This is a genomic window from Pantoea sp. B65, assembly GCF_047308185.1.
In the GTDB taxonomy this organism is placed as follows: Bacteria; Pseudomonadota; Gammaproteobacteria; order Enterobacterales; family Enterobacteriaceae; genus Erwinia.
This window is the reverse complement of sequence record NZ_JAHXPU010000037.1, coordinates 1-57,671: the sequence shown is the minus strand read 5'-3', so window position 1 is coordinate 57,671 and position 57,671 is coordinate 1. Positions and strand designations below refer to the sequence as shown.

Genomic DNA, 57,671 nt, shown 5'->3' with positions numbered 1-57,671 from the left:
GTTTGGCGATTTCTGTCGGCCTAAGCCCAATATGACCACAGCAGGGTGATCCAGACCAGCAGCGCCAGCAGAATACTCAGTAATACCGCCGCCGACCCCATATCTTTGGCGCGTCCGGAGAGCGGATGCTGTTCGCTGCCAATCCGGTCCACTACCGCTTCAATCGCGCTGTTCAGCACTTCCACGATAATCACCAGCAGCACCGAACCAATCAGCAACACGCGCGTGACGGCATCAACATGCAGCCAGCAGGCAATGATAATCGCCACCACCGCAGCAACGGATTCCTGACGAAATGCGGCCTCATTCTGCCAGGCTGCACGTAACCCTTTCCATGAGTAGCCTGCCGCTTTTATGATGCGTGTCAGACCAGTTACATTATTTGCCATAATTATGGAACCCTTTGAGATGTTTAACGTCCACTTCTGGGTGGCGCACATATTGCAACACAACAGATCTTAATAGCGCTTTCTGGTATGCTTGCCGCGCTTTGCTAACAAGAGGCTTCATGTTGTCTATGTCAGGTTGGCGTAATTTCTACTACAAGTTATTAAACTTACCACTCTCATTTTTGGTGAAGAGTAAAGCTATCCCGGCCGATCCGGTAGCGGAACTTGGGCTCGACAGATCGCGCCCCATTATGTATGTATTGCCTTATGATTCAAAGGCTGATCTCCTCGCGCTACGTGCGCAATGTCGCAAACGTGACTTGCCCGACCCGCTGGATCCGCTGGAGATCGATGGTACGGTTTTACCACGTCATGTGTTTATCCATGACGGTCCGCGTCTGTTCCCCTATTTCGTCCCGAATCTCGAATCGGTAAAACTGTTCCACGACTATCTGGATCTGCATCGCAGCAACCCGGCGCTGGACGTGCAGATGGTACCGATTTCGGTGATGTTTGGTCGTGCGCCGGGACGTGAAGTTCAGGGCGAGCAAACGCCGCATCTGCGCGTACTTAACGGCGTGCAGAAGTTCTTTGCCGTTATCTGGTTAGGGCGCGACAGCTTTGTTCGCTTCTCACCGACCGTTTCGCTGCGCCGCATGGCCACCGAACACGGCACCGATAAGACCATCGCCCAGAAGCTGGCGCGCGTGGCGCGCATGCATTTCGCCCGTCAGCGTCTGGCGGCGGTCGGCCCGCGCCTGCCGGTACGTCAGGAGCTGTTTGGTCGCCTGCTGCAGTCGAAAGCTATCGCCAAAGCGGTAGAAGATGAGGCGCGTACGCGTAAAATCTCCCATGAGAAAGCGCAGCAAAACGCCATTGAACTGATGGAAGAGATTGCCGCCGATTTCTCCTATGAAGCGATCCGTCTCACCGATCGTATTATGGGCTGGACGTGGAGCAAGCTCTACCAGGGGATTAACGTCAACGGCGGAGAGCGGGTACGTCAGCTGGCGCAGGACGGCCATGAGATTGTTTATGTGCCCTGCCACCGCAGCCATATGGACTATCTGCTGCTCTCCTATGTGCTTTATCATCAGGGGCTGGTGCCGCCGCATATTGCCGCCGGTATTAACCTGAACTTCTGGCCGGCCGGACCGATTTTCCGCCGTCTCGGGGCATTCTTTATTCGCCGCACCTTTAAGGGCAATAAGCTGTATGCCACGGTGTTCCGTGAATACCTCGGCGAGCTGTTTACCCGCGGTTATTCAGTGGAATACTTTGTGGAAGGTGGCCGTTCACGCACCGGACGTCTGCTCGATCCGAAAACCGGCACTCTGTCGATGACCATTCAGGCCATGCTGCGCGGCGGTAACCGCCCAATTACGCTGGTGCCAATCTACATCGGCTATGAGCATGTGATGGAAGTGGGGACTTACGCCAAAGAACTGCGGGGCGCGACCAAAGAGAAAGAAGGCTTTATGCAGATGGTGCGCGGCTTACGCAAGCTGCGCAATCTCGGCCAGGGTTACGTTAACTTTGGCGAACCGCTGCCGTTGATTAACTATCTGAATAAGCATGTACCGGAGTGGCGTGACTCGATTGATCCTATCGAAGCCCAGCGTCCCGGCTGGCTGACGCCTGCGGTGAATGATATCGCCCAGCGCGTGATGGTACGGATTAATAATGCCGGTGCCGCCAATGCCATGAATCTGTGCGTCACGGCGCTGCTGGCCTCGCGCCAGCGCTCGCTGACGCGCGAGCAATTGACGGAACAGCTCGAATGTTATCTCCAGCTGCTGCGCAACGTGCCTTACTCGCCGGATGCGACGGTGCCGGATATCAGCGCTGAAGCGCTGCTGGATAGTGCGCTGGGCATGAATAAGTTTGAAACCGAACAGGACAATATCGGTGACATTATTATTCTGCCGCGTGAGCAGGCGGTGCTGATGACCTACTACCGTAATAATATCCATCATATGCTGGTGTTACCGGCCCTGATTGCGGCCATTGTGCAGCAGCATCGCGAACTGTCGCGGGCGGAGCTGTTACGTCAGGTCAGCGTCATTTACCCCATGCTGAAAAGTGAGCTGTTCCTGCGCTGGAGCAAAGAGGAGCTGCCGCAGGTGCTGGACGATCTGATTGCTGAACTGTCCCGTCAGGGGCTGCTGGCCGGCGATGACAACCGTCTGCGCTTTATCCCGGCACGTTCCCGCACGCTGCAACTGCTGGCTGCCGGGGTACGTGAAACCTTGCAACGTTATGCCATTACCTTCTCGATTCTCAGTGCTAACCCGGCGATTAACCGCGGCTCACTGGAAAAAGAGAGCCGCACCATGGCCCAGCGCCTGTCGGTGTTGCACGGTATTAACGCGCCGGAGTTCTTTGATAAAGCGGTGTTCTCCTCACTGGTCCTGACCTTACGCGACGAAGGCTATATCAGTGATACCGGTGATGCGCTGATTGAGCAGACGCAGAAAGTTTATCAGCTGCTGGCAGATCTCATCACGCAGGAAGTCCGTCTGACGATTGAAAGTGCCGTGGTGGCGGAGCAACCGCTGTAAACGCCAGCTTCGCCCGACACCCAGTGACGAAAACGCCCGGTGAGATTCACCGGGCGTTTTTATTTCCGGGCGCGGCGTCAGGAAAATCAGCTGCCGTAGACCGCAAAGGTAAACGCCAGATAAGCGGCGAGAGTGGAGGTCATATCGCCGACATCTTTCGTCGGGTTCACTTCGGTGATCGCCATCGCGGCACAGTGCGGCGCCAGCATGGCCACCATCTGTAAAGCCTCATCAGAAGTAATACCGCCAGGTTCATGCGCTCCGGCCCCGGGCGCATAAGCAGGATCAACGGAATCGATATCAAACGATAAAAACAGATGATCCGCACCTTTTACCTGCTGCAGAATATATTTTACCGTTTCATCCGGTCCCATTTTTAACACCTGCCGCGCCGATAAATGCACCAGCTGGTTATCGTGTTTAAACTGGCCGGATGCCGGAAAATTGAAGTGTCTTTCACATACCTGAATGCAGTCCTGCGGTGCAATACGTTCCAGCTCAAGTGACCGGCGCATCCCGCTTGACTGGCTGAAGCGCCCCTGTGATTCACTCTCATCCATCAGATCCAGATGGGCATCAAAATGTACGATGCCGATACGACCCGGTAAGGCATCGTGTACCCCTTTGGCAATCGGAAACAGCAGGCTATCATCGCCACCAATCATAATTGGCACGCGACCGCTGTTAATCGACTCGACTACCGTCCGGGTAGTGGCAGCGAAGGTTTTCAGCGTGTCAGAGGGAATAACCGCCACATCGCCGCGGTCGATAAATAATTCATTGCCGACATCCATAATGGTGTCATTTTCAAGGCTGTAAATTTTGCCATCCTGAATACGCATATTAATCCAGCGGGCGCACTCACGTACTTTCGCCGGCGCATGACGTGAGCCTGGCCAGCCGAGGGTGGCCTCACCATCAAAGGGAATACCCCATAATTCGAACTGTCTTTTCTGTTGCATAAAAACCTCTGTGATTTAACTAACCGCGACCAGTGTGTAAATATTTACCCCATCTTTTTTCCGCATAGCGGAAGCCCCCGACCATAACCAGGGTAATAAGCAGATAAATAACGCCAGCCGTTGCATAGGGTTCAAACTGAATGTAGTAATTAAGACTGATATTTCTTGCCACGCCGGTGAGTTCCATCAACGTCACCGTACTGGCCAGCGAGGTGGCATGCAGCATCATGATCATTTCATTACTGTACAGCGCTAAAGATCGCGTCAGCATTGCTGGCAGCAATATGCGTCGGACGCGACAGCTATAAGTCATGCCATAGGCTTTTGCCGCTTCAATTTCACCAGGCGGCAGGCTATTGATACTGCCGGTAAAAATCTCGGTGGTGTAGGCTGAGGTATTCAGCACAAAGGCCAGCAAGACACAAAAAAGCGGGCTGGACAGCCATGGCCAGAAAATCGATGTCTGAATAAAACCGAACTGGCTCAGCCCGTAATAGATCAGGAATAGCTGAATCAATAGCGGCGTACCGCGAAAGACAATGGTATACAGACTGATAACACTGTTAATCACCACCGAACCCTGGTTTCTGAGCAGCGCGAGACTCAGCGACAGAATAAAACCAAGCGCCAGCGCACCGGCCGTTAGCAACAGAGTCAGCAGCGTACCATTCAGGTAGTCCCGGCTATTTTCGGCAATAATCGCCCAGTTCATATTTTCACCACCCTGATACCCGACGCATATTTTTTCGTTAAATATTTCAGTATCACCACTGACAACAGTGATACGACGAAATAAAATGCGCCCGCCAGCAGATAGAAGGTAAAGGGTTGCCCGGTGGCCTCGGCTGCGCTGCGGGCCCTTGACATTAAATCCTCAAGGCCCAGCAATGAAACCAGCGCCGTTGCTTTGATCAGCACCAGCCAGTTATTGGTAAACCCCGGCAATGAAAGCCTGATCAGCTGCGGCAAAATAATAGCGCTAAAAATCTGCAACCGGCTGAATCCGTAGGCCTGTGCCGCTTCAAGCTCACCGCGTGCGATATTAATCAGGGCGTTATAAAAGGTGCCCGTCATATAGGCGCCGAGAATAAAACCGAGAGTCGCCACACCCGCCACAAACGGACTAATTTCGAAAGTATAATCACTGCCATAACGTTCAAAGCCGGCATTAACCAACGCAGGCAAACTGTAGAATACAAATAACATCATCACCAGGTCAGGAATACCGCGCGCCAGCAATGTGTAGCCAGACACCAGACCAGAGATAATGCGGTTATTTTTTGTTTTCCACAGCGCACAGGCCAGTCCGATTACCGTTGCGATAATCAGGGAGGTAAATGCCAGCCGCAAAGTTACCCCTCCCGCCTCCAGTATCAGGATAATATATTGTGCCACCATCAAAAATTACTCAGCTGTGAAGTACTTCTTATTAAGAGCACTCAGGGTGCCATTCTCTTTTATCGTCCTGATACCTTTGTTGATATCCGCTAACAGTTCGGTATTGCGTTTATTAATCGCGATCGCCACACCTTCACCAAATTCCGGTGCATCTTTCCCGCTCAGGCGAGGCCCGACGAACTGATAATTTTTACCGTCACTGGTCCGCAGGAAACTGTAATCGATTTGGGCTTCATAACTCATATGGACATCGGCACGCCCCGCTTTCAACTCCAGATAGGGCTCGCTGCCGCTGCTGTATTTTTTAATAATACTTTGTTTATAGTTTTTGGTGACATAAGCATCCATTGGCGTCCCGCTCTGAACCGCAATCACCTTGCCTTTCATCCCTTCCGGCGAGGTGTCGCTAATTGCCCCCTTTCTGGCGACAAAACGGAAGGTCGGATGATCGTAAATATCACTGAATGCCATCGCCTTACGGCGCGCTTCCGTGACGGTCAGTTGTGATATTAATGCATCATATTTACGATTTAATAGTCCCGGGATCATCCCGTCCCAGGCGGCGCTGATGATTTTGCAATTAAGTTCCGCGGCCTTGCAAACCGCCTCTGCCAGTTCAATATCATAGCCCACCAGCTTGCCATTAGCATCGATCGATTCAAACGGTGGGAAAGTGGCATCTGTGGCAATGGTAATCTGCTCTTTACTCAGCGCGGCGCTAGCCTGAATGCAAAGCGCAAGACCAAGAATAACTTTCGCTATTTTCTTCATAAATATCTCCCGATGTAGGCATAGCATTCCACTGGCAGCGCGATTGCTACCGGAATATAAGTGAATAAAATTATTTAATATTGCTGGATAAGAATTGCTTTAATCGTTCACTGTCCGGATTTGAAAATATCTTTTCTGGCGGCCCCTCTTCTTCAATAATTCCCTGGTGCAGGAATAACGTTTTGGTTGAAACATGGCGGGCAAATCCCATTTCATGGGTCACCACCAGCATGGTTCGCCCTTCTTCGGCGAGTTTTTGCATAATCAGTAATACCCCATTAACCCTTTCAGGATCGAGGGCGGAAGTCGGCTCATCAAATAACATCACTGCCGGATCCATCGACAGCGCTCTGGCAATCGCCACCCGCTGCTGTTGCCCACCTGACAGCGCAGCGGGATATTGCGACCAGCTTCTTTTATCCATGCCGACTTTAAGCAAATTGATTTCGGCTTGTTCCCGCGCCATCTGTTTAGCCATTCCGAGAACTTTTACCGGCGCTTCCATCACATTCTGCAGGACGTTCATATGTGACCATAGACAGAAATTCTGAAATACCATCGACAATCTGCCGCGTATTTTTTTCAGCTGCCGGGCATCTTTGGCCAGCAGATTACCGCTGCGACTGCAACGACGTGTATGCAGTTGTTCACCATTCAGCCTGATAATCCCTTCCGAGGGCTGCTCCAGGTAATTAATACAGCGCAGAAAAGTACTCTTGCCAGAGCCGCTGGAACCAATAAGCGAAATTACCTCACCGCTGGCGGCGCTCAGCGATACGCCTTTCAGTACTTCATGGTCGCCATAACGCTTATGTAAGTTTGTCACTGATAACATATCTATCTCTGCCCCTGCTGCAGTTAATTACCCTTGGGTGGCGGCACGATGACCCATATAGCGGTGCATTGCTCGGTTGCGGACGGATTCAGCCAGAGGTGGGGTAACGACGGCTTAAATGTCAGCGTATCGCCCTGATGCAGGACATATTTATTATCTTCAATGGTAATTTCCAGGCAGCCGGATAGCACATGCACCATATCGGCATCCGCTTTCAGGGTGTAGGGTTCCGGACCGGAACCCCCTTGCGGCATAATTTCGGATCGCAACACCATCATTTCGTTATTACCGGCGCCGCTGATCAGATACTCCTTCATTTTCTCACCGCCCAGACTAATGGGAGTACCCTGCCCGGCAGGAACGAAACTGGTTTTCGGCGGTTCAAATAATTTTGATGGCGTAATCCCGACCACATCACAAACGCGGAGTAAGGTCGCTATCGATGCTTGCGTGACGTTACGTTCAAGTTTGCTGATAAAAGACTTACTGACGCCGACCTGTTCAGCGACATAATCGATGCTGATGCCTTTTTCTTTACGTACCGCACGCAGCCGTTTACCGACATTAAAGTCATCCTGATTGCTATTCATCGCATCAGGCGGGAAAGGATCATTCATACTTATGGCATTCTCAGGTTGCATATTAGGTTACCTGATTTCTGAAGCACTATTTATGCCAGGAAATATCTCCCGTGGTTAACCAGGAAGTCTTAATATAAAAATAGTGCCATATATCAACAAAATACATTGGATAATTTTTATACCCACTGCTTTTGTGACGCCAGGGAATGGATTTTTTCGGTGGGTTTTCTGCTGCTAACGGCGGAAATTTGTGTCATATAGGTACACAAAAAAGGATGCGGTGCAGCTTTTGCACTCTTATGACGAATTTGCTTTAAAAAAGTGCAGTGGGCGCATAGCTACCGCCAGAGCGCAGGGGCGAAGGGCTTCGCCCCGGTCTTCGTCGCTTACCACCAGTGGGTAAAAGGTGCGGTATTAAGCGCCACACCAATAAATAGCACCAGCCCGACGTAGTTATTATTTAAAAATGCCTGGAAGCAGGCGGTACGTTCACGTGCCGAGATCAGTTTCTGCTGATAGATAAACAGCGCTGCCGCCAGCACAATCGCACACCAGAAAGCCGCGTTAAGATGCATCAGCAGACCAATCGCCGCCAGCAGCAACAACGTTGCCAGCTGTAGTAAGCCAATAATAAATGTGTCATAACGACCAAACAGAATGGCGGTGGATTTGACGCCAATCTTCACATCATCATCGCGGTCCACCATCGCATACTGCGTATCGTACGCCACCGTCCAGCAAATATTGGCGCAGAACAGCAGCCAGCAGGTTAGCGGTACGCTCTCACTGATCGCCGCCCATGCCATCGGGATCGCCCAGCCAAATGCCGCCCCCAGCACCACCTGCGGCAGGTGGGTATAGCGCTTCATAAACGGATAGATCCACGCCAGTGCCAGCCCGGCAAACGACAGCCAGATAGTCATCGCGTTCATCGTCAGCACCAGGGCAAATGACACCAGCACCAGCGCCACAAACAGTAATTTGGCCTCTTTCTCACTTACGGCGCCGCTCGGCAACGGGCGTGAAGCGGTGCGCCTGACGTGGCCATCGATTTTACGATCGGCATAGTCATTAACCACACAGCCCGCCGCGCGCATAAAGAATACCCCTGGCACAAACACCAGCAGCACCTTGATGGCAGGTACTGCCATGCCGGCGAGCCACAGCGCCCAGAGGGTTGGCCACAGCAGCAACAGTGAGCCAATAGGTTTATCAATACGCATCAGGCGGCTCCAGGCCTGAAAACGCGTCATCGTCAGAGGTCTTTCCACTTATTGCGATCCTTCTGCTGACGGGCTCTGGTAGAGCGGCGCCGCAGGTAAAAAAAGTTCGGTAAGGAGTAACGGTTTACCGGAGAGGCGCAGACGGGAACGGCGTCCCCATAGCGAATGAATCGTACCGGGTTCAATAAAATCGCGGGTCAGCGTCGAAGAGGAGAACAGATAGCGGCCGAGCGGGCGCGTGCCCAGATCCTGCAGCATCGCCTCCGGACCATTCAGCGTGGATTCCGGTACAATAGTACGCCCGGCCAGCCAGGGCACACCGTCGCCGAATAATAAGATTTCGCGTAGCCAGTAGCGCTGCTCCGGCGGCAGTAATGTCACTTCGTCGCCGACCTCTGTCGCGCTGATAAACCCTTCGCGCAGTGGCTCAACGGTGACCTGGTTGCAGTGACGCTCAAAACGCTTCGTCATTGAGTCCTCTTCCAGCAGCCAGTCCAGCAGCGGCGCAGAGAGCGAAGGTGACGAAGCGGGAAGCCATTCGATCGCGCGCAGTAACGCAAGCGCGTTATCCGACATACGGCATCTCCGGGTAAAAAATCAGATGCCGTAGTGTAACGCAGAGCCTCGTGGAGAACACGCCACGGGTTGGGAAATCGTGAAAATTATCTGGCGTGTAAGCGTTAAAAAGGGTGCGTCAATGACGCACCAATCGTCGGGCAACATCAGCAATATGGGGACGCAATCATCCCTTGCCTTTCACACTGCTGATAAAAGTCGCGCGCGCCGATGAAGAACCCAGACGTTCAGCCTCATTCATCAGCTTCAGCGCTTTATCAATATCACCGGCTTTGACTGCCTGGCGGATACCATGGTTAAAGTAACTTTCCGTATCGTTCAGCATCGGCTCTGCTTTCGCCGCGGCGGCGGAAGGCGCTGGCGCCGCAGCAGGCGCAACAGCCACCGTCCTTGCGGCGCTGCTGCCTACCACTACCGGTTTAGCATCGGAGGCACCGAAAAGTTTTCCAATCATAATATTGCCGCTGTTTTGCTCGGTTTTAACTTTCAGCGACAGCGTACCGCCAGGGGTATGCTGCACCAGCGGATCCGGTACATCAGGAATCGCGTTATTCGCGCCTTCCGCGTACAGCTTCGCCGGATTAATCATCGTCGACGTCCGCGCCAGATCTTCGCTGGTGGTGTAGATCAGCAGATAAATCTGTTTCTGTCCCAGCACCGGCGTCAGTTTCATGGTGCCTTCCAGTCGGTTACCGGCAGTAATCCCCGGTTTGGCATATGGGAAATAGCTGCCGGGGAAGTAGGCCGCCGGCTGTAACTGCTCATCCAGAACCAGTACATTTGGTACATAAACACGCCGGTCTTTAATGTTACTGGCGAGGGTAATTTCCAGCGAACCCTGATCGGCCGGCAGTGCGATAGCGGCAACAGCGCCGCGAATATTGCCCTGATTAAGGGTGATAGATGAAGTGTTCAGTTCAATATCTTGTGTGGCTGGCGGTGTAACCGGCAGCCAGGAGAGACTGTGCAGCTTATCCTGCGCAATAACTGGAGCCGTGGAGACGTTCTGCGGATTCACACTACTGGCGGCATAGGTTGTCGATAGCGCGGCGCCACTCAGCGCCTGCAGCAGGCAGAGGGCGAGTAACTGTTTTTTCATTGTTGTTTTCCTCAATAGGATCCCCCGTGTTCCTCAGGCAATAGGAAACGGGGTAAGCAGAGCCATTAATGGTTCCCCCGGGCACGACAGGGGCGGCATTGATGCATGCCGCCCGCTATAACGACAGTCGTTACCACCAGGCTTCCATCTGCACGCCGAAAGAGATTTCATCGTCATCGCCGCGGCTGAATTTCCGCGTGCTGGTATCACTTAATGCCGTACCATTGGCGACACCGGCGACGTAGTTGCTATCGCCAACGGTTGAAGAGGAGTAACCCCAGTTTTCATCCCATTTAGCATAGGTGGCGAACAGGCGAATCGCCGGACGTGACCAGATACTGCTGCCTGCCTGCCACTGCTGTGCCAGGGTTACTTTGTACTGGTTGTTGTGGTCGCCAGTATTTTGCGCCTTCACATTGTCGTAGCCGAGTTCCAGTAAGGTGCTCATAATCGGCGTCCATTTGTACATCGGACGCACACCCGCGGTGTACCAGGTGGTACCATTGTTGTTGTCGCGATCCACATTCTGGTACATACCGACATACATCAGGCTCCAGGTATCGTTAAAATCGATCGCACCGTGATCGATCACCCGCAGCATCGAGCCATTATTATTCTGCGCGGTAGCCGGACGACCATTGCGATTCTGCGTCATCGCATCGGTGGCATACTGCACGACGAATTTATTCAGGCTGTCGCTGGCGCCGAAAGTCTGAGTATGCTGAATGGTGCCCATCCAGCCATCTTTGGAGTTATCTTCGGAAACACGCTGGTAGCCGTCAGTCTCGTTGGCGCTGCCATAGTCAAAACCAACCTCCAGCGAGCCGCCCGGGTTGACCTGCATCTGTCCCAGACGCACGTCAAAGATATCGTTAGAGAGATCTTTGGTACGGGTGGTGCCATTAACAAAGGTCTGCGAGCCACCGGCTTCGCTATTACGGGTTGCCGCCAGCGACAGCTTACCAAAGCCAAGATCGATATTTTCGATACCGCCGCCAGGACCAGAAACATCCCAGTAGTAGAAGTCGATCATATGGACGTCATGACGTTGATAGTAACGTTTACCCGCCCAGATATTGGCGCCAGGCAACGCATCGATCAGGTTTTTACCGACCACATTCATCTGGCGTACCGCCGGCGATGTCTCCTCATAATCGTTCTGCTGATCGACCGCATAGCCGATCATGCTATCGACATAGAAGCTTTTATCACCGTCCTTCCACACTTCCTGACCCAGCTGGATTTCGGCGTAAGTTTCGCACTCGTTACCGAGACGATATTTACTGTCAGCGCCGGTTGCCTTGAAGCATTGCTGCTCGCCGCCGCTACCGGTCCAGCCAATGCCCGAACGCGCATAACCTTTGAAATCAACCGCAGCAGCCTGGGTTGAGATCACCGCTACAGCCACTGCCACGGCCAGAGGATATTTACGCAGCATTATCATCTTTGATGTTCTCCTGTTCTCATTATTACTGCTGGCGTGCTTCAACACCCGGCTCTCTGTGTAACCGGCGACAGGCGCGGCCATCTTCACGAAACAGATGACAGCGTTGTGGCGGCAGGCCGATGGCGTAATGGGCACCTTCTTCTACCAGCACCACGTCGTTCTGGCGGTAAACCAGGTTTTGACGCAGTGCCGGAATCTGGATATGAATTTGCGTTTCATGTCCCAGTTGCTCGACTACCTGCACCACGCCGGAGAGCGTGACGTCGGCAACCTCACTGGGCAGCAGATGTTCCGGGCGAATACCGAGCGACATATTGGCGCCGACCTGTACATCGGTGCTGTCGACCGTCAGCCAGATTTGCTGGCGGTTAGGCAGTTCAACCTGTACCTGGTCGATGGCCTTATTGGTGACTTTGACCGGCAGGAAATTCATTCTTGGCGAGCCGATAAAACCGGCGACAAAGCGATTGGCGGGGTAGTGATATAACTCCAGCGGCTTGCCGATCTGGGCAATCCGGCCGCCTTCCAGTACCACGATTTTGTCGGCCAGCGTCATCGCTTCTACCTGATCGTGAGTGACGTAAATCATGGTGCGCTGCAGTCGTTTATGCAGCCGGGAAATCTCAATGCGCATCTGTACCCGCAGCGCCGCATCAAGGTTAGATAGCGGTTCATCCAGCAGGAAAACCTGAGGTTCCGCCACCAGCGTGCGACCAATCGCCACGCGCTGACGCTGACCGCCCGACAGGGCTTTCGGCTGGCGCTCCAGCAGATGCCCCAGTTGCAGAACATCTGCTACCTGCGTAACGCGCTGCTGAATTTCCGCTTTTGGCCGCCCGGCCAGCTTCAGACCGAAAGACATATTTTCCGCCACCGACAGGTGCGGATAGAGAGCATACGACTGAAACACCATGCCGACGCCACGTCCGGCTGGCGGCACTTCATTCATACGTTTATCGCCAATCAGTAACTCTCCCGTGGTGATCTCTTCCAAACCAGCAATCATGCGTAGCAGCGTGGATTTGCCGCAGCCAGACGGCCCGACAAACACCACAAATTCCCCTTCGGCGATGGTCAGATTGATATCTTTCGCTACCACCACATCGCCCCAGGCTTTGGTGACATCCTTTAGCACCACGCTCGCCATTTACCTCTCCTGTCCCGTTCGTACCGCTTATCGAATGGTTGCGAGTGTGTCGGATGACTTTGGCGCTGCAATCCTCCGCCTGCGGCTTTTTTATGGGGGAGGAGGCAGGAGGATGAGTGGCGCGGCCGGGTACGCGAACCCTGCGCAGAAAACAGATTTTCGTGATCGTGCTGGCAAAAAAAGGGGATGGTTTTTGTGGTCTGGTACGCAGAAAGGCGTCAAAAAGCCATGGCGATCACAGTTCCGCCATGCAGGGCGTAGAGCAAGGGAGGATGAGGCGCAGTGCAGTTATCCGCAGACTGCTGGCGGTAAGACAACCGCTAATGATTAGAGGAAAGGGAAATGTCAAAGTTCAAACTGAATACAAAAACGCTGTTGTTGTGTGCCTTAACCAGCGCCATGTTACCAGGCGCCGCGCTGGCTAAAATCGAAGAAGGTAAGCTGGTCATCTGGATCAATGGTGATAAAGGCTACAACGGTCTGGCTGAAGTCGGTAAGAAGTTTGAACAGGATACCGGCATCAAAGTGACGGTTGAGCATCCCGATAAACTGGAAGAGAAGTATCCGCAGGTTGCCGCAACCGGTGACGGCCCGGATATTATTTTCTGGGCTCACGATCGCTTTGGCGGTTATGCGCAATCCGGCCTGCTGGCAGAAATCAGCCCGGATAAAGCGCTGCAGGATAAAATTTACCCCTTCACCTGGGATGCGCTGCGCTTTAACGGCAAGCTGATTGGCTATCCGGTGGCGGTAGAGTCGTTATCGCTGATTTACAACAAAGACCTGCTGCCGGAACCACCAAAAACCTGGGAAGAGATCCCGGCACTGGACAAAAAACTGCGCGCAAAAGGGAAGAGCGCCATTATGTTCAACCTGCAGGAACCCTACTTCACCTGGCCGATTACCGCCGCCGACGGTGGCTATGCCTTTAAAAAACAGCCTGATGGCAGCTATAACCTGAAAAACGTTGGCGTCGCCAATACCGGTTCGCAGGCGGGCCTGCAATTCCTTGTCGATCTGGTAAAAAACAAACATCTGAATGCTGATACCGACTATGCCATTGCCGAAGCCGCCTTTAATAAAGGGGAGACTGCGATGACCATTAATGGTCCGTGGGCATGGGGTAATATTGATAGCGCCAAAGTCAATTATGGCGTGACGCTACTGCCGGGCTTTAAAGGTAAACCGTCAAAACCTTTCGTTGGCGTATTAAGCGCCGGCATCAATGCGGCCAGCCCGAATAAAGAGCTGGCGAAAGAGTTCCTCGAAAACTATTTGCTGACTGACGATGGGCTGGCGAAAGTCAACGCCGATAAGCCGCTCGGCGCCGTGGCGCTGAAATCGTATCAGCAGAAGCTGGCGGCCGATCCGAAGATTGCCGCCACTATGGCCAACTCGCAGAAAGGTGAAGTGATGCCAAATATCCCGCAAATGAGCGCCTTCTGGTATGCCGAACGTACTGCGATACAGAATGCCATTAACGGCCGTCAGACGGTGAAAGCGGCACTGGAAGATGCCGAAAAACGGATGATTAAATAATCGATACGGGCGGCATAAATGCCCCCTGGATTCGGTGCAAATCATTGATACGGGAGCCATAAATGGCTCCCCTACATATGGGACAAAAGGAATATTTAATGGCAAAATCTGCATGGTGGTGGTCGCACGACGCCCTGAAGTGGCTGGTTCTTGCCCTCTGTACCCTGCTTTCCGGTTATCTGGTGGTATTGATGTATGTGCAGGGCGAATATCTGTTCGCTATTCTGACGCTGATACTGCTGAGCACCGGACTGGTCATTTTCGCCCAGCGCCGCACGTCCGCCTGGCGTTATGTCTACCCTGGTTTAGCCGGCATTGGACTGTTCGTCCTGTTTCCGCTGGCTTGTACCATCGCTATCGCCTTTACTAACTATAGCAGCACCAATCAGCTCACTTTTGAGCGCGCGCAACAGGTGCTGATGGATCGCCAGTTTCAGTCCGGAAGCGGCTATAACTTCGCCCTCTATCCACAGGGCGATCGCTGGATTCTGGCGCTGAGCGCTGCCGATAACACGCAGTTTGTTTCGCCGCCCTTTCGCTTTGATACGCAGAATCAGCAAACCCTGACCCTTGCCAAAGCGGAAGCGCCGCCTGCTGGCGAACGCGCCATGCTGCGCGTCGTCACGCAGAATCGCCAGGCTCTGAGCCTGCTGACAGCGCTGATGCCCGATGGCAGTAAAGTACGGATGAGTTCATTGCGCCAGTTCTCCGGCACTCAACCGTTGTATACCCCTGGCGCCGATGGCACCCTGACCGATAAGCAGAACGGTACGGTGTGGTGGCCAAACGACAACAGCGGATTTTATCAGAGCAAAGATGCCGCACAACACTGGACCGGGGACAAATTAAACCCGGGCTATACCGTGGCGGTTGGCTGGAAAAACTTCCTGCGGGTGATGACTGACGAAGGCATTAAAAAGCCTTTTATGGCCATCTTTGTCTGGACGGTGGTGTTCTCGGCGGTAACCGTGCTGCTGACGGTGGCGGTCGGCATGGTGCTGGCGTGCCTGATGCAGTGGGAGTCACTGCAGGGACGCGCAGTATACCGTTTGCTGCTGATCCTGCCCTATGCGGTGCCGGCATTTATCTCCATATTGATTTTTAAGGGGTTATTTAACCAGAGCTTTGGCGAAATCAATCTGATGCTGCAAAGCCTGCTGGGGATTAAACCAGCATGGTTTAGCGACCCGACGCTGGCGCGCGGGATGCTGATTATCGTCAATACCTGGCTGGGCTACCCCTACATGATGATCCTCTGCATGGGGCTGCTGAAAGCAATACCCGATGACCTGTATGAAGCCTCGGCGATGGATGGCGCGACGCCCATGCAGAACTTTTTCCGCATTACTTTACCGTTGCTGATTAAGCCCCTGACGCCACTGATGATCGCCAGTTTTGCCTTTAACTTTAATAACTTTGTGCTGATCCAGCTGTTAACCAACGGCGGGCCGGATCGTCTCGGCACCACCACTCCGGCGGGTTATACCGACTTGCTGGTTAGCTATACCTGGCGCATTGCCTTTGAAGGAGGCGGTGGACAGGACTTTGGTCTGGCAGCGGCAATTGCCACACTGATTTTCCTGCTGGTTGGCGCCCTCGCCATCCTCAACCTGAAAGCCACACGCATGAAGATTCAGTAAGGAGCGACATTATGGCTATCGTACAAACCAAATCACAGAAGCTACGGCTGGCAGGCACCCATCTACTCCTGCTGGGTTTTATCGTGCTGATTATGTATCCACTGTTAATGGTGGTGGCGATTTCACTGCGCCCGGGGAATTATTCGATTGGCAGCCTGTTGCCCGAGCAGATCTCCTGGGACCACTGGAAACTGGCGCTGGGTTTCGCGTTAACCCATGAAAATGGCAGTGTCACGCCGCCGCCCTTTCCGGTACTGCTGTGGTTGTGGAACTCGATAAAAGTGGCTGCGATTACCGCGACTGGCATCGTGGCGCTCTCCACCACCTGCGCCTATGCCTTTGCCCGTATGCGTTTTCGCGGTAAGGCCAGCTTATTGAAAGGGATGTTGATTTTTCAGATGTTCCCGGCGGTGCTATCACTGGTTGCCCTGTATGCGCTGTTTGATCGCCTCGGGCAGTACATTCCGTTTATCGGGCTGAATACCCATGCCGGTCTGGTATTTGCCTATCTGGGGGGCATCGCGCTGCATGTCTGGACGATCAAGGGGTATTTCGAAACCATTGATAGTTCGCTGGAAGAGGCGGCGGCACTGGATGGCGCCACACCGTGGCAGGCATTCCGCCTGATTCTGTTACCGCTTTCGGTACCGATTCTGGCGGTGGTATTTATCCTGTCGTTTATTGCCGCGGTGACCGAAGTGCCGGTGGCTTCCCTGCTATTGCGTGATGTAAACAGCTACACGCTGGCGGTCGGCATGCAGCAATACCTTAATCCGCAAAACTATCTGTGGGGGGATTTTGCCGCAGCGGCAGTGCTTTCCGCCCTGCCGATTACCATCGTCTTTCTGCTGGCGCAGCGCTGGCTGGTTAATGGCTTAACCGCCGGCGGTGTGAAAGGTTAGATTTCTCTGTTATTGCCACTGTTGTTATTGCCACTGCGATACCTGTGTCTTTGGCGGCCCCCTCAGGCCGCCTTTTTTTATTCGCGTTTCAGGCGATTGCTGTTTGCCAGCCACAGAGTGATCACCAGGATCAGAATCGCTGCCGAATAGGCGAGGGTATCGAAAGGGTTTTTATGATCGACAATAATCAGGCGAATAATCGCGGTGATGCCGATATAGACAAAATAACGCAGCGGGAAGTGATAGCCCGACTGAAAATACTTGACGATCAGCGCAATAAACTCGAAGTAGAGAAAATAGATAACGATGCCGTCAATCAGCAGATAGGATGATGCCTGCTCGCCGGTATTCAGCAGTACATTGGCTAAATGGACCGTTTCCTTACCTAAAAAGATAATCAAAATCACGCCTAACACCAGCAGGCCAACATTCAGCACCATCTGTAGCACATTGGCGATACGCATTCCGGTAATCATACCCACACCCTCAACATTTATTGTTATGTCACGGCCAGCGCCGATGGCCACAATATGCTTTAGTGTGATGAAGATCACAAGATATCACGATAACAGCCGGCAATAAAAAGGGCGGCAACATTGCCGCCCCGTTAAGGTGATTGATTCCGCCCGCTGAGTTATTTGAAATTAATATCGCGGTCAGTGGTCATATCATACAGTGAATACTGGCGTCCCAGTTTCTGTCCGCCATCACGTGTCAACGGCGTCCAGTTCACCTGCGCACGGCCACGTACCGGCGTCAGACTGAACAGATCCAGTGGCACCGAGACATAGAAGCCTTTGGTGAAACTGCCCTCGCCATAATCCGCTGATGACACATTAGTGAGGGTCGCGTAAGCCCCGACGATAACGCCACTGTCGAACTGTTTCGAGATATCAACGGTGCCGCCTTTATCCTCCGCCAGATACTGACCGACGCTGAGTTTCATCAGCACGCCATCCATAAAGCCTGGCTTCCAGTAACCGGTCAGGTGTCCGGTCTTCGCGCTATAGTCGGCGAAGTTCATCATGTTGTCCCAGTCACGCTGCTTCACGTAGTTGGCATCAACACCCAATGCCCAGCTGGAGTCCAGCGGACGGTAGATCACTTCAGCACCGGCGCCACCGTACATGGTCTCCAGATAGCCGCCATACACCTGACCGTAGAAACCATTACCCAGATACTGGAAGTAGTTGGCCTGCAGGTTATTCACGTAAGTATCGTTCTGCACATATTCACGAATACGTGTACGTACCCGCGGCAGTGTGGAGTCGGAAGGCGGATTGGTGTAATTGAACTTGTCATAGTTATTGGCAAGGTTAACAAATACCCCACCGCCGACTACCAGATGATTCGTCAGCCAGTAATCCGCATTACCCATCAAGCCGGCCTGATACATATAGAAGTTTTCCGCCCCGCCAACCGACTGGTTCAGCACTGGCGACAAGCTATAGTTCAGGCTGTCTTTCTCAATATAGTAACCCTGCTCGGTTTTACCCGGTTCGATCGGCTCAACACGCTGCTGTTCCAGCGGTTTTTCATGACCCAGCGGGTAGCCTTCCAGCTGCTGACGCAGGCTGTCGACTTTGGTTTCGGTGGTCACCTGCGGCATACCGTAACGGGTCTGCGTCACGCTCAGGGTATCCACTTTGGCTGGCAGATTATTCATCAGAATAATATTGGCGCGGTCCACCCCTTCCTGGGTATCGCGATACTTATACTGCTCGCCGGTGACATACAGGGTATGGCCCTTCACCTGCAGATTCGGCGCATCCAGACCGGCATTGTATTTCAGATCGGTAAGCTGATTTGCCGCCACGGTGGACTGTAAAAAATCCGGTTGTGGATTTGGCTGATAGTCTGGCTTACGCGCATCAACGTGCGGCTGACGCATCTCATCAAAGTTGGCGCGCAGGGTAAAACCAGCCATCAGGGTATTGCCGCGCTCATAGCTGAGGTTGATGTCCGCCCAGCTGGCAGCGCGATAAATCGCCCCGACGTTAACTTTGCTGTTCTGCTTCAGCTTACCGGCATAATCTCCCTGATAGTCGTTACCTTCATATTCCATTTTCAGACGCAGTGGCTGCCAGGGGGTCTGATACTCGACGCCACCAAACAGCGCGCTCGGGCCATGGAACATCTCACTACCATTAATGGTACCGGTAGTGTTGCTGCCACTGCGGGTACAAAAGGAATCACTGGCTTCACAGAACGGGTTTTTCACGTTGCCGCTGTTACCAATATATCCCCAGCCGAGACCGAGCGTGAAATCAAGGGGGCCCCAGGCTTTACTGGCCACCAAATACTCACTGTCGAACAAACCGGTACCACCAAGGTCGCGGGTACCCAGCGCCACTTGCGGCAGCCAGTAGCCCTCTTCCCATAAACGCAGTTTCAGGTCGAAAGCTTTATCTTTATAAGTTTGGTTGCCGCTGAAACTCTCCACGCTACTGTAAAGGCGGGTTCTGACGTCGGTATAACGAATGGTGGCTTCCAGCCATGGAAACAGCTGAATGGATGACGAGTAGAAACGGTACTGATCGTTCCAGCGATAGTTCAGGCTGAACTCGCCATCTTTCGCCATACGCGCCGTCGGCACCTGCAACAGACCGACACCACCAAAATCTGACTGTGATGGCCCAACCGGTTCAGAGTAGCTTGCCGCCTGGGCCTGACAGGCGCAGGCGACAGAAAGGGATAAGAAGCTGAGAAGATAACGTTTTTTCATCAGTCAGGGATCCGGTGCGTCAAAACAGAAATAATTTGTTGGTTCAGGTCTTCGTAAGCGCCCGGCAACGACCAGGAAGAGAAACCGAGATAAATCGTCGACCCCGGCTCGACTTCAACGTGGCGATGATTCCAGTAAGCAATCGGTACCTCGCGTACCTCGCCGGAAGGCGCAATCACCAGTGCAATATTGCGTTCAGCACCGGCCAGACGTTCATGACCATCAAAATAATCGCGGGTTTCCACCCCCGGCTGCCAGCTCACCTTGCCGCTGCCGCTGATGGCGCCAAACAGGGTGACTGAATTCGGTTTGGCCAGGGTATACACATCGTACTCCCCTTCCAGACGGCGATTTTCTACCGGACGCACCCGAACCCAGTCCGGGTCGAGGTTAACGAACTGCCGGCCAGTGACTTTCACCGCCGACAATTGCTGAATGACATTATTAATGGCTGCCGCTTTATCGCCGTCGCTATCATCGCGGTAAGCTTTCAGACGCGCCATCAGTTGCTGATACTGTTGCTGCGCCGCCGCCGTGGCGAGCCTTTCGGCGATCACTGTACCCGGCCACCAGGTTTTACCGGCAAATGCCGGGCTGGCGACCAGCTGTGACAAATTAGCCGCATGACTGACGATGGCGACTTCCGATTGCCCCGGATAATGCACCGTCACCTGGCTCTCTGCGGCAGCACAGAGCGGCAGGCAGGAAACAATCCCTGCGAGAAGTAATGTTATTTTTTTCATGATTTCGCGGGCTTCAAGATAGTAGTTTCAACAGGAAGGTAGTCAGCGCCTAACGCCTGCTGCGTCTGGCGAACCTGACCGGTAGTAGCATCAACCCAGAAGGTGTTTGACCACGATTTGCCGTTAGCGGCGATCTCTACCTCTTCACGATACACCCGGCAGGCAACCTTCTTCCCGGCCAGATCCAATAGCTGATCTTTATCACGCGTGAAATGAGATACCGCAGTACCCGAACGCAGTTGTTGGTTCTCGGTCCAAATAAGGGTGCGCGTCCAGCTATCGCCATCGGCGAGCGCCAGGCCCTTCGCCAGCGGATCCTGCTGCAGGTTATTAATATCAAGCAGATTATCAGAAAGTCCGACGGTTTTTACCACTCGCCCGTAACGGGTGACCAGCATCGACTGATCCTGGGTAATCCATTTCTGCTGGCCGTTTTCGTCATAACCCAGCACCACAAAAATACGCTGCCCATTATCAATACGCAGATACATGCTGGCATAGGGTATCGTCCGGACTTTTTCATCGCTGACGGTAACATCATCGACGCTGGTAAAAGCTAGTTTAAGGGTTTCCCCAATACCCTGCTGGGTTTGGGAACAAGCCTGAAGAAGCAGGCAGAGAAGCAGCAATGGAATATAGCGCACCTGTGTGGTCCCTGAACGAATTCCAACAAAATCAAGAAATAACCACACGGCTGTGTGGTTATGATTAATTGAGCCAACTTAAGGAGTGGTGCTCGTGGTGGTAGTGGTTGTAGTACCGGTATTAGCACCGCCGCCGCCGCCAGAGACGAGTAGAGCAGCACCAACAAGTGCGCCTACAGCACCGATACCGACAGCGTTAGAGGTACCAGAGGACATTGTGCCCGCCTCCGCTCCCGCTGCTTCACCTGCATCACCCGGCGCAGCGAAAGCGGCGGATGCGGCGGCGAAGTACATTATGGCTGCAGCAGCACATAAGACTTTTTTCATAACTAACATTCCCTTCATTAGATGAATGGATAACTTGCCCGGATGGATTCCGGACTACTTCAGTATAGGGCAACCAATTACCAGAAATCAGGGGGGTGATTGGCGGCAAAATATAAAGTTAACGCGGATTGATATTGCATCAAAACTAAAATTATTAACAATTTGATATTAATCATTAGTATTTAACGACAGTTAATTACAAAAATACACGAATGCACAGGATAATCATCCTTTTTTGCGCTTCTAACTGGAATTTATGCCAGAAACACGCGCAATGGCAGAGATGATAATCTTTGTAGTTAATTATCAGTAATTTACAAACGAAAGTATCGCTAAAGCGTACCAGCTAATCATAGGGTGAATCAGAATAATCTTGAGCTAAAAAATGGCCCTGAATGAACTTTTCAGATAAAACTGAGTCCACATTTGCATTTTTCGCCAGTTTTAGCGCGCAAAAATGTGGAAAGGATCGCAAATGTTACGCCATCCGCGGAAAGGGAAATAATGGTAAGGGCCAGCCAGAACTGGCCCTTAAAGCGACTTAACGCCAGGATTTATAGCGGTTAATCAATCCATTAGTCGAGCTGTCATGGCTGCTGACCGCTTCAGCGCCACCCAATTCAGGCAGAATGCGGTTAGCCAGCTGTTTACCCAGCTCAACACCCCACTGATCGAAGGTAAAGATGTTGAGAATAATCCCCTGGGTAAAGATTTTATGCTCATATAGCGCAATTAATGCGCCAAGGCTGAATGGGGTAATATCACGCAGCAAAATAGAGTTGGTTGGACGGTTGCCTTCAAATACTTTGAATGGCGCCACGTGCTCAACGGACTTCGCATCTTTGCCGGCGGCGGCATACTCCTGCTCCACCACTTCACGTGACTTACCAAACGCCAGCGCTTCGGTCTGCGCAAAGAAATTTGATAACAGCTTCGCGTGGTGGTCACTCAGCGGGTTGTGGCTGCTTGCCGGCGCGATAAAGTCACAAGGAACCAGTTTGGTGCCCTGGTGAATCAGCTGGTAGAAAGCGTGCTGGCCGTTAGTACCTGGCTCGCCCCAGATAATCGGACCGGTCTGGTAGCTGACTGGCTCGCCGTTACGGTCAACATACTTACCGTTGGACTCCATATTCCCCTGTTGGAAATAGGCGGCAAAGCGGTGCATATACTGGTCGTATGGCAGAATAGCTTCGGTTTCCGCGCCAAAGAAATTGTTGTACCAGATACCGATCAACGCCAGCAGTATCGGCAGGTTTTTCTCTGCGGGGGTCTGCGCGAAGTGGTTATCCATCGCATGCGCGCCGCTCAGCAACTGCTCAAAGTTGTCGTAGCCCACCGACAGGATAATTGACAGGCCAATCGCTGACCACAGAGAGTAGCGGCCGCCAACCCAGTCCCAGAACTCGAACATATTGTGAGTATCAATGCCGAACTCACTGACCGCTTTACCGTTGGTGGAGAGGGCGGCAAAGTGCTTCGCCACATGCCGCTGATCGCCGGCAGTCGCCAGGAACCAGTCGCGCGCGCTATGGGCGTTGGTCATGGTCTCTTGCGTGGTGAAGGTTTTTGAGGCGACCAGGAACAGCGTGGTTTCCGGGTTCACTTTCTTCAGCGTTTCCGCAATATGCGTGCCATCGACGTTAGAAACGAAGTGCATATTGAGGTGGTTTTTGTACGGACGCAGCGCCTCAGTCACCATAAACGGACCAAGGTCTGAGCCACCAATACCAATGTTCACCACATCAGTAATCGGCTTACCGGTGTAACCTTTCCAGTCGCCGCTGATGATACGCGCGGAGAAGGCTTTCATCTTCTCCAGCACCGCATTCACTTCCGGCATGACATCTTTGCCATCCACCACAATTGGCGTATTGCTGCGGTTGCGCAGGGCAACATGCAGCACCGCGCGTTCTTCGGTGCGGTTAATCTTCTCACCGGCGAACATCGATTTGATGGCACCCTGCAGATCGGTCTCTTTAGCTAATGCCTGCAGCTTGTCGAGGGTTTCACTGGTAATACGGTTTTTTGAGAAATCCACCAGCATCTGATCGGCAAAAGTGGCAGAGAATTTCGCAAAACGGTCGCCATCTTCAGCAAAAAGATCGGCGATGCGGACATCTTTCATCTGTTCAAAATGCTGCTGCAAAGCGTGCCAGGCAGCGGTTTGTGTCGGATTGATATTTTTCATAGCAACACTCTTTTGTATTTAAGAACCGTAATTCAGACCGGACGCTATCTTACCTGCTGACGGAGACTGGCTCCCCTTTTCCTGCAACAGGTTACGGCTATGAATGCCGCAATTGGGCTGGATTTCGCCGGGACTCATTATTATTCGGACGACGGTGATGATCCCCGCACAGCGTTTCAGTATGAACACTGTTGTCGTCGAAAGTAAAAAAAAATTATGGCGCTATCTTGCCGCGCCAGAAAACGAAACGCATTGTGCTGCGTCATTATCATTATGATTAAACGAGACTGTATGCCGACCTCGGGTGGCTTATTTAGCCATCAGTGCGCCACAACCCACTGGAAAAATGCAAATTCATTAAGCGCCAACCGTTGACAGCGAAGCCAGAAACCGATATTTCTAAGCGACTACTTGCGCACCCGTGCGCAAGCCAGAAGAGGCGCGTCGCCCAGGTAGTGTGTCGGAGGAACCGTATCCGATGAAGACACATAAGGGGGTGCGACGCCGAGGTATCACGCACGCGGAGTGCGGCATATCGACTGCAGGGGCTGAATCCCCTGGGTTGTCACCAGGATCGTTCGGCAGTCGGACGATCCGCAAGGTGGGGCGCTTCTGGGTGTATCGTAGTCAATCTTTTCTACGTCTGCCCCGTTTCCCGCTCTTTCCTTGTGCCAAGGCTGAAAATTTATCCTGACACGAGGCAGTAAATTTAATGTCCCAATCAACTCTTATCGTGGCCAAATTTGGCGGCACCAGCGTTGCCGATTTTGATGCCATGAACCGCAGCGCCGATGTGGTGCTGTCTGATGCTAATGTGCGTCTGGTGGTGCTTTCCGCTTCTGCCGGCGTCACCAATCTGCTGGTTTCGCTGGCTGAAGGTCTGCCTCCGGAACAACGCGCTTTCCAGCTCGATGAAATCCGCCGCATTCAGTACGCTATTGTCGATCGCCTGCAACAGTCTGAAGTGATTCGTGAAGAGATCGATCGCATGATCGAGAATATCACCATGCTGTCGGAAGCCGCCGCGCTGGCGACCTCTAACGCGCTTACCGATGAACTGGTCAGCCATGGCGAACTGATGTCCAGCCTGTTGTTTGTTGAGGTTTTGCGCCAGCGTAACGTGGCGTCAGAATGGTTTGACGTGCGTAAAGTGATGCGCACCAACGATCGTTTTGGCCGCGCCGAGCCGGATGTTGCCCTGCTGTCAGAACTGGCCGCCAGCCAGCTGCAACCGCGCCTTGACCAGGCGCTGATTGTCACCCAGGGTTTTATCGGCAGTGAAAGCAAAGGCCGCACCACCACGCTGGGCCGTGGCGGCAGTGATTATACCGCCGCGTTGCTCGGCGAAGCCCTGCATGCCAAACGCATTGATATCTGGACCGATGTGCCGGGTATCTACACCACCGATCCACGCGTGGTGCCAACCGCAAAACGCATTGATGAAATCACTTTTGAAGAAGCGGCTGAAATGGCCACCTTCGGCGCCAAAGTGCTGCATCCTGCGACCCTGTTACCTGCGGTACGCAGCGAGATTCCGGTATTTGTCGGCTGCAGTAAAGACCCGGCAGCGGGCGGCACCATGGTATGCAATCAGAGTCACAATCCGCCGTTGTTCCGCGCGCTGGCGCTGCGTCGTAAGCAGACCCTGCTGACATTACACAGCCTGAATATGCTGCATGCACGCGGTTTTCTTGCTGAAGTGTTTAATATCCTCGCCCGCCATAATATCTCGGTGGACCTGATCACCACCTCTGAAGTGAGCGTGGCGCTGACGCTGGATACCACCGGCTCCACCTCAACCGGCGACAGCCTGTTAACTCAGGCGCTGCTGACCGAGCTCTCCTCGCTGTGCCGGGTGGAAGTGGAAGAGAACCTGGCGCTGGTCGCCATTATCGGTAATAAGCTGTCGCAAGCTTGCGGCGTCGGTAAAGAGGTGTTTGGCGTGCTGGAGCCTTTTAACCTGCGTCTGATCTGCTACGGCGCCAGCAGCTATAACCTCTGCTTCCTGGTACCGGGCAACGATGCGGAACAGGTGGTGCGCACCCTGCATCAGAATCTGTTCGAGTAACATGCTCTGGCGGCGGAACGCTCTGCCCGTTCCGCCGGCTCTCTTTCCCAGCGTTTTCACTTACCGGCCCGTTACAACCCTATGATTAAAATCTGAACGCTTCAGGCCATCCACACACCTGCCGCCTGAAGTATCAGCGAAATATAAAAGGAAGTTTGGCTATGCTCGCAAAAATTACCCGCCTGTTCCCGTTATGGGCAGTCCTGCTCTCTGTCGCCGCTTATTATACTCCTGGCACGTTTCTCGCTATTGGCCCCTGGGTCAGCTGGCTGCTGATGCTGATTATGTTCGGCATGGGCGTCACGCTGAATATCGGCGATTTTAAGCGCGTCCTTACCCGCCCGGCGCCGGTGATTGCCGGTACCTTTCTGCACTATCTGGTGATGCCGCTGGCGGCCTGGGGGCTGGCAAAACTGTTCCATATGCCGCCCGATCTCGCTGCCGGCATGATTCTGGTGGGCAGCGTCGCCAGCGGCACCGCTTCTAACGTCATGATCTATCTGGCGAAAGGTGATGTCGCCCTGTCAGTGACCATCTCTTCGGTATCGGCGCTGGTCGGCGTGTTCGCCACCCCGCTGCTGACGCGCTTCTATGTCGATACCCATATTCAGGTGGATGTGGTCGGTATGCTGCTGAGTATCGTGAAAATTGTGGTGATCCCAATCAGCCTTGGTCTGATTATCCATCACTCGCTAAATAGCGTGGTAAAGCGTGTTGAGCCCTGGCTGCCGGCATTTTCCATGGTCTGTATTCTGCTGATTATCAGTGCGGTAGTGGCGGGCAGCCAGGGCTTTATCGGCTCGGTTGGTCTGGTGGTGATTGCTGCGGTAATGCTGCATAACGCCATTGGGCTGCTGGGGGGTTACTGGGGCGGTAAGCTGTTTGGTTTTGATGAGTCCACCTGCCGCACCCTGGCGCTGGAAGTCGGCATGCAGAACTCCGGTCTCGCAGCGACGCTCGGTAAGCTCTACTTTTCGCCGCTGGCGGCACTGCCTGGCGCGCTATTCTCCGTCTGGCACAATCTGTCCGGTTCGCTGCTGGCCGGTTACTGGTCCGGCAAACCGATTAAGAAAAAATAACCGTTTGTGGCTACCTTCGCGGTGGGCGTTAATGCCGCCCACCGCGGGCGCAGAAGTCCGCGATTATTCATCATCCTTATCATCATCCGGCTGCTCCAGCACGCCATAAGCCACCGCGCAAAACAGCGAATTCAGACGCTTCATATCGCCCAGCAACCCCAGATGCAGTGAGCTGGTTTCAATACTTTGCAGATTCTGCTGATGCAGACGATCAACATGGGCATGGGAATAACGTCGGTTGATAATGCGGAAACGATGTTTGGCGCGGCGTAAACGTTTGGCGCTGGTGATATCGCGCGACAGAAATACCGACAGTCCCAGCCGCAGATTATTCAGTAACTGTTCCTGCAGTGATTCCAGCTCCAGCAACCCCTGCGCCGAGAAGGGTTGCTTCGTCGCCAGAGATTTAGCCGCCACATCCCCACTCATCCGCTCAATGATGTCACCCGCCTGTTCAAGGTTTAGCGCCATCTCGATAATTTCCGCCCAGCGCCGCGAGTCCTCTGCCGCCAGATCAACTTTTGGCATCTGCGCCAGATAAAGTTTAATCGCGGTATATAGCACATCGACATCATCATCCAGCCGGCGCACCTCACGCGCTTCGCGCGGCTCGCCATGGATCACCCGGGTAAAACCGGCCATCATCTGTTCCAGCACATCGCCCATGCGCAGAGTTTCACGTGAGGCGTTCGCCAGCGCCAGCGCCGGGGTATCCAGCGCGCTGCTATCCAGATGCTTTGGCTTCAGACGCAGCTCGGTCTCCGGTTCATCACGGATCAGCCGCTGACAGAGTCTGGCCATCGGTTCGGCAAACGGAATCAACACCAGGCAGCGAATCAGGTTGTAGAACACATGGAAAAAGATCACCAGCTCTTCATCGGTGACCGGCAATTTATCCAGCCAGCGCGCCAGTAGATGGATAAAAGGCAGCACCACCAGGCAACCGGCAAATTTAAACAGCAGGCTGCCCAGCGCCACGCGTTTGCCATCGGCATTTGAGGTGCTGTTATTGAGCATGGCCAGCAGGCCACTGCCGAGATTGGCGCCCACCACCAGACACAGCGCCACCTGGAATGAAATCACGCTGGTGGCGGTCAGTGTGGCGGTGATCAGTACCGCCGCCAGGCTGGAATAACTGATGATGGCGAACAGCGCACCAATCAGCGCATCCAGCATAATATCGCCGGTCAGGGAGGAGAACATCACCTGCACCCCGGAGGCCTGGGTGATCGGCCTGGCCGCCGCAACGATCAGCTGCAACGCCAGCAAAATCAGGCCAAGCCCGATGCTGACGCGCCCCAGTTGCCCGGCGCGCATCTGTTTGCGTCCGAGGAAAAACACCACGCCAAAAAAAATCAGCAACGGCGACAGCCACGAGAGATCGAAGGTCAGGATACGCGCCATTAACGCGGTACCGACATCGGCGCCCAGTACCACCACCAGCGCTGGCGTTAGCCCCACCAGCTGTTGCGCCACAAACGAGGTGACCAGTAAGGTGGTGGCGTTACTACTCTGCACCAGCGCCGTCACGCCAATACCGGCGAGAAACGCCATCGATTTTCTTTCGATACTGCGACTTAACACGCGGCGCAAGTCAGCGCCATAGACACGCATAATGCCGGTGCGCACGATATGCGTGCCCCACACCAGCAACGCAATAGCAGACAATAAATTAAGCAAGGTCAACAACGGCAGGTACTCCTTTTACGTCAGGCTGACTACTCCCTATGCTGGCTGCCTGACGCAAAAGAACAGCACAGGGGGATACCCGCTGACCTTCCGCATAATACAAAGCACGCTATTTTTGCTTATTTTTCATGCAACTTCACGAAAGGTCGCCATATCTAACTGTAGACCAATCACATGGCCAGCGGCGTACAGGTCATCAACCGATCTGTTTAATACATCGACCGACAGCTCAATATCTTTAACTCGCACCCGGTAGCGAATCACGTTGCCCAGCAGGCTGTGGCTGAGAATTTCCGCCGCAATACCCTGTCCGGCCTGACACAGCAAAATCGACTCCGGACGAATAGCCACCTGCTGCTGAAACGCGCCGCCGGTAAGCTGAGCCGCCTGGGCGGCGCTAATCAGATTGTAATTACCGATAAAACCAGCAGCAAACAGATCGGCAGGCTGGGTGTAAAGTTCTTCCGCCCCGCCATTTTGCACAATTTTCCCGCGGTTCATCAATACCACACGATCCGACAGCGTCAGCGCTTCCTCCTGATCGTGGGTGACAAAAATGGTGGTGAGATTCAGTTCGCGCTGGATACGGCGAATCTGATCGCGCAGATGACGGCGGATACGCGCATCCAGCGCCGATAGCGGCTCATCCAGTAACAGCAGTCGCGGACGCGTGACCAGCGAGCGCGCCAGCGCCACACGCTGACACTGGCCCCCCGAAAGCTGATGCGGATAGCGTCTGGCAAAATCGTTCAGCTCCACCAGCGCCAGCACCTCGCCCACCCGCTGCCGGATTTCACTGCCCGGCAGTTTCTGCATCTTCAGGCCGAAAGCAACATTGCCTTCAACGGTCATATTAGGAAACAGCGCATAGCTCTGGAATACCATGCCAATTGCCCGCTGCTGCGGCGCCAGCGGCACGATATCCTCGCCTTCGACCAGAATGACGCCGCTGTCAACCGGCGTCAGTCCGGCCAGGCAACGCAACAGGGTCGATTTGCCACAGCCGCTCGGCCCCAGCAGAGTGACAAACTCTCCACGCTCAGCGCTGAAATCAATCTGCTGAAAAATTTGCGTCGGGCCGTAGCTTTTATTCAGTTGTTGAACGCTCAGATAAGACATAGTTAGCCCCTTTCACGATTGAGGGCGTTCGCCAGCCAGGTGACCAGCAATACGACGAAGAAATAGGAGATCACCAGCGCACTGGTAAAGTGGCCGCTGCCATTTCGCATGTTATACAGATAGACCTGCAATGTTTCATAGCTGGTGCCGACTAACAGGTTAGCGAATACAAACTCACCTATCAGAAAAGAGAACGACAGCAGCACCGCAATGGTGGCCCCCTGGCGCAGATTAGGCAGCACCACCCACAGCGCCGCCTGCCAGGTGCTGGCCCCCAGCAGATGGGCCGCATCAATCAGTTCAGCCAGGTTAATTGCCTGCATATTGTTAGCAATAGCACGATAGATAAACGGCAGAGCGATAGTGAAGTAACAGCCGATCAGGATCCATGGTGTGCCGGTCAGCACCAGCGGTGCGGAGGAGTAGAGTTGCAATAACCCCACCGCAGAGACCACTGGCGGCACGGCAAATGGCAGCAGAATCAGGATATTCATTACCACATCAAGGCGTGGAAAATAGTAAGCAATCACAAACATTGCAGGCAGCACCAGTACTAGCGAGAACAGCAGCGCACCGCAACAGATCAGCAGCGAGTGCCCCAATGCCGTCAGGAAACGCGGGTCGCTCCACAGTGCTGTCAGCCATTTCAGGGTAAAGCCATCCGGCGTTATAGTGGCTCCCCACTGCGTCGCCAGCGCATACAGCAACGTCACCGCCAGCGGTAATGCCAGAATCAGAAATACCAGCCAGACCACCACGCGATGATAAATTTTCTCAGCAGGTTGCATCGTCACACCTTCTCTTTACGATGGGTAAACCGCAAGGGCCATGAATCGCTCCCCTGGATGATGGCAGCAGCGGGATTAATGCCGCCCACGGCGCAGCATCAGCTGATGGATCACGGTGATAATCGCCATCAGCAGCACCAGCAACATCGCCAGCGCGCTGCCCATATTCGGATCGAGCGAAATATCGCCCGATACCAGCCCGGCGATCCGCACCGGAACCACGTTAAAGTTACCGGTGGTAAGGGCATAAATGGTGGCGTAAGCCCCCAGCGCATTGGCCAGCAGAATGACAAAGGTCCCGATCAATGCCGGGGAAAGAATCGGTAAGCCGATATGCAGCCAGTAGCGCCAGCGGCTGGCGCCAAGCAGCGCCGCTGACTCCTGCCACTCTTTTTTCAGGCCATCAAATGCCGGGTAGAGCAGCAGAATACCCAGCGGGATCTGGAACCAGGTGTAAACCACCACCATGCCGTCGCGCGAGAACAGTTTGAAGCCATCCATCAGACCATATTTACGCATTAACAGCGTCAGGCTGCCGTTCAGCCCGAGTAAAATCACAAAGGCAAACGCCAGTGGCACTCCGGCAAAGTTACTGGTCATGTTGGTAAATGACATAAAAAAACGATGTAAGCGCCCACTACCAATCTGATGCAGGGAATAGCCACCGATTAACGCAATCAGCAGCCCATATACACTGGACCAGAAGGCGATATCCAGCGAGTTGCGCATCGCCTGCAGATAAAACGGCGAGGTCAGGATATCGTGGTAGTTATCCCATCCCCAGGCTTCATTCACCTGACTCCAGAAACTGTTCACCGCCACCCACAGCAGAGGGGCAATCTGAAAAGCAAGATAGAACAACGCAAAAGGCAGCAGACAGAGCAGCGCTATCCCTTTCCCTTTCATACCGCGGGCTCCTGGTTCAGCTTCAGCAAGCCGCGACACAACGGTTTATCATGAGCGACCCCCAGTACCGCGCCGAGCGTGCCGCACAGTTCGGTTTGCAGTGGCATCAGTTCCGCCTGCAGCGAGAAAGCGTCACCAAATACAAACAGCGGCACCTGGGTCTCTTCCGGCAGTATCCCGCCATGGCTGCGATCGTCATTCATACCGTGATCGGCAGTCACCACCACCTGATAACCCGCCGCCAGCCAGCCCGGCATCCAGTGCGACAGCAGCCCGTCGGCGATACGCGCCTGATTACGATACTGCGGCGACGACAGACCATAACGGTGGCCGGCATCATCAATATTCATCGGATGTATCAGCAGGAAATCGGGATCGTGCAGTAAGCGCAGGCTTTCGGCATCTTCAAACAGATGCGAATCAGGATAGCGGTCATCAGAGTAGAAATGGCCATACTGGATCGGCAGCTCAGGCGCAAAGGTATGACGATCGCGCGCCGCGTTAAATGGCGTGCGGTTATACAGTTCACTGACCCAATGATACGCCGCCGCCGCGGTGGTTAACCCGGCGGCACGCGCATAGTGGAACAGGCTCTGTTCTTTACTCAGGCGGCTGATGCCATTGTGAATAATGCCGCTTTTCACCGGCGGAACGCCGGTGAGGATGCATTCATATAGCGGACGCGATAGCGACGGCAGTTCACAGGTCATCACATAGTACTGACCTTTTCCCTGCGCGCACTCGGCAGATAAATAGCCCATCGCGTGTTGGGCGACCTGATTGCTCAGGCCGTCAAGAACCACCAGGATCGTTTTCATCGGCCAGCCTTACTGCTGCATATTGATGGTCACATTTTCCTGCCACAGACGCGGCAGCATTTTCGATGTCTTTTCCCATGCCGCCTGATCGGCAATCGGACGGGCATTTTTGTACTCTGCCTGCGGCAACAACTTTTCCTGAATCTCTGCCGGTAAGGTCAGATGCTCGGCGCGAATCGGACGGGCATAACCTTTCGCCAGATTAGTCTGCCCGGCATCAGAAAAGATGTATTCACGCGCCAGTTTGGCGGCATTCGGGTGTTTGGCGTATTTGTTGATAATGGTGGTATAGCCGGAGGTGATCGACCCATCGGAAGGGATCAGCACTTCAAAGCGGCTCTTATCAATCTGATCACGGTAGTTCAGGCCATTAAAGTCCCATACCACCGCCACGGCAATTTCACCCTTCTCGATATTGGCGATTACCGGATCGGTTACCCCCAGACGCCCCTCTTTCGCCAGCTCGCCAAAAAAGGCCAGTGCCGGTTTCAGATCCTTCTCGTTACCGCCAAGGGCATAGTTAGCCGCCAGCACGCCATTCGCCGCCTGTGCGGCAATACCGACATCACCAATGGTCACCACATACTTGCCTTTTTTCAGGTCAGCCCAGCTGTGAGGAATATCTTTCACCAGCTGTTTATTGACCAGGAAGGCGATGGTGCCGGTATAGGCCAGCGCCCAGTGACCCTCTTTATCTTTTGCCCAGTCCGGGATTTGATCCCAGGTAGAGGGTTTATAGGGTTGGGTGACGCCTTTCTGCAGGGCGATCGGGCCGAAGGCGGCGCCGACATCGCCAATATCGGCGCTGGCATTACTCTTTTCCGCGGCGAATTTAGCAATCTCCTGCGCCGAGGACATATCGGTATCGCTATGCTTAATACCGTATTTGCTGCTGATATCGTTCCAGGTATCTTTCCAGTTGGCCCAGCTGTCTGGCATCCCAACGCTGTTGACCTGCCCTTCACTTTTCGCCGCTTTTTCCAGCGCGGCAAGATCGTTATCGGCGGCCTGGGCGGCCGGAAGCGCAACAACAATGGCACTGGCTAACACTGATGCGAACAAAGTTTTCATAACTGCTGCTCCAGATGATAAGTTAACTAACGGGCTGGACTAGACCAGCAAGATCTGAGCCAATCTAGCCTGCTCAGATGAAGGTTTTATTTCAGTTCAGTGACAGCGCGGTTTTCAGCCAGTCCGGCAACAGACACCATGGCCGTGCGTGCGGAGCGAGTTGGACGCACAGGATGTACCGCGACAGTGCAGGGGCGCCCTAAAATAAGGCTAATGACGTGGAACAGAGCAGTAACAAAACCGCAGATATAATTTGCCAGGCGCTGAGCGAGAGAATTCAGCGCGGTGAATTTGCCGCACAAGGTCGGCTGCCGGGCGAGCGCCTGCTGAGCGAACAGTTTTCCACCACGCGGATTACGCTGCGTGAAGCCCTCGGACAACTGGAAGCGCAGGGTTTGATCTATCGTGAATTACGCCGCGGCTGGTTTATCTCATCGCCGCGGCTGGTGTATAACCCGCTACACCGCAGTCACTTCCATGCCATGGCCGAACGCCAGGGACGCGCGGCGCAGACCGAAGTGATCGATGCGCACCCGGTCAGCGCCAGCAGTATGCTGGCAGAAAAGCTGGCTATCGCGGAAGGTGATGAGGTGTACCGTATTCGTCGTCTGCGCCGCATTGATGGCCGCGCGGTACTGTACGTCGAACACTATCTTAATCCGCGCTATTTCCCCAATCTGCTTAATCTGGATTTAACCCAGTCACTGACCGATCTCTATCTGACGCGTTATGACATCCGTTACGGCCGCGTGCGTTTTACCATACTGCCCGGCCCGCTACCGGCTCTGGCGGCGCCGTTGCTGAAAGTGGCGACCGGCAGTCCGGCGCTATTTATTACCCGTATCAACCGCGATCAGCACGATCGTATTATCGACTGTGACTGTGAATACTGGCGTTACGATGCGTTATGTGTCGATGTCGAGGCGCAGGGGATCAGCTGAATGCTTGTCGCGGTGGAGAACGTTGTCTCCCCACCGTCTGCGTTGTCGCGGGTCGCTGCCTGGGTTAGCTTCTCAGCTAATATGTTCAGCTTTTGCCAGGAACGTTTTGACTTCCTGTAGCAGAATATCACCTAATGAGTGGATATCCTGTGCTGCTATACCGGTCCCCTGCTCATTGCTATCCAACGCTCGCGCCTGTAATGCCAGCGCTGCGGCGTCAATCATCGAAGAATTGGACTCAGGCAGTAATTGCAACAGGCTGGCACTGCTAACCCTGAGTTTACCGCCAGCCATATGCTCAAGGGCGATATTATCGTGTGGTGCCCAATAGGCGTTATACTGCCTCTCTCCTACCCGCTGGATCACCGCCGCCGGGCGATCGGAACGCATAATTTGTTGCGCACTATGATTTATGCCTTCCCCCGGTAGATAATCATAGACCTCAACGACGGTATGCTTCTCATCAGTGATAATCAGATAGCCTCTGGTGGCGAGAAATAACTCGCTTTGGGCGATCAGGTGGGGCAGCAACTTGTAGCTCTCCGCATCCCAGGCCTGTTGATTATCAATATTCTGCGCCAGCCAGCGCATGCGTCCGATATCATTGCTGGACGTCATTAATATTTTCAGCGTGTTCCGCCCCAACGCCGTCAGGCGCGGAAGTTCCCATGAGTGTGCAATAAGCCCTAAATCCAGTAACTTATTGACTATCGTAATATCCGGCAGCAAATCAGCGGGATAGTTAACCGGGTCGTTAATATGCTTCATCAGATTAATTAGCGCATCACGGTCAGGGTTCTCCATGGCGGTTATTTCCCTCACCACCTGATGATCAGGCTGATTGGTGGTCTTTTTCTGCGCTCTCACGCGCTCTAATTGTTCTGCTATCTCGTTTACATGCGGCACCGGGCGATCCCCGGGTAGCGCCAGCGGCAGCAGTTGATTAACCCGTGCCAATTCCCGCAACACCTCCTTTGCCCCCTGCAGCAGTTGCGCAACCTCAACGTTGCTCTCTCTGGCCATCTTTTCCACCACCTGCTGATTATTGATCGGATAGCCCTGCAGACAGGCCACAGCCATCAGTCTTCTTTCAAACGACAGAGCGCTATAAGCGGTATTATTGATATTCTTCAGCCAGACCTGATTGGTTTCCGCCATCAGATTGAGACAGATATTTTTTATCTCCAGATCTGATTTGCCGATAAACTCTACCGCAGAAATTCTGTTGGTGCTTTCCAGCGAATTAACTAAAACCGACATTTGTTGTGCTGCTGAGTGTGGGCCTGGGAAAGACCGCGTGGATTTTTTTGCCAGTTGCGATCTTGCCCCCGGCATATGCTGCACAGTCTTCACCGGCGGCATCTGTAATGACGCCTGAGTACTCGTCGCCGATGCGCCGAATCCCCGGGGAAGATGTGTGCCAGTCGCCGACGGCATCATCGGCATCATCGGTGGCGGCGCGTGATAATTATGATCTGAATATGAATATGAATATGGGTACCCACCCGTGAAGGTACGGCTCAGGCTAAGCTGCCGGCTGGCGGAACCCTTAACAGCGGAGGGCGATGGTAAAGTTAATTGCTGCGGGATATTGCTGACAAAACGCAGCGATGGCATACCATTACCAGAAGCGGGGGAGCTGGTGGCAATGGGGGCAATGCTGGAAGTGGTAGAAGTGGTGGAAACAATAGCGCTATCGACCATGATACTTTTCTCTCCTTGATGCGGGATCATGCAACTAATAACAGGTGGATGTTGATCAGGTTACGCAGGAAAAACCCCGGGCATGACGCACAGACTAACAATATTAGTCAGACCACAGCTGGCCCGGGCTGAGTGATTAAACTGAATCATATCTATTTTATTAATCATCCGGCAGCTGCCATCCCTATTAATAACATCCGCAACAATATCATTTCACTTCCGGTTATATCATTATCAGTCATTATACTTTTAGCCGGCTCCCTGCTTTAGCACTATTAATAATGACCAAAATCATATCAGCAGCATCCGCATTACAGTTATTAAAAAAACGCCAAATCCCGTCTCAATTATTGTTGCCCCTCTCACTGCCAAGGTAACATTTTATGCCGTCTCATTTCCGCAGGCTGCGGATTGCGGGACAGAATCTGGCGGGTGTCAGCATGTACGATTAAACCTGCCCGGTTGAAACAACAAAAAAATTTAAGGACAAATTTATGCCGAACATCAAGCCTCTGCCAGATAGCATCACCGACATGCCATGGTGGAGCAGACAAATTGAGTATGGCAAGCCAGTAACCACACCCTGGGGAAAATTACCAATAGGGGCATCCAATACCCCGGCAACCATCACCCTGGCGAACCTTACGGGCCCGTTTACCTTACCGCCCGATGCCCGGCATTTTCTGGCTGGTAACAGCGTCTGCGGCTGCAAACATCCTGACAGAGTGCTTAACCAGGAGCGGAACAACAACCCATTTTCCACTGATTATACCCGGCCGGACCAGCCAATATCCGCCGAAAAAACGGACCAGGCTGCCATTATCAAGACTCTCCATTTTGGTCCTTATATTACCGGCCATTTACTTCCGGTGGCAGAAATTCTGATAAAATCAGACAACCCGATGGTAAAATCCGCGGGCGAGCAGGCCCAAAAAATCGGATATCAGAAAGATGATCTGCAAAAGCAGCTGCGCACCAGAGCAAACGATGCCCTCAATAAAATACAGGCTGAGTTTGATGTGGAAGTCAGCCAGGTTTCAGATGAATATCTTCGATCGCTATTTGGTACTATCGGTGCCATTTGTGATCCCAGGCCTCGTGATTTATATGAATTCCATGCCACCATGTTAGAATACCTTGCGGACAGGAAATATCAGGAGTTATTTGCTCATATTCATTCGAATGCCAACTTATATTACTTCCTTAACAGCACTGAGTTTGGCCGCAGCGTACTGACCGAAGTCAGAAACACCTTTCCGCTGACCGGACCGGTGACATTTATACCCCCCCAGCAGTCCGCGTTACTGGATAAAATAGCAGCATTCTGCACACCAATATATGGCGAGTACTTCCATCAAATATGCGACATAAATTTAACCGGGAAAACCGCCATTCAAATTGTTAACTGCCTGCTGGGAAATAAAGGAATAGAAGAAAATTTAACCAGAAGTGATTTTGGCAAAAAAATATGGCATGAACTAAAAAACTACCCACTCTATTTCAAGACACTGAGATCAAGAAGTGTACTGGAAAGCATGGCCTCGGAGATCGATACCTATTTAGCCACCCTTGAAAGATTAGATAACCTTACCGGCTTTCAGCGTGTATTCTCCTTCTTTAAACGAAAAATCACTGAAATCCAGCTCAGATATAAATATGATGAAATAAAATTTGAGTCCTTAAAACCTACCATAATTCTCTACCGGGATAGCTTTTTTGGTACGTTAAGGAATATTCAGCGATGTGGCGTCGACCGCACCTTACAGAGTTTATTAGGTAAAAATCACCCATTGCAAAAGGCTATCGTAGAGGCTCTTAATCTGGAAAACCTGGCGGAAGAGGTTGCACCGCAGTTGCTATTAAGTTCACCCGATTGCCGGCAGTTTGTCAGCAGTGCTTATGCATTAACCATTTGCGATATTTTCACTAAAAATATCAGCGAGCTGTCTAATAAGCTTTATCAGGAGATCCGCCAGGTCTATTCATCAACGGTTGACGTAGAGTCGACGCTGAACCAGCTGAATTTTAAAGATAAAGAAGTCCAGGCACTGATGTTAGCGGCCTGCAATTTTTTGCCGCCACATCTCAGCTGGCAGGATATTCAGCGCGCGCTGAGTTCACTGTCAAATCTGTATGCCAGTCGCCATACGATGCCATCCGATGGCGCTGGCAGAAGGCGCGATTATATTAATAACTTCCGGCAATGGAGCGGTCCATACTCGGCGTTTATGGATAGTGACACCATTAATCAAATCGTCAACGTCTGTTTTAATACCTGGGGACATAATGAAAAGATAAATAGTATTTACCAGGAACTCTCCGCCACGTTGCGTAACCATCTCTCTCCCAATATTTTGGCTGAAAACTTTCGTCGCAGCATTCTGATTGAACCACATTTCATACGAAAATTAAATATAGACAAGCGACAGTCCCAGAGAATAGAAGATGAAATGATCGGTTATTTATTTTGCCGGGGGAAATATTCCAGCCCGGAACTTAAACAAGCCAGATTTAACCTTGAGGTAGCCAGCATCCTGAATTTACTCCCCAATAAACTGGCCTACGATCTGGACAGGATTAACCTTTCCACCGCCCATTACCAGGAGAAACACCGCAGTGAAAATGACAATCTACTCACTGCTGAGCATATGGAAACACTCGATCACATTGGTTTACTTTTTATCGAATCCCATGCGATGTTAAATAACCTGGTGGTCACCAAGGATAATCTTGAAGCGCTAAAAATACTGTTTTCCCGTAATGATCGGGTTATCAAACATATTGATAAAATCACTCACTTAATGAATGAGTTAATTTATGGAGGCGGCAGCACCATTGAGGAGTTCAGGGAAGAGGTGCGAGTTTTTTTTAATCGCCACGAAGTGCAGGAAATCTATAATATGCCAACAAAAATATTCAATAATCAGCTGGATGAGATAAAAAAACTGCTATTAACAGTTCCGCTGACCAGCGTCGCTGAATTTTTTACAACGATCAGTGATCTGGGCATTACTTTATCAGCCGAAAGTCAGAAAAAAATAGCGGAAGCCATCGACATTATGTCGGACGGTGAGGATATTACCCTCGAAGAGAGAACCAGTAGGGTGCTGTCCAGCCTGCTGCATGAGCAGTTTCTCTCGGGAAACATAACTACGCCGCAAAAAACATTTTACGGTCAGTCGCATGAGTTCCTGCATGAGCTGACAAAAAAACTGCGGGAGGACATGGAGAAGTTAATTAATACTGAAGTTGAACGTCTTCTTGGGCCGCTTTGCGATACCTCTTCTGAAAATTCGGCGTATATTAAAGCCGCCTGCCAGTTTATTAGCGACCCTGAAGCAGGTAAAATATTACCTGGTATTAATGCCTCATTTCAGAAATCAGGCCGGGGAACCGACCCGCGGAAACTGACACCTGACGAAGCCGTTACACTGCGGGCATCTTTGCATACTTTATTATCTAATGGCGTGACCGATGCTAATCCCGATATTGATGCGATGATCGGATACCTGCGCAGCACACGCACCTGTCAGTTTCTCCATTCATTAGCAGCACTAAATTACTGGTATAACTTTCTGAGACTACAACGTAAAAAATATCAGGAGGCGGGTAGCGATGACTTGCGAAAAAATATTATCAGTCAGATTTATACGCGGGTCAGTGAGATAAACCCCCACCCACTGCTTCCCACGGTGACGCCGGATCATATTACCTCAGCAAAAGATTTTATCCAGTCGACCGACGCGTCCCTCAGCATCTCAAAGACCATTATGTATCATGTCACCATGCTGAATATTTATCTGGAGGATATTAAACGCGAACATAATGAGGTGCTGTCGCTGGAGTACAGAAGACACTGTGAAGAGATACAGAGAGAGTATGATCTGGCAATGGTCATCTATGGCAATGATTGCATCCAGCAGGAATACCGCGCACGTAAGGCAACAGAAGATTTCCTGAAAACCTGCGGCGGGCTGACTGACGAACGGCAATATAAATATGAGCTGAGAGAGTGGAAGGGAGAAATTTATGAAGATATAAAGATAAATATTCTGGAGAATGAGCGGCTGAAAGATGAATGGCTTAATGAAAAATTATATGTTATTTGCGAAGTCACGAGTGAGGTAAACAGCAGGCTTGCCGGCGGTAATCAACTCACGGTGACCACCGAAGGCTCCCCGGCCGGCTTCAGACGCCAGGTTATTATGGATAAAAATGTCGCCACCACCCAACAACGTTTCGCCGTCCCCATTCGCCGTAAAGATCTTATCGAAGCGTACAAAAACGAACGCTACTTTTATGATCCCACTAAGCTGGTAAAGGGGAAAATAACGCAGCAATTAGGCCATATGCCAACCACTAACTATGCTGAGCTGGCCGAAATCAGAGAATTTACCTTACAAAATGAATTAGGTATTTTAGAACTTACCGATTTGTTACGCATTAAGGTGCAGGGGAAAAGAGACTACCAGGTCATTGATATTTTAGCTAAAAATAAACAGGGCTACCCACTGCATTACCCGGCGGCGTATGATTGCGCCGCCAGGGCCAGAGAGTTCAGAGATATGTATTTTCCCGGATTTACCGGGCGCTTTAATGATTTTTCTCCGGGCCTCAATAATCTGCTCAATTCACTACCCTCTGCTACTGCTGCGCGCGGGTCTGATTTCCCACCACCACCACCAGCGCCAACCGCGCCAATGGCAACCAGCCAGGCCGGGCCATCAGGGTTATTAGCCAGACCAATACCCGCGCTACTGACACCGATGCCATCCGCCCCGCCACAGGCGCAGGATTTCCCCGCCGGAGAGCGGGCAGCAACAGGGGCGCAACCCTCAACCTCAGCCCGCCAGCAACCACCAGCGTTTATTAGTCTGCTGGCAGAAGGTCCGGCAAGTCCTGCCGCTAATGCGCGGCGACAAATTAAGCCGGGGGTGGCCACGCCCACCCCGCCACCACCCCAGCCAGTCATCCGGACACACTATCGGGTGATCAATCAGCGAGGAACATTATTCGAGCTGGCAGCGAAAAATTCCACTCAACAGCCCCGGAAAACGCTGACCACGCAGTCAAAGCCAGATAGTTTTGCGACGGTAATGGCCCGGCTGAAAGCAGAACAGCAACCGGCCAGCCTGCAGGATAATAAGATCATCACCCGCGGTCTCGATCAACGCTGGGCCAACAGTGCAACAGCCGGTGTTAATCTGATGCCTCGCTGCAGCGAGGCATTGCTTAGTCAGACATTGCCAGAAATACAGACCGCGGCGGCGGCGCTTGAAAACTTTACCGCAGTGGAAATCAGTTCACGGGCCACCGGCACAGATTATTTTGATTGTCTGATCATCTCGCTGGTTCTGCATATGAAGCCGGGCTTCCCCCCTGATGACCCCTATATTCTGTCACTGGTGCGCTATTATCGTTCCGCGCTGGTGATAAAGGGCTGGACCGCTCCGCCCTTAAACGAAGAACAGCGGGAACAATATAGCAATATTATTGGCTACAAGCCGGTTCACACCCCGGGCGCGATGGTGTTCAAAAGTCTTGCATCATTTACCCTGATTGACGCTATCAATGCCGATCTGAAACGCGACAGGAAATTACCGCTGCGGGTCGTTGTTCACGAAATGGTGCAACTTAATGATACACCCCAACCGCTTGAACTGACCGAAGCCTACGGGCCGCCAGAGGGTCGCGAAGTCCATATTTTACAACAGGGAGAGCATTTTAAACCGTTAGTGCCACGTGTGCGGATCAGCGCGTAGTGGCGGCTGGGGCAAATTATTGACACGGGCGGCATAAATGCCGCCCCGACGGTTGATGAGGATTAATCGGCGTCATAGCCAAGGTTTGGCGCCAGCCAGCGTTCAACTTCGCTGACCGACATGCCTTTCCGCGCGGCGTAATCTTCGATCTGATCGCGCTGCAACTGCGCGACGGCGAAATATTTACTGTCGGGATGGCTGAAATACCAGCCGGCAACCGCCGCCCCAGGCCACATGGCAAAGGATTCGGTCAGCTTCATACCGGTGCGGGTTTCCACATCCAGCAACTGCCAGATAGCGGCCTTCTCGGTATGCTCCGGACAGGCCGGATAGCCAGGCGCCGGACGGATCCCCTGATAGTTTTCGCGGATCAGCTCTTCATTACTGAGGTTTTCATTGGCGGCATAGCCCCAGATCACTTTACGCACCCGCTCATGCAGGTATTCGGCAAAGGCTTCGGCCAGACGATCGGCCAGCGCTTTCACCATGATTTTATTGTAATCATCGTGCTGCGCATCATATGCATCAGCCAGCGCATCCTCTTCCAGACCACCGGTCACGGCAAAAGCGCCCAGATAATCGGCGATACCGCTGGATTTTGCCGCGACAAAATCCGCGAGGCAGTAGTTGGCGAACCCGGTTTTTTCCGTCTGCTGGCGTAAATGGTGACTCACCTGTAGCACGTGGGAACGGGATTCATCCTGGTAAATTTCGATATCATCACCGACACGGTTGGCCGGGAAAATCCCCACCACACCGCGCGGATTGAGCGCGCCCTGACTGTGCAGCTGATCCAGCATCGCATTGGCATCGGCAAACAGGCGCTTCGCCTCTTCACCCACCACCTCATCTTCCAGGATTCGCGGATATTTGCCCGCCAGCGACCAGGTCATAAAGAATGGCGTCCAGTCAATGTAGTTGCGTAACGTATCGATGCTGGCGGTCACCGTACTGACGCCGGGGCGATGGGCCACCGGCGGCGTATACTGTTCCCAGTCAAAGGAGAAATCGTTATCACGTGCCGCCTGCAGCGTCACCGGCGGTGTCCGCGGCTTCTTCCGTCCATGCTGAATACGCACCGTGTCGTACTCTTTGCGCGTGCGTGCCACAAACTCATCATATTGCGTGGCGGACAACAGGGCCGATACCACGCCAACGGAACGGGAAGCATTCTGCACATACACCGTCGGGCCACTGTAGTTCTGTTCGATTTTCACCGCGGTGTGCGCTTTTGAAGTGGTGGCGCCGCCAATCAGCAGCGGTATGGTGAACCCCTGACGCTCCATCTCTTTCGCTACGTTAACCATCTCATCCAGCGATGGCGTAATCAGGCCGGAAAGACCGATAATATCGGCGTTCACTTCCCGCGCGGTTCGCAGGATCTTCTCGCCAGGCACCATCACGCCGAGATCGATAATTTCGTAGTTATTACACTGCAACACCACCCCGACAATGTTTTTGCCGATGTCATGCACATCGCCTTTTACCGTCGCCAGCACGATTTTGCCATTGGTCTGCCCCTTCTCCTTACTGGCTTCGATCCAGGGTTCCAGATAAGCCACCGCCTGCTTCATCACCCGCGCCGATTTCACTACCTGCGGCAGGAACATTTTACCCTGGCCAAACAGATCGCCGACCACATTCATCCCGGCCATCAGTGGCCCTTCAATCACTTCGATAGGACGCACGGTTTTCTGGCGCGCTTCTTCGGTATCCGCTTCAATAAATTCGGTGATGCCTTTCACCAGCGAGTATTCAAGGCGTTTTTCCACTTCCCAGCTGCGCCATTCGGCCTGCTGTTTGTTGCTTTCATCGTCAGATTTGCTGCCGCGATATTTTTCCGCCAGATCCAGTAAACGTTCGGTACTGTCATCGCGACGGTTCAGCACCACATCTTCCACCGCATCACGCAGTTCCGCCGGCAGGTCGTCGTAAATTGCCAGCTGACCAGCGTTCACAATCCCCATATCCATTCCGTTACGAATGGCGTAATAGAGGAAAACCGCGTGAATCGCTTCGCGCACCGGTTCGTTGCCACGGAACGAGAAGGAGACGTTGGAGACGCCGCCGGAGATCATCGCATGCGGCAGTTCGCGCTTAATATCCGCACAGGCGCCGATAAAGTCCTGCGCATAGTTATTGTGCTCTTCGATACCGGTTGCCACCGCGAAGATATTCGGGTCAAAAATAATATCTTCCGGCGGAAAGCCCACCTCTTCCGTCAGGATCTGATAGGCACGGCGGCAGATTTCGATTTTGCGCGCACGGGTATCCGCCTGGCCCACTTCATCGAACGCCATGACGACCATTGCCGCGCCATAACGACGCACCAGCTTCGCATGGTGGACAAAGGCTTCCACTCCCTCTTTCATCGAGATGGAGTTAACAATCCCTTTCCCCTGAATACATTTCAGCCCTTTCTCGATCACTTCCCATTTCGAGGAGTCGATCATAATCGGCACCCGCGCAATATCGGGTTCACCGGCAATCAGATTAAGGAAACGCACCATCGCCGCTTCGGCGTCGAGCATCCCCTCATCCATATTGATATCAATAATCTGTGCGCCGCTTTGTACCTGCTGCAGCGCCACTTCCAGCGCCTCGTTATATTTCTCTTCTTTAATCAGCCGTTTAAACTTCGCCGAACCGGTAACGTTAGTACGTTCGCCAACGTTAACAAACAGCGACTCGGCGGTAATATTCAGCGGTTCAAGGCCGGACAGGCGGCAGGCCACCGGCAAGGTCGGCAGCTGACGCGGGGCCACCCCGTCCACCACCGCGGCAATCGCGGCGATATGTTCCGGCGTGGTGCCACAGCATCCGCCAACAATATTCAGGAAACCCGCCTGCGCCCATTCGCCAATCTGTTCGGCCATGGTGGCGGCATCAAGATCGTATTCGCCAAAGGCGTTCGGCAAACCGGCGTTCGGGTGCGCGGTGACATAACACTCCGCCAGTCGCGACAGCTCCGCCACATACTGACGCAGTTCGTCAGGACCCAGCGCACAGTTAAGGCCAAATGACAGCGGCTGCGCATGGCGCAGGGAGTTATAAAAGGCTTCGGTGGTCTGGCCGGAGAGCGTACGTCCGGATGCATCGGTGATAGTGCCGGAGATCATTAGCGGCAGGTCAACACCCAGCGCTTCAAACTCGGTCTGTACCGCAAAGATCGCCGCTTTGGCGTTCAGGGTATCAAACACCGTTTCGATCATAATCAGATCGGCGCCACCCGCCACCAGCGCACGCGTCGATTCGCGATAGGCTGCCACCAGCTGATCAAAGGTAACGTTACGGAATGCCGGGTCGTTAACATCCGGCGAAATAGAACAGGTACGGTTAGTCGGCCCGAGAACCCCCGCCACATAACGCGGACGATCCGGGGTTTTGGCGGTCCACTCGTCGGCACAGGCGCGTGCCAGTTTCGCCGCCACCAGGTTAATCTCCGCCGACAGCGACTCCATATGGTAATCCGCCATGGCAATGGTGGTGGAGTTGAAGGTGTTGGTTTCCAGAATATCAGCGCCCGCCGCCAGATAGCCGTTATGGATGGCGCTGATGATTTCAGGCTGTGTGAGTACCAGCAGGTCGTTATTGCCCTTCAGATCGCTTTGCCAGTCAGCAAAACGCGCGCCGCGAAAGTCGCTCTCTTCTAACTTATAGCTTTGAATCATTGTGCCCATGCCGCCATCCAGCACCATGATGCGTTTCGCGAGCTGCTGATGCAGCATTTCTGTTCTGTTACTCACTCTCGCCTCTTCACCGTCTTCTCACTGGCTGAAATGCCAGCAGGACATACTGGCACAACTTTTGAACCGGTAAAAGTAACGACGGATGAGACATTTTCAGTTAACCTGCCTGAACTGATCCGACCAGAGCATTGCGCGTTGCAATATTAGTCAGGAAAACGAAAATGATTTCCACATAGTGAAAAATCAAGGAGCCAGATATGGCAACGCCCGTTCCGACCAAACGTGGTAAAAAACCCCGCAGCGCGGCCGCACAGACAGCACAACCTACCGGACAGGTTCAGTCCCTGACGCGCGGTCTGAAGCTGCTGGAGTCGATTGCGGAATCCCACGGCAGCGTGGCGTTAACCGAACTGGCCCAACAATCAGGCCTGCCTAACTCCACCACTCACCGCCTGCTGAGTACCATGCAGCAGCTGGGATTTGTACGCCAGGTCGGCGATTTAGGCTACTGGACCATCGGCGCCCATGCGTTTGTGGTGGGCAGCAGTTTCCTGCAGAGCCGCAACCTGCTGGCGATGGTGCATCCGATGCTGCGAAATCTGATGGAGTCATCCGGCGAAACGGTTAATCTGGCGGTGCTGGATTTAAGCGATCATCAGGCGGTTATTATCGACCAGGTTCAGTGTACTCAGCTGATGCGCATGTCTGCGCCGATTGGCGGTAAATTGCCGATGCATGCTTCCGGCGCAGGGAAAGCCTTTCTCGCCAATCTTAGCGAGCAGCAGGTCACCGAGTTGCTGCACCGCAAAGGGTTGCACTACTACACCCCGCATACCCTGATGTCACCACAAAGCCTGAAGGAGAATCTGGCGCTGGTACGGAAAGCCGGTTATGCCTTTGATGATGAGGAGCATGCGCTTGGCCTGCGCTGCGTCGCCTCCTGCATCTATGATGAGCATGGCGAGCCGTTCGCAGCCATCTCTATCTCCGGCCCGCTATCGCGCATCACCGACGATCGCGTGACCGAAATCGGCGCAATGGTGATTAAAGCAGCGAAGGAGATTACCCGCGAATATGGTGGCAGCAGCGGCCATTAATGCACCGCCGCTGCATTAATGGCTAGCGCCGGCAACCGCATCAACCCCCGCCGCCGGATAGCGTTGCGAAAAACGCTGGCGACGTCGGTAGGCGAAGACGTCTTCAATATGGCCGTCGCGGATCCGCTGCTGCAACCCGCGCCAGTAATCTGCGCGAAACAGCTCGCTGTGCATTTCATCAAACAGCGCCGCGATGGCCGGGTCGCTGCACAGATAGTGACGAAACTCTTGCGGGAACACATCTTCCGGCGCCACGCTATACCAGGGTTCATGGCTCAGCTCATCTTCCGGATAACGAGGCGGCGGAATATCGCGGAAGTTCACCTCGGTCATATAGCTGATTTCATCATAATCATAAAACACCACCCGACCATGGCGCGTAACGCCAAAATTTTTATACAACATATCGCCGGGGAAAATATTCGCCGCCGCCAGCTGCTTCACCGCATTGCCATACTCTTCAATCGCATCACGGCGCTGCTGCGGGGTCCCCTGTTCCAGCCAGATATTGAGTGGCGTCATACGCCGCTCCAGATAGAGATGCTGAATAATCAGCATCTCACCCTGTAGCTCGAGTTTTTCCGGCACTTCACGCTGCAGCTCGGCCAGTAATTCGGCGCTAATACGCGACCTTTCGATGGCAAAATTTTCAAACTCCTGGGTATCCGCCATCCGTCCTACGCGGTCGTGCTCTTTAACCAGCTGATAACACTGCCGCACTCTGGCGGGCGTCACCTCTTTTTGCGGGGCGAAGCGATCTTTAATCACCTTAAATACCCGATCAAAACCCGGCAGAGTAAATACCAGCATCACTAAACCGCGAACCCCTGGCGCCACCACAAACTGATCGTCGGTATTGGCCATATAGTGCAGATACTCGCGATAACTTTCGGTTTTCGCATGCTTCTGGCAGCCAATCGCCATATAGAGTTCAGCGGTGGTTTTACCCGGCAGGATCTCGCGCAGCCATTCCACCAGTGCCGCAGGTAGCGGAGCATAGACCATAAAATAGGAGCGGGCGAAACCGAAAACGATGCTGGCCTCACGTTTGCGCGTGAGACAGGTATCAACCCACAGCTCGCCGGCATCACTGCGGTGAATCGGCAGTAACAACGCGTATACCCCGGATGGCAGACAGAGTTTTGCCACCAGCCAGGCCGCTTTATTACGATAAAACAGCTCATTAGCCACTTTCAACGTCGCCTGCGCCAGTTCCGGCGCGGCAAAGTTTTGCTGCAAATGGGCCATGATATAGCCGATATCGCGCGTCAGATCCTGCCACGGCAAACGCAGAGGTAAATCGCTGAGCAGGCGCTGTAGCAACGGCTGCCAGCCTTTCGCCGCACTGAACTCTTTTGCCAGCGGGCGGGGAATAGTGCGAAAGCGGCGCTCCGGCTGGGAGCTAAAGATAAACAGCCGTTCCGGCGTCAGCGACTGATGATCAAACAGCCGACAGTAGACTGAGTTAAAAAAGCTTTCGGCGATTTCAAAGCGCGGGTAGTCGGGCAGTAAGTCAGTGTAAATGGCTTTAATCCGCATCAGAAAAGCGGCGTCATAGGCCTGATCGCCGGTGATAAAACGCAGCTGTTCCACCACCAGCCCGACATGATGATCGTAGAGATGGATACGCGCTTTCATCGCCTGCTGCACCGCCTGCCAGTCGGCCAGCTCAAAGCGCTGCTGTGCGCCAGCGGTGATTTCAAGAAAACGGCCATATTGCGCGTCAAAGCCCTGCAGGATGGTTTGCGCGATCAGTTTTTCGAGTTGTTGCATCGGCAGCCTCTGGAAAACTGTAAGGGAGCCAGTAATGACTCCCGTTTAATCATTAATGATTAAATTGTTGCTCTTCGGTGGAGCCGGTCAGGGCGGTAACCGACGACACCCCACCCTGGATGATGGTAGTGACGCTGTCGAAATAGCCGGTGCCCACCTCCTGCTGATGCGAGGAGAAGGTGTAACCCTGCTTGATGGCGGCGAATTCCGGCTGCTGCACTTTTTCAACATAGTGGCGCATCCCTTCCCCCTGCGCATAAGCCTGCGCCAGATCGAACATGTTGAACCACATACTGTGGATGCCCGCCAGGGTAATAAACTGATATTTATAACCCATATCGGCCAGCGCCTGCTGGAAGCGCGCGATGGTGCTGTCATCGAGATTTTTCTTCCAGTTAAACGATGGCGAGCAGTTATAAGCCAGCAGCTTGCCCGGAAAACGTGCATGGATGGCATCGGCAAAACGCTGCGCCGCCGCGAGGTCCGGCGTCGAGGTTTCACACCACAGCATATCAACGTAAGGGGCATAGGCCAGACCACGACTGATCGCCTGTTCCACACCGGCACGGGTACGGAAGAAACCTTCAGGCGTACGCTCTCCGGTAATAAACTCGCGATCATACTCATCGCAGTCGGAGGTAATCAGATCGGCGGCATCAGCATCGGTACGCGCAATCAGCACCGTCGGGACATCCATCACATCCGCGGCTAAACGCGCCGCCACCAGTTTCTGAATCGCTTCCTGGGTTGGCACCAGCACCTTGCCGCCCATATGTCCGCACTTTTTCACCGATGCCAGCTGATCCTCAAAATGCACGCCCGCGGCGCCGGCGGTGATCATTGACTTCATCAGTTCAAACGCATTCAGCACGCCGCCGAACCCCGCCTCAGCGTCGGCGATAATCGGCAGAAAATAGTCGGTATAACGCGCATCGCCCGCTTCAATATTGTTTGCCCACTGAATCTGATCGGCGCGGCAGAAAGTGTTGTTAATTCGTTCCACTACCGATGGCACGGAGTTCACCGGATAGAGTGACTGATCGGGATACATGCTGGCCGCCAGATTGGCGTCAGCGGCTACCTGCCAGCCAGAGAGATAGATCGCTTCGATACCGGCTTTCGCCTGCTGCAACGCCTGGCCCCCGGTCAGGGCGCCGAGGCTGTTGATATAGCCCTTTTTCGCCCCGCCGTTCAGCAGCGCCCACAGTTTTTTCGCGCCCTGCTGCGCCAGCGTACAGGCCGGATTCACCGAGCCACGCAGTTTTACCACCTCTGCCGCGCTGTACGGGCGGGTAATGCCTTCCCAGCGTGCATCGCGCCAGGATTGTTCTGTCTGCTGAATCTGTTGGGTACGTGAGGTCATAGTGGATACTCCTTGTTCTCAGGGGATCAGGTGGTAACCTGGCAGCGTCAGAAACTCCACCAGTTCAGTTTCCGTGGTGATGCGCTCCATCAGGCGCGCGGCATCATCAAATCGTCCCTGACAAAAACGCTGGTCGCCCAGCTCTTCCTGAATGACCCGCATCTCTTCGGCCAGCATCTGGCTGAACAGCGCCCGGGTGACTTTCTCACCGTTAGTGAGCGTCTTTTCATGACGGATCCACTGCCAGATCGAGGTGCGGGATATTTCCGCCGTCGCGGCATCTTCCATCAGTCCGTAGATCGGCACGCAGCCATTGCCGGAGATCCACGCTTCGATGTACTGCACCGCCACACGAATATTGGCGCGCATTCCCGCCTCGGTGCGTTCACCTTTGCACGGCTCCAGCAGTTGTTGTGCGCTGATCGGCGCATCTTCTTCGCGCAGAACATCCAGCTGATTCGGTTTATCCCCCAGCGCCTGGTTAAACACCTCCATCACCACATCGGCCAGCCCCGGGTGGGCAATCCAGGTGCCGTCGTGACCATTGGCGGCCTCACGCTGTTTGTCTGCACGGACTTTATTCAGCACCCATGCGTTACGTTCAGCTTCTTTGCTGGGAATAAAGGCCGCCATTCCACCCATAGCAAAGGCGCCGCGCCGGTGGCAGGTTTTAATCAGCAGTCGTGAATAGGCATCAAGGAATCCCTGATCCATCGTTACCGACTGACGATCGGGCAGAACGCGATCGGGATGATTTCTCAGCGTTTTGATATAGCTGAAGATGTAATCCCAGCGGCCGCAGTTCAGCCCGACAATATGATCGCGCAGCTGGTAGAGGATCTCGTCCATCTGGAATACCGCCGGCAGCGTTTCGATCAGCAGTGTCGCTTTGATGGTGCCACGCGGCAGATCGAAACGATCTTCGGTATAGCTGAACACCTCACTCCACCAGGCGGCTTCCTGGAAAGACTGCGTTTTCGGCAGATAGAAATAGGGGCCGCTGCCTTTTGCCAGCAGCGCCCTGACGTTGTGGAAAAAGTAGAGTGCAAAGTCAAACAGGCTGCCGGGGATCGCTTCACCGCGCCATAACACATGCTTTTCCGGCAGGTGCAGACCACGTACCCGGCAAATCAACACCGCAGGATTGGGCTTCAGCTGATAAATTTTTCCGGCTTCGTTGCTGTAGCTAATGGTGCCATTCACCGCATCGCGCAGGTTGATCTGCCCGGCGATCACTTTTTCCCATGACGGCGCCAGCGAGTCTTCAAAATCCGCCATAAATACGTTCACATTGGCGTTCAGGGCGTTGATCACCATTTTGCGTTCCACCGGGCCAGTGATCTCTACGCGACGCTGCTGCAAATCGGCCGGGATGCCGCGAATTTTCCAGTCGCTATTTTTAATGGAATTAGTTTCCGAAATAAAATCCGGAAGTTCACCGCCATCAATTCTGCGCTGAACCAGCGTACGTTCAGCCAGTAGCCCGTTACGACGTGGCGTGAAACGCGTCACCAGCTCGCTGAGAAAATCGACCGCGCCCTCGGTTAGAATCTGTTGTTCCGCGCTGCCAAAGGGCTGGCTGAATGCCAGCTCAGTGCTGATTACTTGTTGTGTCATGCTCGCCCTCTCCTGTTTGATCCCATACCCTCGGGTGCCATCACTATTGCGATCGTCGATCCGATCCGTTTGCTGGCGCTTTTTTGACCCGCAGGATCAAATCATAATCTGATAATTTTCAAAATCAAAAACAATTTCCATTTTTATATTAAAAATGACATAAGAAATTGAAAATAAAAACAATAAAATATGTTAACTAAAAGAAGGTGTTTTCAGATGGAATTTAAGCAGATAAACGACAGCGGAAAGCGGCGCAAAAACCGTGAGGAAACGGGAGTTTTCAGAAACAGGACGGTGAACAAGCCGGGGTTCAGCGGGCCGAAAAGTCTCCGGCCCGCAATAGCAGATTATTCCAGAGTTGGATTCATATGGCGCAGATCGAATGGTGTGATCTGGTAGACGTAATAGTTCAGCCAGTTAGCAAACAACAAATTGCCATGGCTACGCCAGCTGGCGCGCGGTGGCAGTTCAGGATTATCCTGCGGGAAGTAGTTAAATGGCACCTGCGGGTTAAGTCCGGCCTCATAATCACGATGATATTCGCCCGACAGGGTCAGCGCGTCATATTCAGGATGGCCGGTCACAAATGCCAGTCGCTTATCTTTACTGGCAAACAGGTAGGCGCCGGTATGCTCAGATTCGGCGAAAATTTCCAGATCGGTATAGTCACGTAATAGCTGGCTGGGGAAATCGGCGTAACGTGAATGCGGAGCGAGAAAATTGTCATCGAAACCGCGAGTCAGCAGGGCATGCGGATGCAGGGTTTTGTGCTCATAAACGCCGGAAAGCTTGGTTTCCCGCGTCTGTTTCGGAATACCATACAGAATGTTTAATGCCGCCTGTACTGCCCAACAGACAAATAGCGTTGAGGTGACATGCTCTTTTGCCCAGTGCAGCACGCGCTGGATCTGCGGCCAGTAGGCGACGTCGTTAAAATCCACCAGGCCCAGAGGCGCGCCGGTAACGATCAGGCCGTCAAAATTTTCGTTCTGAATATCTTCAAAATTACAGTAGAAGTTATTGAGGTGTTCGGTCGGCGTATTGCGGGATTCGCGTGCGTCGATGCGCAGCAGCTGAATGTCAATCTGCAGCGGTGAGTTGGAGAGCAGACGCAAAAACTGGTTCTCAGTCTCAATCTTTTTCGGCATCAGATTTAATACCAGCACCTTTAGCGGACGGATTTCCTGAGTGCTGGCGCGCGAGGAGGTCATGACAAAGACATTCTCGTTACGCAAGAAACTCACGGCTGGTAATTCATCGGGTACCCTGATTGGCATAACCTGTTTTCCTCACACATACGTTTATACGTTTAGACATCCAGATGCCTGAAGATAGCCTGGCGCTGCAACAAAGTCGAGAGATCATGCCATAGTTGAAAATGTTTCACCTTCACCGCCACGATCTTCAAACATTTCCACAAACGGCAGTGTGACCGAGGTATCGCTGCTGGCATGACGGTAGAGCAGCCAGGTGCGATTTTTTACCGTCTCGCCCGCCACGCTAACCGGCAGATGGAACAGCGTCTCTTCCAGCGGCAGGTAGCTGGAAACAATGGCATACCCCAGCCCGCGTCTCACCATTGCCAGACACACCTCCAGTTTATCCACCGTCATCGCCACACGCGGCGCCAGTGAGTAGTTGGCATTCCACCAACGATCGATCAGCTGGCTGATATGGGGGCCATGATTGATACGAATTTGCGGTAGCCACGGCAACAGGGCGAGATCGATCGACTGATGGCTGATAAGGTAATAGTTGTCCTCTTCTACCAGCCGTTTCCCTTCACGCCAGCCAAAGTCATCTTTTACCAGCGCCAGATGAATCTCTTCCCGCTGGAGTTGCCGAAAGATCGCCTCACTGTAGCCACTGATCAGATTCACACTGATACCCGGGTGCCTGGCACTAAAGCTGGCGAGAATATCCGGTAAACGGTAAGCAGCATAATTACTCGACACACCAATCCGTAGTTCCCCCTGCTGCGGACCATCGAGACTGTGCAGTGTGGTCTTCAGCTGGCGGAAATCACTCAGCATGCTCTCCGCCCGCTGCGCCAGATAGCGGCCCTGGGCACTAAAGACCAATCCACGCGAGCTGTCGTCAAACAGACGAATATCCAGCTTGCGCTCAATCTGTTTCAGACGATAGCTCAATGCCGGCTGTGAGGTATAAAGCTGCTCAGCAGCACGGGTAATATTTTTATGCAGCCACACCGTCCTGACGATCAGCCAGTCTTTTTCATTCATCGCGGGCACCTAACTCTCTGATTATCCTGTAACTATAAAATAATTTTTGCATAAATTATTCAAGTCATAAAAAAGCTCAATTGGGCTTCTGCGTACAAACAGTCTATATCTGGACAATGCCTTAATTTACAACACTTTATATGCACTCGATTGGGGACCCAAAATGACTGAGCGCACCACCTGCGGGCAGAAAGATAAAATTATTTATGCTGTTGAAAAATTAAGCCAGCCGATGACACAGCTGGCTCTGAGCATTCATGCGCGGCCGGAACTCAGTTTCGCCGAGTTTCATTCCGCCCAGGCGCTGATAGCCCCACTCCGTGCGGCGGGTTTCCGCATTGAAGAACAGGTAGCAGGATTAGCGACCGCCTTTCGGGCCAGCTGGCATAGCGGCAAACCCGGACCGCGTATTGCCTTGCTGGCGGAATATGATGCGTTAGCCGGGCTGGGGCATGCCTGCGGGCATAATCTGATCGGTACCGCCTCCGTTACCGCAGCGCTGGCGTTGATCGAGGCCTGTCCTGATATTGCCGGCTGTATTGAAGTCATTGGCACACCGGCCGAAGAAGAGGGCGGTGGTAAAATTATCATGGCTAATCACGGCGTTTTCGACGACGTTGATGCGGTAATGATGTTTCATCCGCGCGAGAAAAATATGGTAACACGCGGCGCGCTGGCCTGTGTTGATGCGCTATTTAAATTCTATGGCAAGGCCTCACATGCCGCCTCCGCCCCGCATCTCGGTATCAGCGCGCTGGATGCGGTTATTCAGACCTTTGTCGGCATTAACGCCCTGCGTCAGTTCTTTACCGACGATGTGCGCGTACACGGCATTATTACTGACGGCGGCAGCGCGACGAATATTGTACCTGCTTATGCCGAAGCCAAATTTCTGCTGCGCGCAGCCAGCGTCGAAGGACTGAAAACCGTGCAACAAAAGGTGTTTGCCGCCGCTCAGGCCGCGGCGCAGATGAGCGGTGCGCGCCTTGAGATTGAAGAAGGGCTGACCTACGCTGAGCGCAATAATAATCTCGCGCTGGCGGCGGGCTTCCAGCGCAATCTGCAACTGCTGGGACTTGAAGTGGTTAACCCACCGCAGAGTGGTGGCGTCGGTTCATCTGATATTGGCAATGTCAGCCAGCTTACCGCTGCGATTCATCCCTATTTGCGCATTGGCGATGTTATCCCCCACACCCCTGAATTTGCCGCCGCCGCCGCCTCTGACGCCGGTACAAATACCATGCTGACAGCCGCCAAAGCGCTGGCCATGACCGCATACGATCTCTGTTATGACGCGACACTGTATCAGACGGTGCGCGCTGAATTTAGCCAATGGAAATCCCGCTCTCAAACCTCCGGAGATACGCACTGATGAAAATAATGAAATTGATCACCTTCGCCACCCTGGCTCTGAGTTGCCACGCCGCGCTGGCGGCCGGTGAAACCCTGCGCGTCGGCGCCGATCTCACCTACCCGCCATTTCAGTTCCGCGATAGCAGTGGCAAGCCAGCGGGTTTCGAAATCGATATTACCAATGCCGTCTGTCAGGCAATGCAGGTAAAGTGCGAGTATGTGGTCAGCAGCTTTGACGCCGAAATTCCTTCGCTGCTGGCGAAAAAAGTCGATTTTATTTCACCGCTCGGCGCCACCGAGAAACGTCGAAAATCGATTGCTTTCAGCGATTTTATCTACCATATCCCGACAAAGTTAGTTGCTCGTAAAGGCAGTAATCTGCTGCCGGATGCCACGGTATTACAGGGTAAACGGATTGCGGTACAGCAGGGATCGATTCAGGAAATGTACGCCAATAAATACTGGGCAACAAAAGGAGTCGATATCGTCATGTATCCCGATCAGGACGTGATTTATCAGGATCTGGCATCAGGTCGCCTCGATGGCGCCTTAAGCCCGGCGGTAGCCGTCACTTACGGCTTCCTGAATAAACCCGAAGGCAAAGACTTTGCGCTGGTCGGCCCGGAAGTGCGTGATGACGTGCTGTTCAGTATTGGTTCTGCCTATGGTATGCGCAAAGAAGATGAGAAAACCCGCAAACTACTGAATGAAGGACTGGCAAAAATTATCGCCGATGGCAGCTGGGAAAAAGTGAAGCAGCACTATTTTGGCGATATCGATATGAAAGTACATCAGCCGGAGCAGGCTCATGCCGCTCAGTGATCTCAATCGCAGCGAGCTTCAGCCACTGATGATGCAACTGCTGAATGAATATCAGCAGCTGCACCGTCTGTCTGGTTCAACAGATGCCGAGCGCAGTGTCGATCTGCTGGCGCAACTGCTGGCAGCACAGGGTATCGTGATCAAGCGTGAACTCTGTTCACTGTTACTCAGCGACCCGCTATCCGGCAGTTTGTCCCTGCCCGCATATCCACAATGGCAATATCCGGCCAAAACACGTTCATTTTCCGCCAGTTGTCCGCAGGGAGTCGAGGCGGAACTATTTTATGATAAGCGCTCGCTGTCGGTGATTGCCGATAATCAGCGCGCGCAGTGGGCCAGCGAAGTACGCGGTAAAATTGTCATTGCCGATCAGGGATTTGAGGATTATGTCCAGCGTCTGGCCGCCGCCGGAGCCGCAGGTTTAGTGCATATCTGGGGCTCAGCTGAACAGGCGCTTCATGAAGAGACCGTTGGTCCGGTTTGGGGATCGCCGGTGCCTGATGATGCGCTGCGTTATCCGCAGCTGCCGGTGATTTCAGTAAACCAGACGGCGGGCCAGGCGTTACTGGCGACACTGTCGCTGCACCCGGCATTAACCGCCCGGCTTACCACTGAAGTACATCAACATGTAGCGGAATGCAGCTTACCGGTGGTCGATATTCCCGGCAGTACGGATGAATTTGTCCTGCTCTCCTCGCATTACGACTCGTGGCATGAAGGCGTCACGGATAATGCGACCGGTAATGCGCTTTGCCTGGCGATGGCAGTTCACTTCCATCAACGGCAGCCGCTGCTGCGAAGAGGCGTGCGGATTGCCTGGTGGCCAGGGCACTCCAATGCCCGCTATGGTGGCTCAACATGGTATGCCGATCGCTACCGCTTACTGCTACAGCGGGGTTGTATTGCTCATATCAATGTTGACTCACCCGGCTGTAAAGATGCCACTCAGCTGGTGATTAATGCCAGTGGCGCAGAAGATATTGCCTTTCTTAATCAGACTATTACACAGGTTAGCGGCCAGCCCGCCAGACGGATTACCCCGCCGGGCAAAGGGGGGGATCAATCCTTTTGGGGCTGCGGTATTCCGCTGCATTTTGCCTTGCGTGAAGAGCCGGAAATGCGCACCACGCAATCACCAGGCAGCGGAGGGGGTTGGTGGTGGCATACGGAAGAGGATACGCTGGATAAACTTGATCAGGAGATCCTGTGGCGTGATTGCCAGATTCATGCGCGCTGGCTGGCGGATCTGCTGGTACGCGATCAACTGCCACATGATCCGCTGCATTATCGGCTATTGCTGATGCAGGCCATCAGCCAGCTGCAAACTGAGCTGGATCCGGCGTTTGATCTCTCACCGCTGGTGCAGGCACTGGAGGATATGGAAAAGGATCTGGTCCGGGCGGTGGCCGGCTGGCAACAGAATACCGGTTACTGGCAGCCGCGGCTCAACCAGATTTTGGGCTTATGGCACCGTATTCGCTACAGCTCGACCGATGATTTTCATTATGATCTGAGTTTTCATGGTGGTGCTTTGCCCGGTTTGCAGCTGCTACGTGGCCAGATGCGGCCGGCAACGACGCCAGAAACCTTTTTGATGATGACGACCCAGTTCTGTCGGCAACGCGATCGGGCGCTTAGCCTGCTGAAGCAGAGTCATCAGATCCTGAAAGTGGGTTTCATTAATGGTTCCAGTGCATAACGCACAGACGCAAAAAAGCCCCATGCGTGAGCATGAGGCTTCTTAACCGGCGGCATAAATGCCACCCTTACAATTTGATGCCTGGCAGTTCCCTACTCTCGCATGGGGAGACCCCACACTACCATCGGCGCTACGGCGTTTCACTTCTGAGTTCGGCATGGGGTCAGGTGGGACCACCGCGCTACAGCCGCCAGGCAAATTCTTTGTGCATAAAACGAATCTTTTGCGCTGCTTCAGCACAAAACCTTTCGTTTCCGCAGATTCTTTATCCGTGAACTGAGCTGAAAATTGTTGTCTCTGTGCTGTTATCAGCACGGGCGGCATGAATGCCGCCCCTACAAACACTCACCAAAACACTTCTGGTGTTGTAAGG

General features: G+C 53.2%; 44 protein-coding genes, 1 rRNA gene and 1 riboswitch. Of the genes, 13 read left to right on the top strand and 32 right to left on the bottom strand.

Annotated elements, in window-relative coordinates; all coding sequences use genetic code 11:
* Positions 1-20: 20 nt before the first annotated feature.
* Complete coding sequence (locus tag JWF83_RS16775) at positions 21-389, bottom strand: diacylglycerol kinase (protein ID WP_413651551.1); 369 nt, start codon at positions 387-389, stop codon at positions 21-23.
* A gap of 128 nt (positions 390-517) precedes the next feature.
* On the opposite strand from JWF83_RS16775, the gene plsB reads away from it, so the two are divergent.
* Positions 518-2,950 carry a glycerol-3-phosphate 1-O-acyltransferase PlsB gene (gene plsB / locus JWF83_RS16770; protein WP_413651550.1) on the top strand — a complete coding sequence of 811 codons (2,433 nt, stop codon included), beginning with the start codon at positions 518-520 and terminating at the stop codon, positions 2,948-2,950.
* 86 nt (positions 2,951-3,036) lie between these two features.
* Here the strand turns inward: plsB and JWF83_RS16765 are convergent, their stop codons facing one another.
* The 11 genes from JWF83_RS16765 to malK all read right to left on the bottom strand — a co-directional run bounded on the left by JWF83_RS16765 (position 3,037) and on the right by malK (position 12,989).
* Positions 3,037-3,912: an arginase family protein gene (locus JWF83_RS16765; protein ID WP_413651549.1), complete on the bottom strand. Its 876-nt coding sequence runs from the start codon at positions 3,910-3,912 to the stop codon at positions 3,037-3,039.
* A 19-nt stretch (positions 3,913-3,931) separates the two neighbouring features.
* Positions 3,932-4,624 (bottom strand): ABC transporter permease, encoded by a 693-nt coding sequence (locus JWF83_RS16760; RefSeq protein WP_413651548.1) that lies wholly within the window; start codon positions 4,622-4,624, stop codon positions 3,932-3,934.
* Positions 4,621-5,310: an ABC transporter permease gene (locus JWF83_RS16755; RefSeq protein WP_413651547.1), complete on the bottom strand. Its 690-nt coding sequence runs from the start codon at positions 5,308-5,310 to the stop codon at positions 4,621-4,623. Before JWF83_RS16755 ends, JWF83_RS16760 begins: the two co-directional genes overlap by 4 nt.
* A gap of 6 nt (positions 5,311-5,316) precedes the next feature.
* Entirely contained in the window at positions 5,317-6,081 is a 765-nt protein-coding gene (locus JWF83_RS16750; protein ID WP_413651546.1) for a transporter substrate-binding domain-containing protein, read from the bottom strand.
* A gap of 70 nt (positions 6,082-6,151) precedes the next feature.
* On the bottom strand, positions 6,152-6,916 hold the full coding sequence (locus tag JWF83_RS16745) for an ABC transporter ATP-binding protein (protein WP_413651545.1): 765 nt from the start codon (positions 6,914-6,916) through the stop codon (positions 6,152-6,154).
* 23 nt (positions 6,917-6,939) lie between these two features.
* A complete protein-coding gene (locus tag JWF83_RS16740) occupies positions 6,940-7,557 on the bottom strand; it encodes a helix-turn-helix domain-containing protein (protein WP_413651544.1) in 618 nt (205 codons plus the stop codon).
* 326 nt (positions 7,558-7,883) lie between these two features.
* Entirely contained in the window at positions 7,884-8,750 is an 867-nt protein-coding gene (ubiA, locus tag JWF83_RS16735; RefSeq protein ID WP_413651816.1) for a 4-hydroxybenzoate octaprenyltransferase, read from the bottom strand.
* Positions 8,751-8,768: 18 nt separating this feature from the next.
* Positions 8,769-9,296 carry a chorismate lyase gene (gene ubiC / locus JWF83_RS16730; RefSeq protein ID WP_413651543.1) on the bottom strand — a complete coding sequence of 176 codons (528 nt, stop codon included), beginning with the start codon at positions 9,294-9,296 and terminating at the stop codon, positions 8,769-8,771.
* Positions 9,297-9,462: 166 nt separating this feature from the next.
* Entirely contained in the window at positions 9,463-10,395 is a 933-nt protein-coding gene (malM, locus tag JWF83_RS16725) for a maltose operon protein MalM (RefSeq protein WP_413651542.1), read from the bottom strand.
* A gap of 130 nt (positions 10,396-10,525) precedes the next feature.
* Positions 10,526-11,839: a maltoporin gene (locus tag JWF83_RS16720; RefSeq protein WP_413651541.1), complete on the bottom strand. Its 1,314-nt coding sequence runs from the start codon at positions 11,837-11,839 to the stop codon at positions 10,526-10,528.
* 25 nt (positions 11,840-11,864) lie between these two features.
* Positions 11,865-12,989 (bottom strand): maltose/maltodextrin ABC transporter ATP-binding protein MalK, encoded by a 1,125-nt coding sequence (malK, locus tag JWF83_RS16715; protein ID WP_413651540.1) that lies wholly within the window; start codon positions 12,987-12,989, stop codon positions 11,865-11,867.
* Positions 12,990-13,331: 342 nt separating this feature from the next.
* Here malK and malE point away from each other — a divergent pair, with 342 nt between their 5' ends.
* From malE to malG, 3 genes are all read left to right on the top strand, one after another.
* A complete protein-coding gene (gene malE, locus JWF83_RS16710; RefSeq protein WP_413651539.1) occupies positions 13,332-14,528 on the top strand; it encodes a maltose/maltodextrin ABC transporter substrate-binding protein MalE in 1,197 nt (398 codons plus the stop codon).
* 98 nt (positions 14,529-14,626) lie between these two features.
* Positions 14,627-16,168 (top strand): maltose ABC transporter permease MalF, encoded by a 1,542-nt coding sequence (gene malF, locus JWF83_RS16705; protein ID WP_413651538.1) that lies wholly within the window; start codon positions 14,627-14,629, stop codon positions 16,166-16,168.
* 11 nt (positions 16,169-16,179) lie between these two features.
* Positions 16,180-17,070, top strand: a complete 891-nt coding sequence (malG, locus tag JWF83_RS16700; RefSeq protein WP_413651537.1) for a maltose ABC transporter permease MalG — start codon at positions 16,180-16,182, stop codon at positions 17,068-17,070.
* Positions 17,071-17,147: 77 nt separating this feature from the next.
* On the opposite strand, the gene psiE is transcribed toward malG, so the two are convergent.
* The 6 genes from psiE to pgi form a co-directional block, all read right to left on the bottom strand.
* Positions 17,148-17,546, bottom strand: coding sequence for a phosphate-starvation-inducible protein PsiE (gene psiE / locus JWF83_RS16695; RefSeq protein WP_413651536.1), 399 nt, complete (start codon positions 17,544-17,546; stop codon positions 17,148-17,150).
* A 158-nt stretch (positions 17,547-17,704) separates the two neighbouring features.
* A complete protein-coding gene (locus JWF83_RS16690) occupies positions 17,705-19,795 on the bottom strand; it encodes a YjbH domain-containing protein (protein WP_413651535.1) in 2,091 nt (696 codons plus the stop codon).
* Entirely contained in the window at positions 19,795-20,538 is a 744-nt protein-coding gene (locus JWF83_RS16685) for a capsule biosynthesis GfcC D2 domain-containing protein (RefSeq protein ID WP_413651534.1), read from the bottom strand. The genes JWF83_RS16690 and JWF83_RS16685 overlap by 1 nt, the downstream gene beginning before the upstream one ends.
* Positions 20,535-21,182, bottom strand: coding sequence for a YjbF family lipoprotein (locus JWF83_RS16680; protein ID WP_413651533.1), 648 nt, complete (start codon positions 21,180-21,182; stop codon positions 20,535-20,537). The genes JWF83_RS16685 and JWF83_RS16680 overlap by 4 nt, the downstream gene beginning before the upstream one ends.
* Before the next feature lie 78 nt (positions 21,183-21,260).
* Positions 21,261-21,509 (bottom strand): exopolysaccharide production protein YjbE, encoded by a 249-nt coding sequence (yjbE, locus tag JWF83_RS16675; protein WP_413651532.1) that lies wholly within the window; start codon positions 21,507-21,509, stop codon positions 21,261-21,263.
* Between the two features lie 541 nt (positions 21,510-22,050).
* A complete protein-coding gene (pgi, locus tag JWF83_RS16670) occupies positions 22,051-23,697 on the bottom strand; it encodes a glucose-6-phosphate isomerase (protein ID WP_413651531.1) in 1,647 nt (548 codons plus the stop codon).
* Positions 23,698-24,123: 426 nt separating this feature from the next.
* Positions 24,124-24,317, top strand: a riboswitch (Lysine riboswitch).
* 92 nt (positions 24,318-24,409) lie between these two features.
* On the opposite strand from pgi, the gene lysC reads away from it, so the two are divergent.
* Together lysC and panS are read left to right on the top strand one after the other, a co-directional pair.
* Entirely contained in the window at positions 24,410-25,765 is a 1,356-nt protein-coding gene (lysC, locus tag JWF83_RS16665; RefSeq protein WP_413651530.1) for a lysine-sensitive aspartokinase 3, read from the top strand.
* 161 nt (positions 25,766-25,926) lie between these two features.
* Entirely contained in the window at positions 25,927-26,844 is a 918-nt protein-coding gene (panS, locus tag JWF83_RS16660; protein WP_413651529.1) for a ketopantoate/pantoate/pantothenate transporter PanS, read from the top strand.
* 63 nt (positions 26,845-26,907) lie between these two features.
* On the opposite strand, the gene JWF83_RS16655 is transcribed toward panS, so the two are convergent.
* From JWF83_RS16655 to JWF83_RS16630, 6 genes are all read right to left on the bottom strand, one after another.
* The gene (locus JWF83_RS16655; protein WP_413651528.1) at positions 26,908-28,533 is read right to left on the bottom strand and encodes a Na/Pi cotransporter family protein; all 1,626 of its coding nucleotides are present in this window, start codon (positions 28,531-28,533) and stop codon (positions 26,908-26,910) included.
* A 126-nt stretch (positions 28,534-28,659) separates the two neighbouring features.
* Complete coding sequence (locus tag JWF83_RS16650) at positions 28,660-29,652, bottom strand: ABC transporter ATP-binding protein (protein ID WP_413651527.1); 993 nt, start codon at positions 29,650-29,652, stop codon at positions 28,660-28,662.
* A 2-nt stretch (positions 29,653-29,654) separates the two neighbouring features.
* Entirely contained in the window at positions 29,655-30,440 is a 786-nt protein-coding gene (locus JWF83_RS16645) for an ABC transporter permease (protein WP_413651815.1), read from the bottom strand.
* A 75-nt stretch (positions 30,441-30,515) separates the two neighbouring features.
* Complete coding sequence (locus JWF83_RS16640) at positions 30,516-31,346, bottom strand: ABC transporter permease (protein WP_413651526.1); 831 nt, start codon at positions 31,344-31,346, stop codon at positions 30,516-30,518.
* Positions 31,343-32,164 (bottom strand): alkaline phosphatase family protein, encoded by an 822-nt coding sequence (locus JWF83_RS16635; RefSeq protein WP_413651525.1) that lies wholly within the window; start codon positions 32,162-32,164, stop codon positions 31,343-31,345. The genes JWF83_RS16640 and JWF83_RS16635 overlap by 4 nt, the downstream gene beginning before the upstream one ends.
* Positions 32,165-32,173: 9 nt before the next feature.
* Entirely contained in the window at positions 32,174-33,235 is a 1,062-nt protein-coding gene (locus JWF83_RS16630; protein ID WP_413651524.1) for an ABC transporter substrate-binding protein, read from the bottom strand.
* 218 nt (positions 33,236-33,453) lie between these two features.
* Between JWF83_RS16630 and JWF83_RS16625 the strand changes: the two genes are divergently transcribed.
* Complete coding sequence (locus tag JWF83_RS16625) at positions 33,454-34,176, top strand: UTRA domain-containing protein (protein WP_413651523.1); 723 nt, start codon at positions 33,454-33,456, stop codon at positions 34,174-34,176.
* Between the two features lie 72 nt (positions 34,177-34,248).
* On the opposite strand, the gene JWF83_RS16620 is transcribed toward JWF83_RS16625, so the two are convergent.
* Positions 34,249-35,436 carry a hypothetical protein gene (locus tag JWF83_RS16620; RefSeq protein WP_413651522.1) on the bottom strand — a complete coding sequence of 396 codons (1,188 nt, stop codon included), beginning with the start codon at positions 35,434-35,436 and terminating at the stop codon, positions 34,249-34,251.
* A 331-nt stretch (positions 35,437-35,767) separates the two neighbouring features.
* On the opposite strand from JWF83_RS16620, the gene JWF83_RS16615 reads away from it, so the two are divergent.
* Both JWF83_RS16615 and JWF83_RS16610 read left to right on the top strand, forming a co-directional pair.
* Entirely contained in the window at positions 35,768-35,899 is a 132-nt protein-coding gene (locus JWF83_RS16615) for a hypothetical protein (protein ID WP_413651521.1), read from the top strand.
* Between the two features lie 475 nt (positions 35,900-36,374).
* Positions 36,375-41,642, top strand: coding sequence for a hypothetical protein (locus tag JWF83_RS16610; protein ID WP_413651520.1), 5,268 nt, complete (start codon positions 36,375-36,377; stop codon positions 41,640-41,642).
* Between the two features lie 62 nt (positions 41,643-41,704).
* Here the strand turns inward: JWF83_RS16610 and metH are convergent, their stop codons facing one another.
* On the bottom strand, positions 41,705-45,388 hold the full coding sequence (gene metH, locus JWF83_RS16605; RefSeq protein WP_413651519.1) for a methionine synthase: 3,684 nt from the start codon (positions 45,386-45,388) through the stop codon (positions 41,705-41,707).
* A 200-nt stretch (positions 45,389-45,588) separates the two neighbouring features.
* Here metH and iclR point away from each other — a divergent pair, with 200 nt between their 5' ends.
* A complete protein-coding gene (gene iclR / locus JWF83_RS16600) occupies positions 45,589-46,428 on the top strand; it encodes a glyoxylate bypass operon transcriptional repressor IclR (RefSeq protein WP_413651518.1) in 840 nt (279 codons plus the stop codon).
* Positions 46,429-46,443: 15 nt separating this feature from the next.
* Here iclR and aceK read toward each other — a convergent pair whose 3' ends face one another.
* From aceK to JWF83_RS16575, 5 genes are all read right to left on the bottom strand, one after another.
* The gene (aceK, locus tag JWF83_RS16595; protein ID WP_413651814.1) at positions 46,444-48,207 is read right to left on the bottom strand and encodes a bifunctional isocitrate dehydrogenase kinase/phosphatase; all 1,764 of its coding nucleotides are present in this window, start codon (positions 48,205-48,207) and stop codon (positions 46,444-46,446) included.
* 46 nt (positions 48,208-48,253) lie between these two features.
* Positions 48,254-49,564, bottom strand: a complete 1,311-nt coding sequence (aceA, locus tag JWF83_RS16590; RefSeq protein WP_413651517.1) for an isocitrate lyase — start codon at positions 49,562-49,564, stop codon at positions 48,254-48,256.
* Positions 49,565-49,582: 18 nt separating this feature from the next.
* Positions 49,583-51,181, bottom strand: coding sequence for a malate synthase A (gene aceB / locus JWF83_RS16585; RefSeq protein ID WP_413651516.1), 1,599 nt, complete (start codon positions 51,179-51,181; stop codon positions 49,583-49,585).
* A 347-nt stretch (positions 51,182-51,528) separates the two neighbouring features.
* A complete protein-coding gene (gene metA, locus JWF83_RS16580) occupies positions 51,529-52,458 on the bottom strand; it encodes a homoserine O-succinyltransferase MetA (RefSeq protein ID WP_413651515.1) in 930 nt (309 codons plus the stop codon).
* A gap of 84 nt (positions 52,459-52,542) precedes the next feature.
* Positions 52,543-53,424 (bottom strand): LysR family transcriptional regulator, encoded by an 882-nt coding sequence (locus tag JWF83_RS16575; protein WP_413651514.1) that lies wholly within the window; start codon positions 53,422-53,424, stop codon positions 52,543-52,545.
* A gap of 163 nt (positions 53,425-53,587) precedes the next feature.
* On the opposite strand from JWF83_RS16575, the gene JWF83_RS16570 reads away from it, so the two are divergent.
* From JWF83_RS16570 to JWF83_RS16560, 3 genes are read left to right on the top strand one after another with little or no spacing between them, the layout of a single operon-like run.
* Positions 53,588-54,796 carry a M20 family metallopeptidase gene (locus JWF83_RS16570; protein WP_413651513.1) on the top strand — a complete coding sequence of 403 codons (1,209 nt, stop codon included), beginning with the start codon at positions 53,588-53,590 and terminating at the stop codon, positions 54,794-54,796.
* A complete protein-coding gene (locus tag JWF83_RS16565) occupies positions 54,796-55,599 on the top strand; it encodes a transporter substrate-binding domain-containing protein (RefSeq protein WP_413651512.1) in 804 nt (267 codons plus the stop codon). The genes JWF83_RS16570 and JWF83_RS16565 overlap by 1 nt, the downstream gene beginning before the upstream one ends.
* Entirely contained in the window at positions 55,586-57,298 is a 1,713-nt protein-coding gene (locus tag JWF83_RS16560; RefSeq protein ID WP_413651511.1) for a M28 family peptidase, read from the top strand. The genes JWF83_RS16565 and JWF83_RS16560 overlap by 14 nt, the downstream gene beginning before the upstream one ends.
* Positions 57,299-57,377: 79 nt before the next feature.
* On the opposite strand, the gene rrf is transcribed toward JWF83_RS16560, so the two are convergent.
* A 5S ribosomal RNA gene (gene rrf, locus JWF83_RS16555) occupies positions 57,378-57,493 on the bottom strand.
* Positions 57,494-57,671: the final 178 nt, after the last annotated feature.

Coding starts and splice junctions, on each gene's coding strand:
- malE (WP_413651539.1), top strand. CDS start 13,332: ATGTCAAAGTTCAAACTGAATACAAAAACGCTGTTGTTGTGTGCCTTA.
- ubiC (WP_413651543.1), bottom strand. CDS start 9,296: ATGTCGGATAACGCGCTTGCGTTACTGCGCGCGATCGAATGGCTTCCC.
- lysC (WP_413651530.1), top strand. CDS start 24,410: ATGTCCCAATCAACTCTTATCGTGGCCAAATTTGGCGGCACCAGCGTT.
- malG (WP_413651537.1), top strand. CDS start 16,180: ATGGCTATCGTACAAACCAAATCACAGAAGCTACGGCTGGCAGGCACC.
- JWF83_RS16575 (WP_413651514.1), bottom strand. CDS start 53,424: ATGAATGAAAAAGACTGGCTGATCGTCAGGACGGTGTGGCTGCATAAA.
- JWF83_RS16685 (WP_413651534.1), bottom strand. CDS start 20,538: ATGAAAAAAATAACATTACTTCTCGCAGGGATTGTTTCCTGCCTGCCG.
- iclR (WP_413651518.1), top strand. CDS start 45,589: ATGGCAACGCCCGTTCCGACCAAACGTGGTAAAAAACCCCGCAGCGCG.
- malK (WP_413651540.1), bottom strand. CDS start 12,989: ATGGCGAGCGTGGTGCTAAAGGATGTCACCAAAGCCTGGGGCGATGTG.
- JWF83_RS16645 (WP_413651815.1), bottom strand. CDS start 30,440: ATGCAACCTGCTGAGAAAATTTATCATCGCGTGGTGGTCTGGCTGGTA.
- panS (WP_413651529.1), top strand. CDS start 25,927: ATGCTCGCAAAAATTACCCGCCTGTTCCCGTTATGGGCAGTCCTGCTC.
- JWF83_RS16690 (WP_413651535.1), bottom strand. CDS start 19,795: ATGAAAAAACGTTATCTTCTCAGCTTCTTATCCCTTTCTGTCGCCTGC.
- JWF83_RS16765 (WP_413651549.1), bottom strand. CDS start 3,912: ATGCAACAGAAAAGACAGTTCGAATTATGGGGTATTCCCTTTGATGGT.
- JWF83_RS16610 (WP_413651520.1), top strand. CDS start 36,375: ATGCCGAACATCAAGCCTCTGCCAGATAGCATCACCGACATGCCATGG.
- malM (WP_413651542.1), bottom strand. CDS start 10,395: ATGAAAAAACAGTTACTCGCCCTCTGCCTGCTGCAGGCGCTGAGTGGC.
- JWF83_RS16630 (WP_413651524.1), bottom strand. CDS start 33,235: ATGAAAACTTTGTTCGCATCAGTGTTAGCCAGTGCCATTGTTGTTGCG.
- JWF83_RS16740 (WP_413651544.1), bottom strand. CDS start 7,557: ATGCAACCTGAGAATGCCATAAGTATGAATGATCCTTTCCCGCCTGAT.
- plsB (WP_413651550.1), top strand. CDS start 518: ATGTCAGGTTGGCGTAATTTCTACTACAAGTTATTAAACTTACCACTC.
- JWF83_RS16760 (WP_413651548.1), bottom strand. CDS start 4,624: ATGAACTGGGCGATTATTGCCGAAAATAGCCGGGACTACCTGAATGGT.
- JWF83_RS16720 (WP_413651541.1), bottom strand. CDS start 11,839: ATGATAATGCTGCGTAAATATCCTCTGGCCGTGGCAGTGGCTGTAGCG.
- pgi (WP_413651531.1), bottom strand. CDS start 23,697: ATGAAAAATATCAATCCGACACAAACCGCTGCCTGGCACGCTTTGCAG.
- aceB (WP_413651516.1), bottom strand. CDS start 51,181: ATGACACAACAAGTAATCAGCACTGAGCTGGCATTCAGCCAGCCCTTT.
- JWF83_RS16745 (WP_413651545.1), bottom strand. CDS start 6,916: ATGTTATCAGTGACAAACTTACATAAGCGTTATGGCGACCATGAAGTA.
- JWF83_RS16570 (WP_413651513.1), top strand. CDS start 53,588: ATGACTGAGCGCACCACCTGCGGGCAGAAAGATAAAATTATTTATGCT.
- psiE (WP_413651536.1), bottom strand. CDS start 17,546: ATGATTACCGGAATGCGTATCGCCAATGTGCTACAGATGGTGCTGAAT.
- JWF83_RS16635 (WP_413651525.1), bottom strand. CDS start 32,164: ATGAAAACGATCCTGGTGGTTCTTGACGGCCTGAGCAATCAGGTCGCC.
- JWF83_RS16560 (WP_413651511.1), top strand. CDS start 55,586: ATGCCGCTCAGTGATCTCAATCGCAGCGAGCTTCAGCCACTGATGATG.
- yjbE (WP_413651532.1), bottom strand. CDS start 21,509: ATGAAAAAAGTCTTATGTGCTGCTGCAGCCATAATGTACTTCGCCGCC.
- JWF83_RS16640 (WP_413651526.1), bottom strand. CDS start 31,346: ATGAAAGGGAAAGGGATAGCGCTGCTCTGTCTGCTGCCTTTTGCGTTG.
- malF (WP_413651538.1), top strand. CDS start 14,627: ATGGCAAAATCTGCATGGTGGTGGTCGCACGACGCCCTGAAGTGGCTG.
- JWF83_RS16650 (WP_413651527.1), bottom strand. CDS start 29,652: ATGTCTTATCTGAGCGTTCAACAACTGAATAAAAGCTACGGCCCGACG.
- metA (WP_413651515.1), bottom strand. CDS start 52,458: ATGCCAATCAGGGTACCCGATGAATTACCAGCCGTGAGTTTCTTGCGT.
- ubiA (WP_413651816.1), bottom strand. CDS start 8,750: ATGACGCGTTTTCAGGCCTGGAGCCGCCTGATGCGTATTGATAAACCT.
- aceA (WP_413651517.1), bottom strand. CDS start 49,564: ATGACCTCACGTACCCAACAGATTCAGCAGACAGAACAATCCTGGCGC.
- JWF83_RS16620 (WP_413651522.1), bottom strand. CDS start 35,436: ATGTCGGTTTTAGTTAATTCGCTGGAAAGCACCAACAGAATTTCTGCG.
- JWF83_RS16565 (WP_413651512.1), top strand. CDS start 54,796: ATGAAAATAATGAAATTGATCACCTTCGCCACCCTGGCTCTGAGTTGC.
- JWF83_RS16755 (WP_413651547.1), bottom strand. CDS start 5,310: ATGGTGGCACAATATATTATCCTGATACTGGAGGCGGGAGGGGTAACT.
- JWF83_RS16750 (WP_413651546.1), bottom strand. CDS start 6,081: ATGAAGAAAATAGCGAAAGTTATTCTTGGTCTTGCGCTTTGCATTCAG.
- JWF83_RS16775 (WP_413651551.1), bottom strand. CDS start 389: ATGGCAAATAATGTAACTGGTCTGACACGCATCATAAAAGCGGCAGGC.